Annotated in this window: 50 protein-coding genes, 4 tRNA genes and 2 pseudogenes (1 of these 56 running past the window's edge); 14 read left to right on the top strand and 42 right to left on the bottom strand. The window is 57.3% G+C overall.

The window, feature by feature from the left end; translation table 11 throughout:
- From A5774_RS10205 to A5774_RS10160, 10 genes are all read right to left on the bottom strand, one after another.
- Positions 1 to 948, bottom strand: partial view of an NAD(P)/FAD-dependent oxidoreductase gene (locus A5774_RS10205; protein ID WP_064834689.1) — the 5' portion only. 606 nt of this gene lie to the left of the window's left edge; the window shows 948 of its 1,554 coding nt (coding positions 1–948); the start codon lies at positions 946 to 948; its stop codon lies off the left edge, out of view.
- A gap of 44 nt (positions 949 to 992) precedes the next feature.
- Complete coding sequence (locus A5774_RS10200) at positions 993 to 1,457, bottom strand: YbaN family protein (RefSeq protein ID WP_023018932.1); 465 nt, start codon at positions 1,455 to 1,457, stop codon at positions 993 to 995.
- Between the two features lie 229 nt (positions 1,458 to 1,686).
- The gene (gene rplA / locus A5774_RS10195) at positions 1,687 to 2,397 is read right to left on the bottom strand and encodes a 50S ribosomal protein L1 (RefSeq protein ID WP_023018931.1); all 711 of its coding nucleotides are present in this window, start codon (positions 2,395 to 2,397) and stop codon (positions 1,687 to 1,689) included.
- A 156-nt stretch (positions 2,398 to 2,553) separates the two neighbouring features.
- A complete protein-coding gene (gene rplK, locus A5774_RS10190; protein ID WP_018121334.1) occupies positions 2,554 to 3,003 on the bottom strand; it encodes a 50S ribosomal protein L11 in 450 nt (149 codons plus the stop codon).
- Between the two features lie 208 nt (positions 3,004 to 3,211).
- On the bottom strand, positions 3,212 to 4,147 hold the full coding sequence (nusG, locus tag A5774_RS10185) for a transcription termination/antitermination protein NusG (protein WP_027017511.1): 936 nt from the start codon (positions 4,145 to 4,147) through the stop codon (positions 3,212 to 3,214).
- Between the two features lie 121 nt (positions 4,148 to 4,268).
- The gene (gene secE / locus A5774_RS10180) at positions 4,269 to 4,601 is read right to left on the bottom strand and encodes a preprotein translocase subunit SecE (protein ID WP_027017510.1); all 333 of its coding nucleotides are present in this window, start codon (positions 4,599 to 4,601) and stop codon (positions 4,269 to 4,271) included.
- Positions 4,602 to 4,656: 55 nt separating this feature from the next.
- Positions 4,657 to 4,732 (bottom strand) — tRNA-Trp (locus A5774_RS10175).
- Positions 4,733 to 4,851: 119 nt separating this feature from the next.
- A tRNA-Met gene (locus tag A5774_RS10170) sits at positions 4,852 to 4,923 on the bottom strand.
- A 43-nt stretch (positions 4,924 to 4,966) separates the two neighbouring features.
- Positions 4,967 to 5,039 (bottom strand) — tRNA-Thr (locus A5774_RS10165).
- A gap of 321 nt (positions 5,040 to 5,360) precedes the next feature.
- Complete coding sequence (locus A5774_RS10160) at positions 5,361 to 6,347, bottom strand: TDT family transporter (protein ID WP_064834688.1); 987 nt, start codon at positions 6,345 to 6,347, stop codon at positions 5,361 to 5,363.
- 70 nt (positions 6,348 to 6,417) lie between these two features.
- On the opposite strand from A5774_RS10160, the gene A5774_RS10155 reads away from it, so the two are divergent.
- Positions 6,418 to 7,422, top strand: coding sequence for a LysR family transcriptional regulator (locus A5774_RS10155; RefSeq protein WP_231892417.1), 1,005 nt, complete (start codon positions 6,418 to 6,420; stop codon positions 7,420 to 7,422).
- Positions 7,423 to 7,652: 230 nt separating this feature from the next.
- Here the strand turns inward: A5774_RS10155 and A5774_RS10150 are convergent.
- Both A5774_RS10150 and A5774_RS10145 read right to left on the bottom strand, forming a co-directional pair.
- Positions 7,653 to 7,734: transfer RNA gene (locus A5774_RS10150), tRNA-Tyr, on the bottom strand.
- A gap of 117 nt (positions 7,735 to 7,851) precedes the next feature.
- Positions 7,852 to 8,868 carry a polyprenyl synthetase family protein gene (locus A5774_RS10145; RefSeq protein ID WP_064834687.1) on the bottom strand — a complete coding sequence of 339 codons (1,017 nt, stop codon included), beginning with the start codon at positions 8,866 to 8,868 and terminating at the stop codon, positions 7,852 to 7,854.
- Between the two features lie 104 nt (positions 8,869 to 8,972).
- Here A5774_RS10145 and A5774_RS10140 point away from each other — a divergent pair, with 104 nt between their 5' ends.
- On the top strand, positions 8,973 to 10,412 hold the full coding sequence (locus A5774_RS10140; RefSeq protein ID WP_231892416.1) for a geranylgeranyl reductase family protein: 1,440 nt from the start codon (positions 8,973 to 8,975) through the stop codon (positions 10,410 to 10,412).
- Between the two features lie 108 nt (positions 10,413 to 10,520).
- Here A5774_RS10140 and A5774_RS10135 read toward each other — a convergent pair whose 3' ends face one another.
- The 8 genes from A5774_RS10135 to A5774_RS10100 form a co-directional block, all read right to left on the bottom strand.
- Complete coding sequence (locus tag A5774_RS10135; RefSeq protein WP_126849761.1) at positions 10,521 to 10,823, bottom strand: hypothetical protein; 303 nt, start codon at positions 10,821 to 10,823, stop codon at positions 10,521 to 10,523.
- Between the two features lie 207 nt (positions 10,824 to 11,030).
- Positions 11,031 to 11,702 (bottom strand): demethylmenaquinone methyltransferase, encoded by a 672-nt coding sequence (locus A5774_RS10130; RefSeq protein WP_034645809.1) that lies wholly within the window; start codon positions 11,700 to 11,702, stop codon positions 11,031 to 11,033.
- Positions 11,703 to 11,840: 138 nt separating this feature from the next.
- The gene (locus A5774_RS10125; protein WP_197490287.1) at positions 11,841 to 13,073 is read right to left on the bottom strand and encodes a glycosyltransferase family 1 protein; all 1,233 of its coding nucleotides are present in this window, start codon (positions 13,071 to 13,073) and stop codon (positions 11,841 to 11,843) included.
- Positions 13,074 to 13,109: 36 nt separating this feature from the next.
- The gene (locus A5774_RS10120; RefSeq protein WP_348650450.1) at positions 13,110 to 13,682 is read right to left on the bottom strand and encodes a DUF3592 domain-containing protein; all 573 of its coding nucleotides are present in this window, start codon (positions 13,680 to 13,682) and stop codon (positions 13,110 to 13,112) included.
- Positions 13,683 to 13,694: 12 nt separating this feature from the next.
- Positions 13,695 to 15,458, bottom strand: a complete 1,764-nt coding sequence (gene menD, locus A5774_RS10115; protein ID WP_064834685.1) for a 2-succinyl-5-enolpyruvyl-6-hydroxy-3-cyclohexene-1-carboxylic-acid synthase — start codon at positions 15,456 to 15,458, stop codon at positions 13,695 to 13,697.
- A 137-nt stretch (positions 15,459 to 15,595) separates the two neighbouring features.
- Positions 15,596 to 16,363 (bottom strand): hypothetical protein, encoded by a 768-nt coding sequence (locus A5774_RS10110; protein ID WP_064834684.1) that lies wholly within the window; start codon positions 16,361 to 16,363, stop codon positions 15,596 to 15,598.
- Positions 16,364 to 16,399: 36 nt separating this feature from the next.
- The gene (locus tag A5774_RS10105; RefSeq protein WP_064834683.1) at positions 16,400 to 19,069 is read right to left on the bottom strand and encodes an excinuclease ABC subunit UvrA; all 2,670 of its coding nucleotides are present in this window, start codon (positions 19,067 to 19,069) and stop codon (positions 16,400 to 16,402) included.
- Positions 19,070 to 19,109: 40 nt separating this feature from the next.
- A complete protein-coding gene (locus A5774_RS10100; RefSeq protein WP_197490285.1) occupies positions 19,110 to 20,243 on the bottom strand; it encodes an o-succinylbenzoate synthase in 1,134 nt (377 codons plus the stop codon).
- A 27-nt stretch (positions 20,244 to 20,270) separates the two neighbouring features.
- Between A5774_RS10100 and A5774_RS10095 the strand changes: the two genes are divergently transcribed.
- The 7 genes from A5774_RS10095 (at position 20,271) to A5774_RS10065 (ending at position 28,805) form a co-directional block, all read left to right on the top strand.
- Positions 20,271 to 21,302, top strand: coding sequence for a 1,4-dihydroxy-2-naphthoyl-CoA synthase (locus A5774_RS10095; RefSeq protein WP_064834681.1), 1,032 nt, complete (start codon positions 20,271 to 20,273; stop codon positions 21,300 to 21,302).
- A gap of 91 nt (positions 21,303 to 21,393) precedes the next feature.
- A complete protein-coding gene (menE, locus tag A5774_RS10090) occupies positions 21,394 to 22,587 on the top strand; it encodes an o-succinylbenzoate--CoA ligase (protein WP_064834680.1) in 1,194 nt (397 codons plus the stop codon).
- A 246-nt stretch (positions 22,588 to 22,833) separates the two neighbouring features.
- Positions 22,834 to 24,486 carry an ABC-F family ATP-binding cassette domain-containing protein gene (locus tag A5774_RS10085; protein WP_064834679.1) on the top strand — a complete coding sequence of 551 codons (1,653 nt, stop codon included), beginning with the start codon at positions 22,834 to 22,836 and terminating at the stop codon, positions 24,484 to 24,486.
- On the top strand, positions 24,483 to 25,727 hold the full coding sequence (locus tag A5774_RS10080; RefSeq protein WP_064834678.1) for an MFS transporter: 1,245 nt from the start codon (positions 24,483 to 24,485) through the stop codon (positions 25,725 to 25,727). Before A5774_RS10085 ends, A5774_RS10080 begins: the two co-directional genes overlap by 4 nt.
- Positions 25,724 to 26,710 carry an IS481 family transposase gene (locus A5774_RS10075; protein ID WP_034998251.1) on the top strand — a complete coding sequence of 329 codons (987 nt, stop codon included), beginning with the start codon at positions 25,724 to 25,726 and terminating at the stop codon, positions 26,708 to 26,710. The genes A5774_RS10080 and A5774_RS10075 overlap by 4 nt, the downstream gene beginning before the upstream one ends.
- 133 nt (positions 26,711 to 26,843) lie before the next feature.
- The gene (locus A5774_RS10070) at positions 26,844 to 27,734 is read left to right on the top strand and encodes a 1,4-dihydroxy-2-naphthoate polyprenyltransferase (RefSeq protein WP_064834677.1); all 891 of its coding nucleotides are present in this window, start codon (positions 26,844 to 26,846) and stop codon (positions 27,732 to 27,734) included.
- Positions 27,735 to 27,875: 141 nt separating this feature from the next.
- The gene (locus tag A5774_RS10065) at positions 27,876 to 28,805 is read left to right on the top strand and encodes an AEC family transporter (protein WP_064834676.1); all 930 of its coding nucleotides are present in this window, start codon (positions 27,876 to 27,878) and stop codon (positions 28,803 to 28,805) included.
- Positions 28,806 to 28,820: 15 nt separating this feature from the next.
- Here A5774_RS10065 and A5774_RS12045 read toward each other — a convergent pair whose 3' ends face one another.
- Positions 28,821 to 29,291 (bottom strand): DUF4229 domain-containing protein, encoded by a 471-nt coding sequence (locus A5774_RS12045; protein WP_021352114.1) that lies wholly within the window; start codon positions 29,289 to 29,291, stop codon positions 28,821 to 28,823.
- 45 nt (positions 29,292 to 29,336) lie between these two features.
- Between A5774_RS12045 and A5774_RS11795 the strand changes: the two genes are divergently transcribed.
- The gene (locus A5774_RS11795; RefSeq protein ID WP_064834675.1) at positions 29,337 to 29,738 is read left to right on the top strand and encodes a hypothetical protein; all 402 of its coding nucleotides are present in this window, start codon (positions 29,337 to 29,339) and stop codon (positions 29,736 to 29,738) included.
- Between the two features lie 207 nt (positions 29,739 to 29,945).
- Here A5774_RS11795 and ccsB read toward each other — a convergent pair whose 3' ends face one another.
- The 14 genes from ccsB to A5774_RS09985 form a co-directional block, all read right to left on the bottom strand.
- A complete protein-coding gene (gene ccsB, locus A5774_RS10050) occupies positions 29,946 to 30,938 on the bottom strand; it encodes a c-type cytochrome biogenesis protein CcsB (protein ID WP_064834674.1) in 993 nt (330 codons plus the stop codon).
- 269 nt (positions 30,939 to 31,207) lie between these two features.
- The gene (locus A5774_RS10045) at positions 31,208 to 32,800 is read right to left on the bottom strand and encodes a cytochrome c biogenesis protein ResB (protein ID WP_064834712.1); all 1,593 of its coding nucleotides are present in this window, start codon (positions 32,798 to 32,800) and stop codon (positions 31,208 to 31,210) included.
- Positions 32,801 to 32,961: 161 nt separating this feature from the next.
- Positions 32,962 to 33,774, bottom strand: coding sequence for a cytochrome c biogenesis CcdA family protein (locus A5774_RS10040; RefSeq protein ID WP_064834711.1), 813 nt, complete (start codon positions 33,772 to 33,774; stop codon positions 32,962 to 32,964).
- 177 nt (positions 33,775 to 33,951) lie between these two features.
- A complete protein-coding gene (locus A5774_RS10035) occupies positions 33,952 to 34,578 on the bottom strand; it encodes a TlpA disulfide reductase family protein (RefSeq protein ID WP_023018908.1) in 627 nt (208 codons plus the stop codon).
- Positions 34,579 to 34,665: 87 nt separating this feature from the next.
- Positions 34,666 to 35,382, bottom strand: a complete 717-nt coding sequence (locus A5774_RS10030) for a histidine phosphatase family protein (RefSeq protein WP_021352120.1) — start codon at positions 35,380 to 35,382, stop codon at positions 34,666 to 34,668.
- A gap of 208 nt (positions 35,383 to 35,590) precedes the next feature.
- Complete coding sequence (gene hemL / locus A5774_RS10025) at positions 35,591 to 37,039, bottom strand: glutamate-1-semialdehyde 2,1-aminomutase (RefSeq protein WP_231892415.1); 1,449 nt, start codon at positions 37,037 to 37,039, stop codon at positions 35,591 to 35,593.
- Positions 37,040 to 37,115: 76 nt separating this feature from the next.
- Positions 37,116 to 38,663 carry a protoporphyrinogen oxidase gene (gene hemG, locus A5774_RS10020; protein WP_064834673.1) on the bottom strand — a complete coding sequence of 516 codons (1,548 nt, stop codon included), beginning with the start codon at positions 38,661 to 38,663 and terminating at the stop codon, positions 37,116 to 37,118.
- Positions 38,664 to 38,756: 93 nt separating this feature from the next.
- Complete coding sequence (hemE, locus tag A5774_RS10015; RefSeq protein WP_064834672.1) at positions 38,757 to 39,854, bottom strand: uroporphyrinogen decarboxylase; 1,098 nt, start codon at positions 39,852 to 39,854, stop codon at positions 38,757 to 38,759.
- An 86-nt stretch (positions 39,855 to 39,940) separates the two neighbouring features.
- Complete coding sequence (locus A5774_RS10010; protein WP_082936203.1) at positions 39,941 to 40,756, bottom strand: hypothetical protein; 816 nt, start codon at positions 40,754 to 40,756, stop codon at positions 39,941 to 39,943.
- A 70-nt stretch (positions 40,757 to 40,826) separates the two neighbouring features.
- Positions 40,827 to 41,816, bottom strand: a complete 990-nt coding sequence (gene hemB, locus A5774_RS10005) for a porphobilinogen synthase (RefSeq protein ID WP_064834671.1) — start codon at positions 41,814 to 41,816, stop codon at positions 40,827 to 40,829.
- A gap of 102 nt (positions 41,817 to 41,918) precedes the next feature.
- The gene (locus A5774_RS10000) at positions 41,919 to 43,682 is read right to left on the bottom strand and encodes a uroporphyrinogen-III synthase (RefSeq protein WP_231892414.1); all 1,764 of its coding nucleotides are present in this window, start codon (positions 43,680 to 43,682) and stop codon (positions 41,919 to 41,921) included.
- A 279-nt stretch (positions 43,683 to 43,961) separates the two neighbouring features.
- On the bottom strand, positions 43,962 to 44,855 hold the full coding sequence (gene hemC, locus A5774_RS09995) for a hydroxymethylbilane synthase (protein WP_027017490.1): 894 nt from the start codon (positions 44,853 to 44,855) through the stop codon (positions 43,962 to 43,964).
- A 71-nt stretch (positions 44,856 to 44,926) separates the two neighbouring features.
- Positions 44,927 to 46,393 carry a glutamyl-tRNA reductase gene (locus A5774_RS09990; RefSeq protein WP_023018899.1) on the bottom strand — a complete coding sequence of 489 codons (1,467 nt, stop codon included), beginning with the start codon at positions 46,391 to 46,393 and terminating at the stop codon, positions 44,927 to 44,929.
- 259 nt (positions 46,394 to 46,652) lie between these two features.
- A complete protein-coding gene (locus A5774_RS09985; protein WP_034645779.1) occupies positions 46,653 to 46,877 on the bottom strand; it encodes a glutaredoxin family protein in 225 nt (74 codons plus the stop codon).
- A 600-nt stretch (positions 46,878 to 47,477) separates the two neighbouring features.
- Here A5774_RS09985 and A5774_RS09980 point away from each other — a divergent pair.
- Both A5774_RS09980 and A5774_RS09975 read left to right on the top strand, forming a co-directional pair.
- Entirely contained in the window at positions 47,478 to 48,443 is a 966-nt protein-coding gene (locus A5774_RS09980) for an HAD family hydrolase (RefSeq protein ID WP_369707193.1), read from the top strand.
- A 217-nt stretch (positions 48,444 to 48,660) separates the two neighbouring features.
- A complete protein-coding gene (locus A5774_RS09975; RefSeq protein WP_023018897.1) occupies positions 48,661 to 50,292 on the top strand; it encodes an HNH endonuclease signature motif containing protein in 1,632 nt (543 codons plus the stop codon).
- A 155-nt stretch (positions 50,293 to 50,447) separates the two neighbouring features.
- Here A5774_RS09975 and A5774_RS11070 read toward each other — a convergent pair whose 3' ends face one another.
- The 5 genes from A5774_RS11070 to A5774_RS09955 form a co-directional block, all read right to left on the bottom strand.
- Positions 50,448 to 50,549, bottom strand: coding sequence for a 30S ribosomal protein bS22 (locus A5774_RS11070; RefSeq protein WP_003855542.1), 102 nt, complete (start codon positions 50,547 to 50,549; stop codon positions 50,448 to 50,450).
- A 251-nt stretch (positions 50,550 to 50,800) separates the two neighbouring features.
- Entirely contained in the window at positions 50,801 to 50,992 is a 192-nt protein-coding gene (locus A5774_RS09970; protein WP_021352134.1) for a helix-turn-helix domain-containing protein, read from the bottom strand.
- A gap of 353 nt (positions 50,993 to 51,345) precedes the next feature.
- Entirely contained in the window at positions 51,346 to 52,152 is an 807-nt protein-coding gene (gene proC, locus A5774_RS09965; protein WP_027017487.1) for a pyrroline-5-carboxylate reductase, read from the bottom strand.
- A 165-nt stretch (positions 52,153 to 52,317) separates the two neighbouring features.
- Complete coding sequence (locus tag A5774_RS11790; protein WP_023018895.1) at positions 52,318 to 53,766, bottom strand: hypothetical protein; 1,449 nt, start codon at positions 53,764 to 53,766, stop codon at positions 52,318 to 52,320.
- An 11-nt stretch (positions 53,767 to 53,777) separates the two neighbouring features.
- Positions 53,778 to 54,707 (bottom strand): Ppx/GppA phosphatase family protein, encoded by a 930-nt coding sequence (locus A5774_RS09955; RefSeq protein WP_023018894.1) that lies wholly within the window; start codon positions 54,705 to 54,707, stop codon positions 53,778 to 53,780.
- A gap of 33 nt (positions 54,708 to 54,740) precedes the next feature.
- On the opposite strand from A5774_RS09955, the gene A5774_RS09950 reads away from it, so the two are divergent.
- The gene (locus A5774_RS09950; RefSeq protein WP_023018893.1) at positions 54,741 to 55,643 is read left to right on the top strand and encodes a hypothetical protein; all 903 of its coding nucleotides are present in this window, start codon (positions 54,741 to 54,743) and stop codon (positions 55,641 to 55,643) included.
- Positions 55,644 to 55,674: 31 nt separating this feature from the next.
- Here A5774_RS09950 and A5774_RS09945 read toward each other — a convergent pair whose 3' ends face one another.
- Together A5774_RS09945 and A5774_RS09940 are read right to left on the bottom strand one after the other, a co-directional pair.
- Positions 55,675 to 56,373, bottom strand: a complete 699-nt coding sequence (locus A5774_RS09945; protein WP_023018892.1) for a response regulator transcription factor — start codon at positions 56,371 to 56,373, stop codon at positions 55,675 to 55,677.
- A 110-nt stretch (positions 56,374 to 56,483) separates the two neighbouring features.
- Positions 56,484 to 57,485 (bottom strand): annotated as a pseudogene (locus A5774_RS09940) (sensor histidine kinase); the annotation flags it as partial.
- Here A5774_RS09940 and A5774_RS11065 point away from each other — a divergent pair.
- Positions 57,463 to 57,671: pseudogene (locus tag A5774_RS11065) on the top strand (sensor histidine kinase); the annotation flags it as partial. The pseudogenes A5774_RS09940 and A5774_RS11065 overlap by 23 nt on opposite strands.

Genomic DNA, 57,671 nt, shown 5'->3' with positions numbered 1-57,671 from the left:
CACTCGCGGATCATTCCACCGCACCGGACCATTAACCAAATAGTCCACCTTGTACACCGCGGTACCGTATTTCCATCGTCGTAGACTCCGCGAACGCAGCCTAGACAAATCTAGCCCTTGCAAGGCCAGTAGCTGCCGCGGAGTTTGCGTAGTCACCACAGCGTCATAGGTTACAAAACCAGAAAGATCCAGGATCGCAGCACCGGTCTTGATTGTCCCGCCGTAGTGCTCAATCACGCGTGCCAATGCCCTAACTAATTGTCCAGTACCGCCGGAAACCACTGGCCAACCCGTGGTCATCCCGAGTGAATTAAACAACAATCCAAATGCTGCGGTACCTGGCTGGCTCGGCGGGCGAATCGCGTGCACAGCAGAACCAACCAGCAAGGCCCGGGCAGCTTCGTCGACAAGCAGTCGCGAAGTTAAGCTTCTCGCTGGCCACACACCCCGCAGGCCCAAGCGCGCGAGAGCAAGCGGGTATCGTGGGCGGACCGGAAGCACCGAGTTGACAAGCTTGCCGACGTCGTCGACAAGCGGTTTGTGCAGGTGGTTCCACACGCGGCGGTCATGGTCGGAAAACTGTGCGGCGGTGGTCTTAAGATCGCGATGCAAGATAACCGCAGGTGCGTCGACAAGCGGGTGCGCCATCGGGTACTGCGGATGCTTCCACTCCAGCCCATAATTTTCGAGGCCTAACTGGCGAAACACCGGACTCACGACTCCGAACGGATGAGTCGCAGCACCGAAATCAACCGCGCTCCCCGCCCCGAACGCAGGGTGGGTGCGTGCTGATCCACCGATATGGTCGGCGGATTCAAAAACTTCTACCCGGCAGCCAGCCTGCGCTAAAACTGCTGCAGCAGTAAGGCCGTTAGGGCCGGCACCAATGACGGCGACTCGGGCCTTGCCATTGTGGGCGAAGGAAGACCGGGCAAAACCAGAACTCATAGGTTAAATCTAAACATCTGCGATATGCGGCGACCGTATTGGCGTCATTTCTGACGACGCTTCTGTTGGTGCTGATCCAGTTGGTGCTGTTCCTGCTGGCGACGTTTCTGGAGACGAGCAGACTCTTCATAACGGCGCCAAAAACGAGCTACTTTTTCTGGTTTGGGCTCTCGGCGCCAAATTACAGTCGCGGCAATCATCCCGATGCCCACCATCATGACCGCGAACCACAATTTTCCCACCAAAATCGTTGACAAGATCATTGAGGCCCAGGCCGTCGCAATGATGTATATCCGACGTCTGCGGCTTAACGAACCAGAGTAAAAATCAATGAGATAACTACGCAGCGGTGAGCGGTGCACGATATAGAATTCCAACCGCTGCGAACTACGCGTGAAAAAGAAAAACGCCAGCAGCACGAACGGAGTCGCCGGTACCAACGGCACTAACGCACCGAAAGCACCGAGCCCCACGCACAACAGCCCAAGGGCCAGATAGAGATACCGCATAGTACTTTCAAGATTACCCCGTGTACAACAGAGTTAATAGGGGGTAATAGCAGGGTAATTGACACGGATACTAGAAAACCCACCTGCACTATCCCAATGGACGGGAGTGAAGGTGGGCGGAGTGCAGTACGAGTGCTTCGGGCGCGAGATCCTCGGGCGAAACACTCGGGCACTCAGTTGCTTAAGTCTTGAGTTACTTAAGCGTAGAGATGGTTAAGCCTGGAGGTGTTTAAGCCTCTACGGTGTAGTTCTTCTGCACCGATGGGTCAACTGGAACACCAGGACCAGTGGTGGAAGAAACGGTAACCTTCTTCAGGTAAACACCCTTAGCAGCCGATGGCTTCAGACGCAGAACTTCGTCCAACAATGCGCCGTAGTTCTCAGCCAGAGCTTGCTCGCTGAACGAGGCCTTACCGATCAGGGCGTGCAGGTTGGAAGCCTTGTCAACACGGAAAGAGATCTTACCGCCCTTAACTTCCTTGATCGCCTTGGTGACGTCGTTAGTGACGGTACCGGTCTTCGGGTTCGGCATCAGGCCACGAGGGCCCAGGACACGCGCGATACGACCGATCTTAGCCATCTGGTCAGGGGTAGCAATTGCGACGTCGAAATCGATCTTGCCTTCGGTGACCTGGGAGATCAGCTCATCAACACCGACGATGTCGGCGCCAGCCTGCTCAGCTTCGGTGGCCTTCTCGCCAGCCGCGAAAACAGCAACGCGAACATCTTTACCGGTGCCATTTGGAAGGGACACGGTGCCGCGAACCAACTGGTCAGCCTTACGTGGATCAACGCCCAGACGCATAGCGACGTCGATGGTGGCATCGAAGTTCTTCGAAGAAGTATCCTTAGCCAGCTTTACTGCCTCTAGTGGGCGGTACAGATGGTCGCGGGAGATCTTGGTCGCGGCTTCTTTAAAAGCTTTGGACTTAGTGCTCATTTCTCAATTCCTTTAAGTTTGGGGATTGTCGTGGTCAGCGAGCCGTAGCTGGCTCTGCCACGGTGGATGTGGCCGCATCCGACTTTATCCGAGTGCGGCCATGGCGAACATCAAGGCTGCGGTACGACAGACCTTAACGCTTGCGAGGGGCCCGACTTACGCGTCTGGGTGTCCATCAACGTTCAGGCCCATGGAGCGAGCGGTACCAGCGATGATGCGGGCAGCGTTTTCCTCGTCACGAGCGTTCAGGTCTTCGAACTTGGTCTTGCCGATTTCCTTGCACTGTTCCCAGGTCACGGTTCCGACCTTCTGGGTGTGCGGAACGCCGGAGCCCTTCTGCACGCCAGCAGCCTTCAGCAGCAACTTGGCAGCAGGTGGGGTCTTCAGCTTGAAGTCGAAGGAGCGGTCCTCGTAGACGGTGATTTCTACAGGGATAACTTCGCCGCGCTTGTCTTCGGTAGCGGCGTTATAAGCCTTGCAGAATTCCATGATGTTGACCTGGTGGGCACCCAGGGCAGGGCCGACTGGAGGAGCAGGGTTTGCCTGACCAGCCTGGATCTGCAGCTTAATAAAGCCTGCTTGCTTCTTTTTCTTCTTAGGAGCCATCGTTTTACCTCAATTCCGTGGTACCAGCCCCCGCCACGATGAATAACGGGGGCTGTCCGGATTCCGGCCTTCGCCGGCAACCGGGGATGTGCAATTCTTTTCCGGTGTGCTGCTGCAAACGCGATTGCGCACGCATTAGTACGCACACACGAAGACCTAGCGTACTGTAACCCGGGCGCCAAGCCCAAACCCGGGCGCCAGGCTCAAACTACATAATGCGCTCGACCTGGTCTGCGGTGAGTTCCACAGGGGTTTCGCGACCAAAGATCGACACCAGCGCCTGCATCTTGCCGGTTTCTGGGTCGATCTCGGAGATAGTAGCCGAAACCGAAGCCAGCGCACCAGACAGGATCGTGACGGCTTCGCCAACCTGGTAATCGTGATTGATGCCAGATGCGGCTGGCTTCTGCGGGCTTGCCACCTGCTCTTCTTCTGCCTGTGCCGGCGCCTCTTCACGTGCCTCGGTGGTCTTCGGCAGCAAGAACTTGGCCACCTCACGGGTCTTGACGACAGTCGCATTGCCCTCGTTGCCCACAAAAGAAGTTACACCCGGGGTATCACGAACCACAGACCAGGCGCGGTCGTTAATCTCCATGCGAACCAAAACGTAGCCTGGCAGGAGTTTCTTCTTGACGATCTTTTTCTTGCCGTCTTTTTTCTCCACGACATTTTCAATCGGAACTACGACGTCGAAGATGGAATCCTCAACCTCAAGAGTTTGGATGCGCATATCCAGGTTGGTTTTCACCTTGTTTTCGTAACCCGAATAGCACTGAATGATGTACCACTGCCCCGGCTGCTTCTTCAGCTCTTTCGTGAACTCCCGCAAACGCATACGGTAGGCAGCATCCGCATCTGCATCCGTCTCCGTTGCAGAAGCATCAGACTCAGCGGAATCATTGGTAGCCTCTGCGCTGGCATCGTCTGCGCCTTCTACAGACTTTGCGGCAGCTTCAGTAGCCTTGACGGCCTCTTCGTGGTCTTTGGCGAAATCGTCGGAATCCGCATCGTAGTCATCGCCAAGCGATTCGCGGTCTTCCTCAGCAGCGAGTTCTGCCGCTTCGCTCGCCCTGGCTACTTCCGGGGTGACGTCTTCAAAAACGTCGCTGTCGTTAAGGTTTTCGTTCTGCGTATCTTCGCTCACGGTCGTTCTACTCCCTTATGCATAGGGTCATTGGGTAATTCTGGTGCGGTTGTGTCATAAATTATCCCGCTTATCCAACGAGGGATAAGCGGGATAACAACCGGATATTTAGCAACTATACCTAAGGGTTAAGAACTGCATCAACTCCCAAGCTGGCAACAGTATCAATACTCCAAACCAGCGCAGTAAGGACGAACAGGAAGGCGAACACGACGATGGTGTACTGCACCATCTGCTTTGCGGTAGGCCAGACAACCTTGCCCATTTCAGAGACGACCTCTGGAACAAAGCTGGTTGGACCTCCACCGGGCTTGTCATCACGAACAGATGAGTCATCGACATTGACGACGCGCTTCGCTTCGTAGGAAGCGCTGGATGTCGTGGAAGCACCCGAGAGTTGACGTTTACCGACTGGGCGAGCCGCTCCACCGGTAGCGTTGTTTTCTTCGCTCACGTCAATAACTCCTCAATGGCCTTGGAGACCTTGGTGAATGACCTCATAAAAATAATGGCAGGGGCGACAGGACTCGAACCTGCAACCTACGGTTTTGGAGACCGTTGCGCTACCAATTGCGCCACGCCCCTAGAGGGTGCTGGGTAAAAGAACAGGGATCCAAAGATGAAACCTGAACTTACAGCAGCCTTCACCTTAGCAGACCGGGAACCGGTCAGCACAAGGCTTGAGGTAATGGGAAAAATCCCAGTAGCGATGGCGGGAATTGAACCCGCGACACAACGATTATGAGTCGTATGCTCTACCACTGAGCTACACCGCCTGGTGTTGCAGCGTTTAAGGCGTTCGGCCCTAAACAGCAACAGAGCCCCCTGACGGAATCGAACCGTCGACCTTTTCCTTACCATGGAAACGCTCTGCCGACTGAGCTAAGGGGGCGCAGCCTCGAAACCAACTTTGCAGTCTTTCGATCTACTTTGTTGCGCTCCGTTGAAGCCTCACACAGCCTAACTCAGTTTGTTATAAATACACAAATCCGCAGTTCAAGGCGGAATTTCCGAAACAATCACCCACATTCAACAGTTCACGATTATCGACAGGTCATTGTCCTATGATGGCCACAGGCAATAGGCCGCCTTATGGTCACTGCAGGCAGTATCAGAACTAGAAACCTACGACGTTGCGCGGGGGGCTGAAAGGTGACCAAATTTTAACCGACGTCGAGACCAGCATTGCTGAAGTACCGAGATTCTTTCCGGATCATCCTCGGCTAAACACAGTAATCCTGACGGCTCCATAAGATGCCCACATAACGTGGAGCAAAAGAAGAACAAGCAGGCCGACACTGACGATATCAATCCATCCCATACCCCACTCCAATGCTGCGGGTTGCGTCGACAAGGTATGCGTACCGAGACAACAGGTGCCGACCGGAAAAGTGCTGGCCCACCACGTGGGGTTATACGACATTGGGCTGCTGCCAAGAACTGCCCCCCAATGCTTGACAATGGCATAACCAGCCAACGGAATCCCGAGACTAAGCATCACAACTCCATAGATCATTGCCCGGAAATGCCACTGCTCACCGGCAATCAACTGCGCACTCGCTGTGGACTGGCCGACAAGGCCCAGCGGAATCCAGGCAGTGGCGGCAAAGCTGGTGGGAAGATTGGGGAATGTACGCAAATAAACGAAGGCGAACGTCGGCACTGACGTAGCCAATGCCAATGCAAAGCACATTACGCCAATGCCGTGCACCAGCGACCCCCACTCCCCCGCGTGCGGCACCAACTGAGCCGAGGAGGTTCCGGAAACCATCGGTGCAACCAGGGGCAACCCCAAGGTAAAAGCAGGAGCAACGGAACGGTCAAAAATAAGGAACTGCAGATACCTTAGGCAGGTAATCAGACCAAGGATGGTTCCGGCTGCCCAACACAAAATATGAATCATCCAGGCATTAAAAATAAGCGAGTAGGCGCTGCCTAAAGCTAAAATCCCCATAGAGACCATGCCCCACGCGGGCATGTTATTGGGGCGAAAGCCCGGATTGCGGTGCCTAATGAAGCCTATGGAGAGCGCCAGAGCGAGAAGAGTTGCGGCAACAATCATGATCTTCGCGGGGAGATGCCCCACAACGGGGCTGAGATGAGTCTCAATGAGGGACGAGGAGATCCCTAGTCCCATTACTGCTCCGGCCCAGCCAGGTCCGAGTGGCGGAAGTTCCATTTTATTCTCAATTTTAAGCATGCGCTTCAGGCTATGTACTGCTGAACGTTTACGGGAGAGCACAAAATCCGTACAGGGTTACAATGAAAGCATGTACCCCGCACGAGATGGTGATGACTCTCGGTTCTCTTCCGTTCGACGAAGCTACGTTCCCGATGCCCTCACGGTTGACGTCGTCCTCGCTGTAGCCCGACACGGAGGAATGAATCAGGCTGCGAAATATCTCAATGTTTCCCAACAGACGGTCAGCACACGCGTCGCCAAATTGGAAAAACACCTAAATACACGTATTTTTTGGCGTGGCGCCGCGGGCAGTTCCACGACAAAAGTGGGACACCAAGTGATCCGTGTGCTTGAGGGCTTAGAAAGGGCACTCAACGATTGCGCGCATGGTCTGAAAGCAGCCACCAACAACGCTGTAACCGAGGGGCTTAAGCTGGTGGTTTCTCATACTGTGGCGGAAATAGACTACCCCCGGTGGGCAGCGGCCTTCCAACGCCGTCACCCGCAGACTCATCTGCACATGCGTCAGCTCAACAGCCGGGAGGCCCAACGTCACGTGATCCAGGGAGATGCGGAACTAGCTCTAGTTGAGGGTAACTGGGTGGCCCATGAACTACACCAGCGAGTGATAGGGCACGATGAGCTAATCGTTGCTGCACCCGCGCATCACCCCTGGGCAAAATCAAACAATCACAATGACCTGGATATGCCTTCAGCATCCATACCAGTGACAGGGACGGCTCCGATAACGAAAGAGGAGTTGCAATCCACACCTTTGGTGCTGCGCGAGCAGGGAAGCGGCACTCGAGAAGTCGTAGAAGACGCTCTGGGAGGTCTCGCCCCACCGATAGGAGAGTTTGGATCGCTAGGAGCACAACGTACCGGGATAGGCACTCTAGGAGCACCAGGGGTGATCGCGAGGCGCGCGGTATCATCGCAGTTAGCCACCGGGGAATACCTCGAGGTTCCGGTGGTTGGAGTCAATTTCGACCGTCCGCTGCGGGTGGTGTGGAGCTCGAAGAACCGACTCTCCGACCCAGCACGGCTGTTTTTACGCTTCCTTGTGGACTATACGGACAGAAATGCGACCTGAAATCAAGTTATGCCTTAGGATGCATCCAGTTCCACCACTGGCCAGTAATCTGGTCAGCCAGCCTTCTACGACCAGGGCATCGATGTTGAATACACACACTCATTCGGTATCCGGAAAGGCCAGATCTAGGGAATTGGCGACACGCCGATCAGACACATTTTTTGCTACTTAACCCCGGACCCCCGCATGCAAAGAACCCCACGCGATAATTCGCGTGGGGTTTCGAACTGTGCCAGGTAGAAGATTCGAACTTCTGAAGGCAATGCCGGCGGATTTACAGTCCGCTCCCTTTGGCCGCTCGGGCAACCTGGCAAGCACCATTTGGTGCGGTTTCTTAGCCTACTATAAACCCCCAATAAACCTACAAACCAGCACTACAAACAGGGTTTCGACAGCCAGAAACAGCCACGATTGCCAGCAAGCACCCTGCTAGCCCACCCGGCGCATGGTGTATTCCGCAAGCAAGCGCAGGGCGCGCGTCGCGGCAATATCCGGCAGCTTGTCCAACTCACGGTCGACAACATCCAAATGGGCTTGGACGTCGGCAAGTGCTTTCGCACGTCCGTCTGTCTCCCGAATTAATGCAATCGCACGCTGCACATCATCCTCAGCCTCCAATGGGCCGGTCAACAAAGAACGCAACTCATTAGCAGCAGCGCTATCTTCTGCCAATGCATACAACACCGGCAGCGTCAACACGCCTTCGCGCAAGTCAGTACCCGGAATCTTGCCAGAATCTTTTGGATCAGAAAACAGGTCAATAATATCGTCGACGATCTGGAAGATCATGCCGATCGCACCGCCAATGGTTTGCAAAGAGCGCTGCGTCGGCTCATCCGCACCCGCATGATACGCACCCAAGTACCCAGCCGAGGCGATCAGCACGGCGGTCTTTTCCTCAATCACCTTCTGGTAATGCTCCACCGAGTCGGACTCACCCGCGCCAAGTGTCTCACGCATCTGCCCAGTAACCAGCTCCTGGAAAGTTTCCCCGAAGTGGCGCACAGTCAGACTATCCATCGTCGACATAATCCGAGACGCGTGCGCAAGCAACACATCACCAGACAAGATCGCCACCGAATTACTCCAGCGCGAATTCGCAGATTCGACCCCACGCCGCTGATCGGCTTCATCCATTACATCGTCGTGGTAAAGCGTGGCTAAATGCACAATCTCCACCACACCCGCTGCTTTATACACGTTGTCCGATTCTGCATGCGGGCCATATTCAGCAGCAAGCAGCGCCATCATTGGACGGAACCGCTTGCCACCAGCGGTAGTTAAATGCAAAACCTTATCCGTGATGAATTCCGCGCCCTGCGAAAGCTCCGAACGCAGCAGGTCTTCGACCGTTTCCATCCCGGCAGCAATGCGCGAATTGAGCTGTTCATCCCCCAAATCCACAGCGGGGGTGTAACCAGAAACCTGGTTTTGGCCAGTGGTCATATCCGAGGTTTATCCTTGCGCTTATTCGTTCCCATAATTCCCGTCCTAACAGTAGCCGACGAAACAGGGCAAAACACTTCCGGGGGCTTATTCATGCAACAATAATGCCCATGAGCCTTGCCGACGACTCCCCCGCTCGGCCCGATTCCGGGTCCCACACTGCATCTTCCACGTCGAAACCTCCGAAAAGCGAAATTCTTGCCGACGCCTCCAGCACCGGCAATGACGCTGTCTCCTGCGAAATCGCGGTTATTGGCGGTGGCCCAGCTGGAGCCGCGGCTGCGATTTATGCCGCACGCGCCGGATGGGACGTCGTATTGGTAGACCAAGCAACCTTTCCCCGCGATAAAACCTGCGGCGATGGTCTCACCCCACGCGCGATGGCGAAACTCCGAGAGCTAGGGCTTCTGGATGGAGTGAACCCGGGATACCGCAACCGGGGATTAAAACTGCACGGCTTCGGCGGATCAGTGACCGCCGCGTGGCCAAACGGACATTTTGGGGATGTGGGCACCGCCTGGCCACGGCGCAAATTAGACAACTACCTGGTGCAGCAAGCCGCGGCAGCAGGCGCACGGGTGTGGACCGGGTATTCGGGTGCTGATGTCGTCGTCAAGAACAATTCGATTGAGACCATCACGGTGCGACGGGTCGGTGGCCAGCGGTCGGCGGAGCAGTCGGCATCCTCGGGCAGCCAACAGCCAACAAACGACCAGCAGCCGTCGGCAAGCGAGATTACGCTGCGCCCGCGGTGGACGATCGTGGCTGACGGGGTACGCTCGACGTTTGGCAAAAAACTTGGGCGTACCTGGCACCGCAGCGAAGTCTATGGGATCGCCGCGCGGTCGTATTGCAGCTCGCCATACTCCGATGAACCGTGGATGCATTCGCACGTGGAACTGACCGACGAACAAGGCACCGTTCAACCTGGATACGGGTGGATTTTCCCGCTTGGCGACGGCACAGTGAACCTGGGATGCGGCGCATTGTCGACAGATAAACGTCCGGCAGCGATCAACACCAAGAAACTGTTGGAATTTTATGCCAGCCAACAGCGCAAAGCCTGGGGTTTAGGGGATCCGGACGAAGTGGCCTCGGCGTTATTGCCCATGGGTGGGGCCGTATCGAACGTAGCCGGGGCGAACTGGATGCTGATCGGCGACGCGGCGGCATGCGTGAACCCATTAAACGGTGAAGGTATCGACTACGGGCTGGAAACCGCCGAGCTAGCCGTGGGCCTGTTGGGCAACGGCGTCGACCTCACCTTGGTGTGGCCCGAAGTGTTGCGGGCGCATTTCGGCGAGGCGTTCATGTGGGCACGCACCGCGGCCCGGCTTTTGACCTATCCGCAGTTTTTGCCTGTGTTCGGCCCGTTAGGGTTGCGGGGCCCGGCGGCGCGCTATTTAATGCCAGCGGCTGCTCGGTTGATGGGCAACTTAGTTACCGACGAAGACCGCGACCTGATTTCCCGGTTGTGGAAGAAGGCCGGAAAATATGCGGCAACGGTGCGGGCCGACACGCCGCTGTGGGATTCAACGGTTTAGGGAATATGGGGAACCTGCGATGCTAAAACCAATGGCGAGGCATAACTAAACAAGGCCAACCAAAGCCACCGCCGATATTAAGGAATCTGGCCAGATTATCTGGGCTTTTTAATATCTGGGCTTTTTAGTGTTTTCGTCACTCGTGACTCCTGTGTTCTTACGCTCCGACAGCACGAGTTTTGTTTCTACAACAACCAGAAGCACGAAAATATAAACAGCAGTCGCGATGATTTCAAGTAGAGGCATTTCCTGGAGGCCGCCGGTAGTAGCGCGATAAAGAACCCATGCAGCGGGTAATGCTAAGAGAACTCCAGCCCAGGCCACTATCCTGGCTCGTGGCCGATTCCCATGTTTAAATTCATAGATAGCAGATAAGCCCGCTACGGCTATCGCGATTATCAAAATAGTCAAAATTATCATTATGGGCCTACGAGCTGTGCTTAAGAACTGCGAATATGGTTGAACTGAGCCTACGGACGGTAAATATGGCTCCAGTAAAATCTCACAACGGCATCGTATATTTTTTTCTTGGCGCTCTGGGGAATTAACGCCGGTGCCGGGGCCGGAACCACTGCACCAATCGGGACGGTAAGCCCAATCGGACCCAGCCCAGACCAATTAAGCCTTCACAGCCGAATGCAGAGCCACAATTCCGCCAGTCAAGTTCTGCCAACCGCACTCAGACCATCCATTAGCGTTGATCTCGGCAGCCAAAGTCTCCTGATCCGGCCACATACGGATCGATTCCGCCAGGTATTCATACGCCTGCGCATTCGAAGAAATCACCCGAGCAATCACCGGCAGCGCGCGCATCAAATATTCCTTGTACACCGTGCTGAATACGGGCACCACCGGGGTAGAAAATTCAGCCACTGTGAGCTTGCCGCCCGGTTTGGTCACCCGCGCCATTTCCCGCAGCCCGGCGCGAAAGTCGTGGATATTACGCAGCCCATACGAGATCGTGACAGCGTCGAAACTATCGTCCGCAAACGGCAAATGCATTCCATCGCCAGCGACCTTAGGCACATCACGGTGGGCACCGGCGGCCAACATGCCGGTGGAAAAATCGCAGGCCACGCACCAGGCTCCGGAGCGCGCCAACTGCACGGTAGACACCGCGGTTCCGGCTGCTAAGTCCAACACCTTATCGCCAGGTTTGAGATCCAGACGCTCACGAGTGCGTTTGCGCCAATAATTATCGATTCCGAGAGAGAGGACGGTATTGGTCAGGTCATAATTCTTGCTGACCGTATCAAACATCGACGCCACATCCACCGGCGCCTTATCCAGCGTCGCACGAGTGAGTTTCGGTGCTTGCTGAGGTTTATTGTCCTGGCCCTTTTTGTCCTGGCCCTTTTTGTCCTGGGCGCTAGCACCTTGGGCTTTATTGTCTTGCTCAGCCTTATTCGAAGAATCCACCCCACCAGCTTAATGGTTGGGACCCGGAGATTCCCACGCAGCTGGGTTCACCTCCGCCAGTACCTGCCGGTAATAGTCCACCAACTGAGCACAGATCCTCGGCCAGGTCTTATCCTCCACGTGCTCGCGAGCTGCAGCGGATAATTCTTGCCGACGGCTCGGGGCGGCCAGCCAGCTGACCGCGTCGGCAAGCTCTGCTTCGAAATTATCGGGATCCAGTAGCAGCCCAGTGCAGCCATCAGGGTTTCCGTTGCTGTCACCAAAGTTCCCGTTGCTACCATCCCGGATCAGGTCGACTGGGCCGCCTACCCGCGGGGCGATCGTCGGCACGCCGCTAGCCTGCGCTTCCTGGATGGTTTGGCAAAACGTCTCCAGCTCACCAGGGTGGACGAAAACATCGAAACTGGCATAGGCAGCAGCCAAATCTTGACCGCTGAGTGCTCCGCAAAACACCGCATCCGGCATCGCCGTTTCCAACTCAGAACGGCACGGGCCATCACCGACGATGACGAGCTGCACATCAGTCCGCCCGGACAAGGCAGCCAACCGGTGCACACCCTTCTCATTAGCCAGGCGCCCCACGTAACCGACGATAGTTGGCGGTGATTGTTTCGGCCGTCCTGCACACCACTTCCGACGCAGCGCATCCGAGCGTTTCTCCGGATGAAACAATTGCGTATCCACCCCGCGCCCCCAATGTGCAAGATTGCGCACCCCGTGCGATTCCAACTGCTGGATGGTCTCCGTCGACGGCGCCAACGTCAGCTGACAATGGTTATGCATCCGCCTGATCCAACGCCAGGTAGCGCGCTGTAATGCCCCCAGCTGGTACAGCCCGGCGAAACCTGCAATATCAGTCTGAAAAACCGCCACCCTGGGAATGCCTAAACGCCGAGCAGCCCAACCACCACCGCGCCCCAGCGCGAAGGGACTAGCCAGGTGCACGATATCCGGGCGGAATTCGGCGAGCGTGCGGTAGACGGTCGGCGTCGGCACGCCGATGGGCAGAGAATCGACGAACGGCAAGCGAATCGTCGGCACGCGCACGACCCGGAAACCCGCGTAGTGGGAGATTTCTGGATGGTCCGGGACTCTGCTGTCTGGCCCCCTACCGTGTGGGCCAGGCGCGATAACGATGGCGTCGTGGCCTTGCGCGTTCAGATATTCCAGAATGCGGAGGACGGAGTTGCTGACCCCGTTCACGTGCGGCAAAAAAGATTCGGCGACGATGGCTACGCGCAGCCGCGATCGGGCCGAAGGTGTAGACAACAACTAGCATCACCCGCGATTACTTGTCTTGGGAGTTCTTGGTGTGCTCGTCGGCGTCCTGTGAGGATGCGCTGTGGGACGCGTCGCGAAGCTAATCAACTGCCACAACACCAACGTGACGACGACAACCAGCGCCGCGACACTCAGCCCCGGGATAATCGCCAACGTCCAACCACGGCCTGCGACTTTCACCAGGTCCGGATCCACGCGCGAATACTGCACCCAAACCTGCTGGCCCTCGGCAAGCCCGGTGGGGTACAACACGCCTGTCGACGGTGCCCGATACAGACCTTCGCCGTCCCGGAATTCCACGGTAGTGCGCAACAAGGAGGTACCCGTGACCGTCGCTAGGGCGCGACCTGGATCAGATTCAATCCGGTGATCATTCGCCGCTGCCCCGCCAATCATGGCAACTGAGCCCAGTAGCCCGGCTAAGCACAAGGTTGCAACCAGCTGGTGCATGCGCCGCTGCCACTGCCGACGTCGCCGCCGCGGATCATAAGACTGTGCGGCGGAAGGTGCAGTTTTATGCGGGCTTGCTTCTTGCGCACTCGTGGCTTGGGGATCTACAGAATCTGCCATAGGGAACCAGATTTATCCCCCAAGAACTGCATCGATCGCCTGGTGCAATTGCCGACGCGTCGCCCGAGTCGTCGCCGCCTCAATGACCAGGATCGATTCCGGAAATTCGGTTTGGGCGGCCAAGGCGTTGAGAAGCTCCTGTGGGCTCTCCACACGCTGGTAGGGCAGGCCGTAGCCCTCACAGATCGCGGCAATGTCCACCCCATGCGGGGTACCGAAGGCCTGCTCAAAATCACGACGCAAACCGGGCTGTCCTACTTCGAGGGACTCGAAAATTCCGCCACCGTCATCGTTGGCCACCACGATCGTGAGGTTTTCCGGCTCCGGCTGATCCACCCCACGCAGCAGTCCACCGACATCGTGCAAAAAGGTGATGTCACCGAGCAGGGCAACGGTGCGCGGGGCGCGGATTTCGTCGGCACGCAAAGACTGCGCAGCAATAGCTACACCCATGGCCTGCGAAATATTGCCGTCAATCCCGGCAGCTCCCCGCGGGGAATACGTGTCGACGCCATCAAACGGCAGGCCAGTCAGAGCGACATCCCGGACCGGGTTCGATGGCCCGACGAACACGGTATCTCCGACAGCCAACGTGTCCGTGACAGCAGCAGCAACGTGCAGTCCTGTAAAACCGTACGATTCATCTTCCAGCGCCTCGCGTACTGCCCCAGCAGCCAGATCGGAGGCGGCCTGGCACACTTGCAACCACTCACGGGTAGGTTCACCATTGGCTTTCACACGAGTACCGCGGGTTTCTTGAGCGCCGCCCTCACGCAGACTCAAGAAATCATCGGTGCGGGACAGCACGATAACCTCGATATCCGGATCCGTAATCAGCGTCAGCACCCGGCGGTGCAAAGTAGGGTGCCCAACGACGATTATCTGGTCAGGTTTGGTGCGCACGTAGTACTCGCCAACCTGGGCATCATCTTTGGCGAAAATCGCGGCCGCCCCCGGGTGCACCGGAACATACGGAGCCGGGGCGCTCGGCTCGGCAATCGTCGGCACATCTTCGAGCCCGTCGACACGCCAGGCTTCATCGCCGGCAATCACCAGGGTTGGTTTACTCAGGTCAACGGCAACCTCTCCGTGATCAGACCAGGTAGGCAGCCTGCGGCGGGCAGGGTGCGCGGGATCCACCGGTGCAATTGCGGGGGCGTCGGCAAAGTGGGCGCTGGCAAGGTTGGCATCAGCAAAGTGGGCGTCGGCAAGACCATCTGTACGAGGCTCGGCTGGTTCGCTTCCCACCAGCGGCACATCAAAAGCCACATTGATGTGTGCCAAGCGGTCAGCGCTAAGGCGTTTAGAAAACTCGGGGAGGTCATCCACGGTGTTGATCTGCGTGGTCTGGGTAAACGTGGAGAAAATGCCCTGTTGTTGGATTGTTTGCGAAGCCCCCGTGCCGACGAGTCGCTGCGGCCGATCCGCGCTCAACACCAGCAGCGGCGTATGAGAATGAGCAGCTTCAACGACGGCAGGCAAACAATTCGACACCGCCGAGCCCGAAGTCATTACCACCGCAACATGCCGCTGCTGTACGCGCGCCAACCCCAACGCCAAAAAAGCTGCGCTGCGCTCATCCAGGCGCACATGCACCCGCAGTCCTGGGTGCGCAATGAGCGCCAACGAAAGCGGGGCGTTACGCGAACCCGGACACAGCACAACATCGGTGGCGAATTCTGCGAGCTGGGCAGCTACCTGTTGGGCCAACTGGACGGCCACAGGTTGCACCTGGTTTTCGGACTGTGGGGATTCGGTCTGTGGGGATTCGGGCATGATCTCCTACTCAGGATTTACAGTTTCAGTATTTATGAGCGCAATGTTTACGATCGGGTGAGCGTTGATACGGGTAGGTCATGACTAGCCAGGCCTAAACTAGCCAGGCTTAATCAGGTGCCTATTCAGGTAAAGAACTAGCCGAAAATATTGCTCAACCAGCTGCGCAGATCGAACTCTTCACCTTCTGGCGGCAACAGTTCCTCCGGCACCTCAGTTGGGATCTGGTCTCGCCAACTTCCACCGTCGCCACCAGGTAAAACGGGTTCTTCGATAACGGTGGTTGGTTCTGTCACCGTGACATTAACCTCTTCTGTTTGTGTGGAGGTCACAGTAGTTGGAGTCGGCGGCGTAGCCTGCTCATTATCAGCGGAACGCCACAGGAAGAAAAACACCACGGCCAGCAGTAACGCCAAACCCGAAATGATGCCAAGCAACATTTGCCAGGAACTCGAGCCACCCGATGCCTGTGCTGTTTGCTGCGGCTGGTGCGCATTGTGCACGGTAGCCTGCTGTGCCGCAGGGGCATAACCGGAGTTATATGGCTGTCCATACTGTTGCCCGTATTGATTCTGGCCAAAGCCTTGGGTGTACGGGCCCTGGTACTGCTGAGTCTGCGGCTGACCTTGCTGGCCCTGGGGCCCCTGGTTCTGGTCCTGATCCGGAAAGTACTGCCGCGGACGGTCTATGTTCGGACGGTCTATGTATTGTGTCTGCTCGTTCGAACCGAAATATTCCGTGCGCTCGTTCGAACCGAAATATTCCGTACGATCGTCGCCACGGAAAAATTCGGTACGTTCATCGCGACCCGGGCGGCCACTATAGTTCGAGCCACCATGGTTTGCTCCGCCGTGGTTCGCTCCAGAACGGCCGAAATGACCAGAATTGCCAGAATTAGGTGTCATCAATCCTCCTCAAGGCTTGGGCCCAGTCTAGACATTTTACGGCCCCACCCGCCGGGCCAATTCCCGACCCGTAGCAGTATCTTCTTCCGCCAACTTCTTAGGGCTCGCCTGCGCTAGGATGCGACCTCCAGCAGCTCCCGCCCCGGGGCCAAGCTCAATCACACGATCCACACGAGCCAGCGCCTGCAGATTGTGCTCCACCATAACGACGGTGGCTCCGGCGTCGGCAAGCGCTTCCAACTTGTCCAGCAACTTCGCGCTATCGTGCGGGTGCAGCCCCATGGTTGGCTCATCGAGCAGATACAGACTGGATTTCTTCTGCGTCCGCTGCAGCTCCGTCGCCAACTTGATGCGCTGGGCCTCGCCACCAGACAACTCCGGCGCACCCTGCCCCAAGCGGAGGTAGCCCAGGCCAAGTTCATCCAAAACCTCTAGAGCCCGCACCACCTGGGTGATCTGGGAATGGTCGGGATCTTTAGTACCGCCGTCACCGCCAGTGCTGCCAGTAGCGCCGTCACTGCCAGTGCCGCTGCCACTGCTACTACCGCCGTCGGCAAGGTCACGGAAAACCTCCAACGCTTCGGTAACGCGCAACTGCAGCACATCAGCCACGGTGCGTCCATGCCAGCGCACCTCCAGTGCCTCGTCGTTAAACCGGCCGCCCTGACACCGCGGGCACAACGTATAGGTCCCGGGCAGGAACACCAACTCGACCTCAATATGGCCAGCCCCCGAGCACTCCGGACACTGCCCCTTTTTCGTGTTATAGGAAAACTTCGAGGCATTCCACTTCTTCGCATCCTTGCCATCCCGGCGCGCCTGGGCAGCGAAAATGCTGCGGACGCGGTCAAACATCCCGGTATACGTCGCCAGGGTGGAACGCGGAGTACGCCCGATGGGTTTCTGCGTGATCGTGACAACCCGGCTAATATCCGGATGCTCCGTTGCGCGCTTGCCGACGACATCTGTCACCAACGTCGACTTACCCGAGCCAGATACCCCAGCCACCGCGGTGAACTGGCCCAAGCCGAGCTCCAGGTCCAGCTCGCGCAGATTCCGGTGGTTGATTCCCCGCAGCTCCAGGTGGCCGTTAGCATCACGCGGGGCGTCGGCAAGCTGCAAGTGGCGGTGTGCCAGCGCGCGAGCAGTGGGGTATTCGGCTAACTGCCCGTTGGCGTCGACGAGCTCACTTGGCTTACCCGCAAATACCACGGTCCCTCCCCCATCACCGGCATAAGGGCCGATGTCGATGAGATAATCAGCCTGGGCCACGAAATCCATGTCATGCTCAACGACGAACACGTTATTTCCCGCGGCGAGCAGGCGACGGATCACTGTCAGGACCGCCGCGCGTTCCTGCGGATGCAGACCAGCGGTGGGTTCGTCGAGAATATAGGTCACGCCAAACAAGGAACTATGCAGCTGGGAAGCCAGGCGTAGACGTTGCAACTCTCCGGCAGACAGGGTGGTTGCGGCCCGATCCAGGCTCAAATGGCCCAGGCCAAGTTCCAGGGCGGCAGCCAGCGGAGGGATGATCTGGGTGAGCAACAAGGCCTCGGCATCATCCTGCGCAGTACGGCTGGCCGGGGCCGCAGCAGTGTCGGGCTGGCCATCACGAACGGCGTTGCCGCCGCCGGCACGCTGGCCAAGCTCCTGCTGGCGGTCCACCAACGCCTGGTGCAGAAAGCCCAAAGACCACGCATTCAACTCATTAATCGCAACACCCAAATAGCGCACTTGCAGCGCCTGCGGCCGCAGCCCCGCGCCACCGCAATTGCTGCAGGTATGCGATTCCAGGAAAGACTCCGTACGACGCCGCAGCGAATCCGATTCCGTTTCGCGCAGTGTTTTATACAAATACTCCGCCACACTGCGCCAAGTGCCCTGGTAGGTGCGTTGGATCTGGTCGGCGCCGCGGTGCGGGACGATCTCGACGACGGGGCGCTCGCGGGTAAACAGGATCCAGTTGCGGTCGGACTCGGAAAGTTCCTGCCACGGGCGGTCAAGGTCATAGCCCAGCGCCTCCAAGATGTCGCGAAAATTCTTGCCCGCCCAAGCGCCCGGCCACGCAGTGATCGCGCCGTTGCGGATCGACAACTCCGGTTCGTGCACCATGGAAGCTTCCGTGGCGACGAACTTCGTGCCCGTTCCACGGCACTCCGGGCACATGCCATCGGCCGTATTCGGACTGAAGGCATCCGAAGCCAGGCGGGTGATTGGGGTTTCGGACGGGGCGCCGTCAGACGGTGTACTCCCAGACGTTGCAGCGCCAGACAGTGCGCTGTAATCACCACACCGGGAATACAACAGACGAACAATATTCGATGTAGAACTAATCGTGCCCACCGTCGAGCGCGCCCCAGGCGCCGTGGTCTGCTGTTGAAGCGCAACTGTCGGCGATAGCCCCTCAATGGAACCGACCTGCGGATCGGTCGCCTGGCTGATCAAACGGCGCGCAAACGGTGCCACCGATTCCAGGTAACTACGCTGGCCTTCCCCATGGATAGTGCCGAACGCCAACGAGGATTTACCCGAACCACTAATACCGGTGAATGCCACCAGCTGACCGTGCGGGATGGTCACGTCAATGTGGCGCAAATTATGCAAGTGGGCATCGTGGATGCTCACGCAGGTCGGGACCTGCATGGGTTGCTGCTGGTCAGAGGCGTCGGTTTGTGACGGGTCCGAAAAGTCCGAAGAAGGCATAACCTCCAGTCTAGCCGGTGGCGGATCTTTACTACGGCGCCTAACTTTCACCATTTTCTCGGGCACGGAGGGTTTGCAATTCCGTGTAGGCCACACGCAACCGATCCAACCACCAGTCGCGCGTCGCACCGTCCGCGGCCAAAGCAGCCAACCGATCAGCATCGGGCGCCACAGGGGCAGTCGCCAGCATGCCGTCGACAAGCGAACGCGGCGCGGCCACATCTTCCAAAAACAGCGAACCCGTCGCCAAGCCGGCCGGTGCCGGGGCCACATCGATGTCCTCGTCGTCGTTCAACTTCGGCAAACTCGCCACCGCCGCCAGACCGGCATTGATACCCACCGCGCTGTCCAAAGCCGAGGCAATCGTGACATCCATATGGCGCGCACGCAGATCCGCACTCAGCTGCAACACCCGACGTACCCCACCCAGCGGGGCCACCTTGACGACGGCCACATCCGCCGCCTGCAAATCCGCCACCCGGTACGGATCTTCCACCCGACGGATGCTCTCATCAGCGGCGACGCGAACAAAGATCCCGCGGCGCATCAGCTGGGTGCGAACCTCAGCCAGCTCCTCCGGTGTGGCACATGGCTGTTCCACATAATCCAGCGGAGCCAACGCGGATACCGCCTCCACGGCCTGCTCCACACTCCACGCACCATTGGCATCCACACGGATGCGGGTGCCCGGAATCCCGGAAAGTTCCTCGCGCACCGCGGACACCCGGGCGATGTCGTCGGCAAGCGCATCCCGGAAATCCTTACCAGGCTCGGCAACCTTCACCTTGACGCAACGGGCGCCGGGCATGCGGGAAAGCACCTCCGGAACCTGGGCTGGCTCCACCGCCGGAACCGTGGCATTGACCTCAATATAGTCGCGATGGGCAGCCGGAAAACCCTGGTAAGCAGCCTCCAACCCAGAGCGCAGCCAGGGCGCGGTCTCGCGGGCGGAGTAATCAGCGAACGGGGCGAATTCTCCCCACCCAGCCGGGCCGTCGATAAGCACCACTTCCCGATGGTGCAGGCCACGGAATTTCACCGCCATGGGCAAAGAAACAACGTGGGCGCGCTCAAGGATGTCTGCGAGAGGGGGCAGGGGTGGTTGAGGCGCCTGCGGTGAGCGCAGTGAGCGCGGTGGCTGCGGTAGCCCCGCGTCGTGATTCGGAAAATTCATGCCCCAAGCCTAGCTAGACTGAAGGCCATGACTAGCACTCCTGAGCACAAAACCGACGCCAGCCCCAATACAGCCCCCAAGGCCACCGCCAACACCAACCCCGATGTCAGCCCCGACGCCAGCCCTTTCGATCCCACCCAATGGCGCACCGTCGCAGGCTTCGAAGACTTGACCGATATCACCTACCACCGTCACGTAGGCAACAGCCGGCGCGACGGAATCGTGCGCATCGCCTTCGACCGGCCAGAGGTGCGCAACGCCTTCCGCCCGCACACCGTCGACGAGCTGTACCGCGCTCTCGACCACGCCCGCCGCACCCCCGATGTGGGCACCGTGTTGTTGACCGGTAATGGGCCCTCGCCGAAAGATGGCGGGTGGGCGTTTTGTTCCGGTGGTGACCAGCGCATTCGCGGCCGTTCCGGGTACCGATACGCCACAAGTCACGACTCGGATGTCACCAGCGCCGACGAATCCGGCGTGGATACCGCCCGCGAGAAAGTCGAGGGTGGGCGTTTGCACATCCTGGAGGTGCAACGGCTGATCCGCACGATGCCGAAGGTGGTCATCGCGGTGGTCAATGGTTGGGCCGCTGGTGGTGGGCACTCGCTGCATGTGGTGTGCGACCTGACGATCGCTTCGCGCCAACACGCCCGTTTTAAACAAACCGACGCCGACGTCGGAAGCTTCGACGCCGGTTATGGATCGGCCTACCTGGCGCAGATGGTGGGGCAAAAGAATGCGCGCGAGATCTTCTTCTTGGGTCGGTCTTATGATGCCACCCACATGATGAAGATGGGAGCGGTCAATATCGTGGCCGAGCACGCCGAGCTTGAGGCCGAAGCCATCCAGGCCGCCCGCGAGATCAATTCCAAGTCGCCGACGGCGCAACGCATGCTGAAGTTCGCCTTCAATCTTGCCGACGACGGGCTGGCCGGCCAGCAAGTCTTCGCCGGCGAAGCCACGCGCTTGGCGTACATGACCGACGAGGCCGTGGAAGGTAAGGAAGCGTTTTTGGAAAAGCGCGACCCGAATTGGGAGGAGTTTCCTTATTACTACTAAGGACCTCAGTGCTAGGGATCTCAGTGATAGGGCCCCCAGCGATAAGGGACCCAGCACGGGCGAGGCAGCAGAACAACCGAGCCCGAGCCCCATGCCCGCTCCTGCTCCCGCCCACGAACCGGTGCTGACCGCGCTTCCGGTCCGGCTTGATGATCCCGCAGCGATCCTCGACGACTTGGAAGCCGCCATCGCAGGCCAAGCCCATTATCTTCCGGTGCCCGCTGGCGACCGGGCGCGTACTGAGTTGCTGTATTCCTCGCAACGCGTCGGCCAGCCAATCGACGATGATATTGCCCTAGTGGTGCCCACCTCAGGTTCCACTGGCACGCCCAAAGGCGCACAGCTCACCGCAGCCAACCTGGTGGCTTCCGCCGATGCCACCCACGAAGTCCTGGGCGGCCCCGGGCACTGGCTATTGGCCCTGCCTGCGTATCACATCGCCGGAATCCAGGTTCTGGTGCGCAGCCTGGTCGCCGGGGTGGATCCAGTGTGCCTGGATCTTTCGCAGGGTTTCCGCATTCCCGCTTTCGCCGCCGCCACGGAATATTTAGACCACGCCCGGGGCGGAAAAACCCCCGATGCCCGCGAACCCATGTACACCGCATTAACCCCGATGCAGCTGGATAAAGCCCTAGAAACCCTAGAGGGCATTACCGCTTTACGACGCTTCGACGCCATCTTGATCGGCGGGGCGGCACTGAACCCGCAGTTGGCGGAATCGGCTCGCAAGCTGGGCATCCACCTCGTGGCCACCTATGGCAGCGCCGAAACCGCCGGGGGCTGCATCTACGACGGCCACCCCTTACCGTGCAGCTCCGTCGCCGTGGAATCCGGCCGCATCATGCTCGGTGGCGCCACCATCGCCGCCGGATACCGCAATATGCCGGGCCACGAAGCCTTCGCCCACCCCGATTGGCCGGGCTGGTTCGCCACCTCCGACGGCGGGCGCATTGTCGACGACCGGTTGGAGGTCAGCGGGCGCCTCGATGCGGTGATCATCACCGGTGGTTTGAAGGTGCACCCGGAAATCATCGAAAAAGAGCTCTTGGCCGTCCCCGGGGTCAAAGAGGCCTGCGTCGTCGGCGTGGATGATCGCCGTTTCGGGCAAGCCATCATGGCAGCCTATGAAGGTAGCGCCGAGGTCGGAGAAATTTTCGATGCCCTCTACGAGCTCCCCCGCTGGCAACTACCGAAAGAACTGCTGCGTGTCGACGAACTGCCGCGGACGTCGCTAGGCAAGATCCACCGGGCTGGTGTGGCCGAGCTATTCCAGCCTCGGGGCTAGCTAGTCGCGAGCAATAGTTGGTCGCGAGGGTTAGCTAGTTGTACTGACCGGGGACGTTAGTTGACTTGCGTGGCATCGCCCGGGCTCTGTATCCTCGGCCGCATGTACTCAGGCATCGCCTCGATGAAGCTGCGTTCCGTCCGCTGACGGCGGCGGGACCCCTTATGACCTCTCGTCTGCCGTCCTGGCCATCTGCCGGGCGGCCGCTTCGTGGTGCCCGGCTCCATGACGAGCTGAAAGTACGCAATGCCAACCACAGAACCTTTACGATCATGTGCCTGGATCGGGACATCCCAAGGGCCCGCTGCACACATCCGCGCTGAATCACTCCACCTGACACTCGGCGACAGGCCGCTGCTGAGTGGGACTGACGTCACCGTCTCCACCGGGTCGCGACTGGCGATCGTCGGCGACAACGGCCGGGGCAAGACCACCTTGCTCCATATACTGGCGGGGATCTTGAAACCCGACTCGGGAGTGGTGGCCCGGGTGGGTTCCCTCGTCCTGGTCAAGCAGGACATGGCCACCGAGGGCGATCGCACGGTCGGTGACCTCATTGCCGAGGCGACCGCCCCATCCAGGGCCGCTCTGCAGGCCCTCGACGTGGCTACCGCGGCGCTGGCCGCGGGCGATGACGCGGCCGACGCTTATTCCGCCGCACTCGAGGCGGCCACGCGGCTGGACGCCTGGGATGCAGACCGCCGTGTTGACATCGCCCTGGCGGGCCTGAACGCCTGTAGCGACCGCGATCGGGTCCTGTCGACCTTGTCGGTCGGCCAGCGGTACCGGGTACGGCTGGCGGTCGCCCTCGGATCGACCCCTGACCTGTTGCTGCTGGACGAGCCCACCAACCACCTGGACGCTGCAGGGCTGTCCTTCCTGACTGAGCGCCTGCGGGACCACCCCGGTGGCCTGGCCTTAGTCAGCCACGACCGCGCCCTGCTGCGCGACGTGGCGACCAGCTTCCTGGACCTCGACCCGACCCGCGATGGCCTTCCGCGCACCTACGCGGGCGGTTACGAGGGCTGGATCGAAGGGCGGCAACGAGAACGGGCCGCCTGGGAGCAAGACCATGCCGCCCAGGTCGCCCGGCATCAGGAACTGACCCGCGCCGCCGCCGACGCACGCTCCCGCCTGTCCCAGGGTGGATGGAGACCTGAAAAGGGCACAGGCAAGCACCAACGTGCCACACGCGCTGCTGGAGTGGTCCAAGCCTTCAACCGACGTATCGAAGACCTGAAAAGTCATGAAATCGGCGTCCCGGCGCCGCCACTGCGTCTTGCGTGGCCCGCCTCGGCAACCCGTGCCGGACAGAGCATCATGAACGCCACCCAGGTTACTGTGAAGGGCCGATTGGACGCTCCGGTTTCGGTCGACGTGAACGGCGGTGACCGGTTGGTGGTCACCGGACCGAACGGCGCGGGAAAATCCACCCTGTTGGCACTTCTCGCAGGGCGGCTGGCCCCCACCACGGGACATGTGCGAGTTAATCCGAGAGCGCGCATCGCTCTGCTGTCCCAAGAGGTCCCCGACTGGGACCGCTCCAGCCCCGCACACGAGGTCTATGAGGCCTACCTGGCGAAGCTAGGCCGTCGAGCTCAGGCGCCGTCCCTCGGCTCGCTCGGGCTGCTCGAAGCCTCCGCAACCGGCACGCCGGTGGGGCGCTTGTCGCAAGGACAGCAACGCCGTCTCCACCTGGCCATGTGTCTGGCCCAGGATCCAGACCTGCTGCTCCTGGACGAGCCCACCAACCATCTGTCATCGAGCCTCGTCGACGACATCACCACCGAGCTGCTGCAGACCTCCTGCGCGGTGATCGTTGCCACGCATGACCGTCAGATGCTCCACGACCTGGCCGACTGGCCCCACCTGAACCTTGACCTGAAGGACATGCCATGAACCCGCTTCACCCCTTGACCATCCCCACGTACCGTCAGCTGTTCGCAGCGATGGTGCTGACCATCTTCGCCCAGGGTGCCTGGGCCCTCTACCTTGCCATGCAGACCCTCGACCTGGGCGCCACGCCAGCCGCCCTGTCGGGTGTCGTAGTCTGGAGCGGCATTGGCCTGCTTGCAGGATCCCTCCCAGCTGGCGTAATCGCAGACCGGTTCCCCAATAAGTCCGTCATCGTGAGCGTGCTCACCCTGAACCTCACCATCGCGACCGCGACGTCCACGGCAGCAATCCTCGACATTGTCACCTTCTGGATGCTCGCGGTCTCCGCGTTCATCATTGGCACTTCAACCGCATTCTTCTTCCCCGCCTACACGGCGCTGGTGCCAGTCCTGGTGGACGGCGACGACTTAATGGCCGTCAACGGCCTCGAAGGCGCCGCCCGCCCGTTGGTCGGACAGGCAATTGCGCCCGCCGCCGTCGGAGCGGTCATCGGTGCCAGCATGCCCGCCGCGGGCGGGTACCTCATCGCCGGCGCGCTCGGACTCGCCCTGATCGCCGCCCTGCGGCTTCCTGCCCCTTGCTCAGCCGAGACCGACGCCGAAGCTCCGGCCACCTCTGCGCTGCGGGACCTGCTCGACGGGTTCGGCTACGTCGCCCGCACGCGCTGGGTTCGCTCCAGCGTGCTGTTGGCGGCCGCCATGGGCCTGGCCGTGACCGGTCCGCTGGAAGTTCTCCTGCCCGCGGTCATACGCTCGACCCATGACAACGGTCCGGCTGTGTACGGAGTCGTCCTCGGAGTTCTGGGCGTCGGCGGCCTGGTGGGTTCCCTCGTCGCCGGCTCATGGCCCACCCCCTCACACTTCCTGCCCGTAATGGTCGGCGCATGGGCACTCGGCTGCCTTCCACTGGCCATCCCCGCACTCACCAACAATCCGTGGATCATCAGCGCCGGACTGGCGGTCTACGGTGCGTCGATCGGAGTCGGGATGGTCATCTGGGGCACGGTCCTGCAGGAACACGTACCGCTGGAGATGCTCGGCCGAGTCGCCAGCCTCGACTTCTTCATCTCCATCGCCTTCATACCACTGTCCATCGCACTCACCGGACTCCTCAGCCGACACATCGCCGCTGCCAGCTTGTTCATCGCCGCCGGACTCGTGCCGCTCGCCACGACGATCCTCCTTGCAGTCCTGGGGCAACTCCGAACGCCGCGGACGACGCCCGTCGCAGCAGGTGAGGAGTGATGCACGCCAACGCCACCCTGACACCTCGCCACCGGCTCAAGGTGGCCCAGCTCGTCGTCGACGACGGTTGGCCCATCAGCGAAGTCGCCGCCCGCTTCCAGGTCTCCTGGCCGACCGTGAAGAGGTGGGTCGACCGCTATCGCGCCGGCGAGTCGATGCAGGATCGCTCGTCCCGGCCGAAGACCTCACCGAACAAGACGGACAAGGCGACGACGAAGCGGTGCGTCAGCCTGCGGATACGGCTGCGTGAGGGCCCCGTGCAGCTCGCCGCCCGACTCGGCATCGCGCCCTCGACCGTCCACCGCATCTTGGCCGGTGCCCGACTGAACCGGCTCTCCTACATGGACCGCGAGACTGGCGAACCGATCCGCCGGTACGAACACCCCCACCCCGGCTCCCTGGTCCACGTGGACGTGAAGAAGCTCGGGAACATCCCCGACGGCGGCGGCTGGCGCTACGTCGGCCGCCGCCAGGGCGACCACAACCGAACGGCGACACCGGGTAAGCCGAAGAGCAAGTGGCACAACCCCAGGCTCGGGTACGCGTTCGTGCACACCGTCATTGACGACCACTCCCGCGTCGCGTACACCGAGGTCCACGACGACGAGACCGCCGTCACCGCGGTCGGGGTCCTGCATCGGGCTGTGGCGTGGTTTGCCGATCGCGGCGTCGCCGTGGAGCGGGTGCTGTCCGACAACGGTGGCGCCTATCGCTCGCACCTGTGGCGGGACACCTGCGAGGCCCTCTCGATCACCCCGAAGCGGACGCGTCCGTACCGGCCGCAGACCAACGGCAAGGTAGAGCGCTTCCACCGGACCATGGCCGACGGGTGGGCCTACGCCCGCTGCTACACCAGCGAGCAAGAACGACGCGACGCCCTGCCGGATTGGCTGCACCAGTACAACCAGCACCGCCCGCACACGGCCTGCGACAACCAGCCGCCGTTCTCACGATTGATCAACGTCCCCGAGCAGTACAACTAGTTCTGTTCCTGGCTAAGCCTCACGAATGCTTCAGTCAAGCCATGACGAAAACCTGCTGACCCTCGCAGCACCGAGTTCCATCAATGTCATTTGGTGTTTGTTAATGACATGCAATGTAGCGCACAATGAATGCATGAGCGCTACAACATATTCGGCCACTACCCGCGATTGGATCCAGGCGGCACGACCGCATACGTGGCCGAATGCGTTCGCTCCGGTTCTGGCCGGAACAGGCGCAGCGCTGTACCAAAATTCCGGGAAATTCTTTCCATTCTTATTAGCCCTGATCGTCTCCTGGGCTTTGGTCATCGGGGTCAATTACGCGAACGATTATTCGGACGGCATCCGTGGCACCGACGACGAACGCACCGGCCCCACCCGGCTCACCGCCAGCAAGCTTGCCCGGCCTGCAGACGTGAAAAAGGCTGCTTTCATCTCCTTCGGCGTCGCAGGTGTGGCAGGTCTGATCCTGGCGCTACTTTCTGCCTGGTGGCTGATCCTTGTAGGCGCGGTGTGCTTGGCCGGGGCCTGGTTTTATACCGGAGGGAAAAACCCGTATGGCTATAAGGGCCTGGGTGAGGTCGCGATCTTCATTTTCTTTGGCCTCATCGCCGTGTTGGGCACCGAATACACCCAAGCCGGTGCCATCTCTGAAGTCGGTATTGGTTTGGCTATTTCCGTCGGCGCGATGTCGTCCGCGGTGAACTTAACCAACAACATCCGCGATATCGCCACCGACAAGCCAGCAGGCAAACGCACCCTGGCGGTGATCCTGGGCGACTCAGCCTCCCGCAAGCTATATACCGTTTTGCTTGCCATCCCATACGTCGTAACGTTTCTTGTCGGCATCTTGGCATTCCCGGCCACCTGGATCGCGTTTGTTTCCGGTTACTGGACACTGAAAGCCCTGCACCGAGTAAATTCGGGGGCACGCGGTGGGCAACTGGTCACCGTGTTGGCACTGACTGGGCGCGCGATGGCCTTGTGGTCCGGGCTCATGTTTATCGCCCTGGCATTGGCCTAGATTGCGCTAGCCTTGATTCCGTTGGCCTAGGTTGAGCGTAAGTCAGGATTAGTTCTGGTCTTGACCGACACCGGAGTCAGTAGTCGTCGTCAAGCCTAAGAAAGGCCCAAGAAGCCTCAAAAAGCCCATAGGAGGGCATATATGGCAGGTGTGATCACTGCTTTTACCATCATCTTGTCAATCATCGCCGTGGGCTTTGCTCTATCCAAATCCGGTGTCATCGGCAACGATTCCCAACGGCTGGTCCTGAACAAAACTGCCTTTTACGCCGCCACGCCCTGCCTGCTGTTTACCTCGCTCGCGAAATCCAATCCGAGCACACTCTTTTCCCCGGTACTTGCCGCCGTCGTTGTCGCCAGCCTGCTCACGGGCGCAAGCTACATCATCGCCTCCCGCCTGTTTTTCCCGAAAGACTTGCCGACGACCACCATGGGCGCGGCCTCATCGTTTTATTTCAACTCCGTGAATATCGGTCTGCCGGTGAGCATCTACGTGGTAGGTGAAGCCACCTGGGTAATTTCGATCTTGATGCTGCAGATGGTGTTTTTCACCCCGTTTATTCTGGCTGCGCTCAACGACGGGCATGGGCGCACCCGAGGGGCGAAGATTATTGATGGCATCCGCTCCGGGTTTTTGTCTCCGCTGGTGCTCGCGGGAATTGCAGGCATGATTGTTGCGGTGGCTGGGTGGGAAATCCCGGAGGTTGTGATGGAGCCGATGTCGATTATTGGCGGCGCATCCATCCCGATGATTTTGATCAGTTTTGGCGCTTCTCTGACCTCAATCCAGATCCTCGACGACCCAGCGGATCGCCCCGCCGTCATCACCTCCACTGCCATGAAGCTCGTGCTCATGCCGGTATTCGCGTGGTTGGCTGGCCTGGCACTGGGGCTAAGCAGTGACCACCTCTACGTCGCCGTGATCTTAGCCTGCTTGCCGACGGCACAAAACGTGTACAACTACGCCGCGACCTACCAAAAAGGTCTCACTGTTACCCGCGATACCGTTTTCTTGACGACGTTTGCTTCCCTGCCGGTCATGGCCGTGGTGGCCGGGATTTTCGGTAGTTAACGTGACGGCAGGTTGCTAACGGCCAGCTAGTTCCCGGTTGACCCATTCTTTGCGGGCTTTGCGCTGCTGCGCCAGCTTAGCGACGGCCTCGGTGGTTTCGATGCGAAGTTTTTTGAAGATCAGCATCGACAGCGGCAGCGCCACCAACAGCGCCAGAAGTGCAGACACAACTAATGGAACTTGGGCTCCGATGAGTACTGCTAGCGCCTGAATCACGATGGTCAGCCCCAAAAACAGCCCCAAGCGGGCAGCCCCGTATTTCAGCATCGCACGGGTTGCCTGCTTGCGAGTTTGCGGGTCCAGTTGGGGTTCTTCAGCAGGTGCAAAACTGTGCTGGGATTCATCACGCGAAGCTGGGTTAGCACTTTCGGTGGCACGCGGGCTATTGCTGGACGGACCCGAGCCTTCTGCGCCTTGTGCGCCTTCCCGATCCACCCCATTCGGGATACGGGTTCGTGCACCATTACTGTCTGGTTGATTAGTCACAAGATTCATCCTAAAACGCACCGATCGTGCCGTAAAATGATCAGTATGGGAAAGCTGATCTTGTTAGCGCTAATAATCCTGGCTGCAGTCTTGGTGTGGAAGGCTTTTGGTCCAGCATCCTGGAATCAAAATCGCCAGATGAAAACTGCTGAACGCCCAGCGATTAAAGGGCCAGACGATGACGAAGAGTTCCTGTGGAATATCGAAAAGAATCGGTTTAAAGAACGTCGCCGTCAAGAACAAGAGCGACAGCAACGCCACGAGCATCAACAGCGGCAACCTCGTAGCCAAGGCGAGGCCAAGGGAGCATCCCAAACAAATGATGCTCCCGATACAAATCTCCCCGGCGACACAACCCCCTCGGGCGATGCAACTGGATCAGACCCAACAAACGACTCGCGTTACCCAAATAATAAGAAAGACGACGCGAAACCCGACGACCAGTAAAACCTACTTCAGCCGATACCGCCGACATTAAGCATGACGGTATCGCGTCACTTTAGTTTACACCGTTGGGGGAGAGTCCGAAAATAGCCGCGGGCATGGGCTCCCCGAACACTGTTTGCCGAGCACTAGTTGCCGGACACTCATTGACGGACACAGCTGCCCCGGACACACGCCGCAGCGCGCGCATCTCAGGGCACACGTTGCGGCCTAGTTCAGCCCAGCATAAGAATGTAGGCCCGACACCACCATGTTGATAAAGAAGAAGTTAAAGATCATGGTGGCCAGCGCGATAATGTTAATCCAAGCCGCCCGCATGGCACGCCACCCGGCGGTGGCACGGGCATGCAGATACGCCGCGTATAAGATCCAGGAAATTAGGGAAACGGTTTCTTTCGGGTCCCAGTTCCATGGCCTACCCCACGCCGCTTCTGCCCAAATCGCCCCCAGCAAGAGCCCCAGGCCAAGGACCGGCAAGGTCACAATCGCAGACTTATAGGCCAGCCCGTCAAGCTTTTTCGCGCTAGGCAGTGGTTTCACGATCACACCGGCAATGCCGTCACTCTCCTCGCCTTTTGGCTGCCAACGTCGCAACAAGTACAGCAGCGAAGCGACACCCGAAAGCATGCCGATGGAACCGCCTAAGACAGCAATGCCCACGTGGATCGGCAACCAGAACGAACGCAGTGCCGGAACTAATGGGGCAGATTCTGCATATAGGTGTGACCCGCCAACGAACATCAAGATAATGACGGGAATCAGCAGCCACGGCCACAGCACGCGCCATTCTTGGCGCTGGCCAACAACCACAGCCGCAACAACCATGGTGAGCAAAGTCAGCATGAGCGAATACTCATACATGTTGCCGAACGGGAACCGGCTGTTCGCCAAGCCACGAGTAAGCACAGCCCCTGCATGAACAATAATTCCCAGCCAGATCAGCGTCTGCGCCATACCTGACCACTTGCGGGCACCAGCTTCCAATTTGCCGACTGTTTTAGCACCGGCCCCTGCATCAGCATCGCGGTTATCGTCAGCAGCGCGACCGTCGGCCCCAACGCGTTCGCGTTGCCGGTGTGCGTCGATCACGCTTTGCACCTTGACATAAAACACCAGGGCCACAACCAGGGCAATCGCGTAAATAACGAACGTCGTCCGGAACATCAGGTCCGAGAAATTGGACAGCGTTTGATCAGCAAGCATTAATTCACACTTTCTTATCGTGATCACGACGTTTCCGGACCAACATCCGCGGATGTCGCAGGAAACATGGCCTTTTCAAACTACAGCAGAACGAGTCCCCACCTCAACTAATGATAGGGCGGACATAATCCTTTCGGATGATAAACACCTAAGCCTGAACCACCAGGCGGTGCCCCACCAAACCGAGCACCACCGGCTTAGCCGACCTGACCTAGCCGATCTGGCCTAGCCGATCTGGCCCAACCGATCTGGCTTAGCAGCCAGATGACTTAATCCCGCGCATACAAATCGTCTTCTTCCACATCATCCGGATCCGGCAAAGCAAACAACTCCCGGTACATCCTGTCCAGTTCTTCACCCCAACCGGCGCGGTCCGTGCGCGCCAAGCCAGCCATCTCGATACCGGTGGTGCCATCGCCGTTATCCGTAAACCGCACCCAAATACGGCGGCGCTTAATCACCAGCGAACCCACCAACGACAACAACATCACGATCGTCGACAGCAACACCCACCGCTGGAACGGATCATGCGCGATCTGGTAGTTCGCAAACTCCGAAGCACCGTCGAAAGTCAACTCAGTACCATCGTCCAGGGTGATGGACTCGCCTACTTCCAAGTTCACGCGCTCCAACTTCTGCAATTGGCCGCTATGAATCAGCGTTTGGTCCAGGTCAAAAATCGATTGTGCGATACCCGTATCCAATCCGGCATCACCCCGGTAAACATCAATCGCGACCGCAGGATCACGCATCTCTGGGAAAGCCGAAGTCAATAGCTCACCGTTTTCACCTTGCCAATCAGCCGTCGGCGCGAACAGCCCCTGCAGCGCAATCTGATTCTGTCGGCGCTCATACAGATCGGGATACATGCCGGCGGGAGGATCGAAACGCATCGCACCGGAAGACAAGAAGTTCACCAAATCATCCGGCCGGAACTGCCAAGTCTGGGTCCGGGTTTCCCCATTAGGCCACTTCACGGTAAACGTCGGAGCGAAACCGTGACCTTGCAAATACACGCGATCGCCATCAATACGCAACGGATCATTCACCCGCAACTGATAGTCGTCCCACGTCTCCGGGTCCGAGAAAATCTCGTCGCCCAGGGCATAGGAAATATCAGAACTGAACATCTCCGCCTGCCCATTAGGCAGATAATCTGCCTGAAAATTATGGGCAATGAAACAGAATGGGTTCAGGCCCGTGCCGTCGAAAAGCGGCCCGGCGCGGAAAGAGTCATAGCTTGAGACGGAAGTATTACAGAATTCAGTGGACTGATCCAGCTCCGCCGCGTGGTCATAACTACCAGACTCAGTAACAATAATGACCTGGCCCTCGTAATAGACCATGCGCCCTGCAGCCACCGTCACCAAAATGGCAACCAACGCGATGTGGAATAACAAATTCGCCAATTCACGCCCATAACCGCGCTCCGCAGAAATAGACGGTCTCCCGGCGCGGTCCTCATCGGCGCTAAACTCCGAGATCCGCCATCGGCGCAGCAGCCTTAACGTCTCCGCACGGGCGTCGGCAAGCGACTTGTCCAAGGTGCCCGTGTGGTGATGCGGCATCCGGTGCAAGAAACGCGGGGCTCGAGTCGGGCGCGCACGCCACGCCTTATAGTGATCCCAACTACGCGGGATAATACAGCCAACCAACGAGGCCGCCAGCAACGTGAAAATCGCGATAAACCACGAGGACTGAAAGACGTCGAAAAGCTGCAACGAATCATAAACCTCGGCGAGCTTACCGTTATTTGCGATGTACTCGTTGACGTTTTCCTCATTCAACGAACGCTGTGGCAACAGCGCACCCGGCACCGCGGCGATGGCCAGCAGGAACAACAACACCAACGCCGTACGCATACTGGTTAACCAACGCCAGGCTCGCTTCAACAGTCGCCAAGGCAACCAAGATTTGCGCGCGGTGTTGTCCACGGTGAGCTCCTTAAGGAAAATCGCGGGAATAGTCAGCGGGTTGGGTGGCTAGGGTGATAGGACTGGGGTGATGGGCCTGGGGCGGCAGGCTAAATCAGAGTCGTTCCATAATCAAAAGTCCACTGCCGAATATAGTTAATGAACTCCGCCCATACACCCGTTGCCAGGGCAAGCCCAACAAGGATCATGAGTACGCCTCCGATGGTCTGGATAATGCGGGAATTCTTCCGCAACCAGTCAATAGAGCGCATGGCCTTGGCCGAACCCAGCGCAAACAGCACAAACGGCAGCCCCAGACCCAGGCAATAACCGATGATCATGAGCACACCCCGGGCCGCGGTACTGCCTTCAGTACCGGCCGAAATCGAAATGATCGCTGCAAGAGTCGGCCCCAAACACGGAGTCCAGCCCAGCGCAAACACGCCCCCCAGCAGCGGAGCACCCACCCAGGTACTCCATTTTCTCGGTTCCACACGGGTGTCACGCTGCAGGAACCTCACGCCACCCAAAAACACGACACCCATCAGGATCGTGACGACACCACCAACCCGTTGTAGGGTTTCGGCATTGGCATTAATGGCACTCAAGGCCCCGAAAACAGAGACGGTTGCCAGGAGAAACACCGTGGTAAAACCGGCAATAAAAAGCAACGAAGCCCCAACCACGGCCCACTGGCGACGCTTGGCGACGCGGACACCATAACGATCATCCAGCTCCACCGAGCCACCCGCAACACCCGCAAGGTAAGAAATGTAGCCGGGCACCAACGGAACGACACACGGGGAAGCAAAAGACACGAGTCCGGCCAACGCGGCGGCAAGAAAACCTAGGACAAGCGGGCCACTTGCCGCGGCGTCTGCGAATGATGATGCAGACGCCGACGCAGCAGCAACCGAGGACACCGCGGTACTGCTAGTACTAGCACTGACACTCGCACTTGCGATAAAACCGGCGCTCGCTGCTTGTTCCGACAACGCTGCACGCGAGAACTCCGAATTGAATAGGTTCGATAGGCTCGACAGGTTTGACGGGTTCATAAAATCCATAGAGGCTACAGGCACGACAGACACTACCAGCGTTTAACTTTCGTCGAGAAGCGGTAATGCCGCATCAAGAATGTCCTGATCGGTAACCTCCCGCAAGAAAACCGCAGCCGGGCGGTGCTGTTTATCCAGGATGATCGTCGTCGGCACCACAGAAGTCGGAATACCACCCAACGCAGCCGCGGAACGGAACGGCGGATCATAAATCGACGGGTACTCCACGCCGTTATCTTTAACGAAATCCTGCGAGATCGTTTGATTGTAGTCCCGGACGTTAATGCCCAACACGGTGCCGCCCGATTCACTGAGCTCCTCATGAGCACGCTGCAAATCGTCTACTTCCGCGCGACAGGGAGCACACCACTGGCCCCACGAGTTCAGAACGACGACCTCTCCAGCGAAATCATCAAGAGACAAGGTCTCATCCTCGTTCATCAAAGACGGACCGCGTAGATTCGCAATCGGACGACGCTCAGATTCGTCATAGAAAATTTCCGTTTGCCCACCCGGAGTATGGAACTCGAAAGTACCGCCCACGTCGGAAACAGCATTCTTATTGGCTTCTTCCGACGCACATGCCGCCAAAGTCAACGACATTACACCTGCCAGCACAAGAGACGCGACGGTACGGGAACGCCGGGATGGTCCAAAAGTCGTAATCATAGTGCCCCTAGTATCACCCAACATGACAGCTGAGCCAAGTTGAGACCTGGGCACCAAACCCCAGATGGTTCACCTTGGTATGGAAAATTATATTTCCCGAGCCGGCGTGGAATAGCGGATATCAATAATATCCTTTCCGCTAAATACCAAGCTGGTTACCGACGCCAGCGCACACTCGCGATTCCATGGGGCATGTGCCAACGCCTGGCCGCGCACCGTGCGTTGCACCATGACAATCGGCAACTGGTGAGAAACCACAATACCCTCGTGGCCTTCGGCTTTATCGCGGATATCGTGCACTGCTGCCATCATACGATCAGCAATATCCACAAACGGCTCGCCCCAAGATGGTTCCAGAGGGTTATACATCTGCAGCCAGCGTTTTGGGTTCCACAACTGCGAACGCAAGCCCTTCGTGCGCAGACCCTCGAAATCATTTCCCGATTCGATAACCTGTGGGCATTCCTCAACGTCTAGGCCTGTGACTTTAGAGATTGGTTGCGCTGTCTGCTGCGCCCGAAGCAACGGTGATGCCGCCAGATAAGCCACATCATGACCTGCGAAAGATTTCGCAGTGCGGGCAGCCATAGAGTGGCCCCGGGAAGACAAATGATAACCCGGAATCCGGCCATAAAGGATCTTGCCCGGGTTAAAAACTTCCCCATGCCGTACCAGGTGCACGATAGTCACCGGAACCTCCGAACCAGTACCACCGGATTTCTTGGTTTCATGCGATTGGTTGGCTGGGTTGGCTTGTTTCGCTTGGTTGGCTGCAGAGTGATCACTGGATGAGATATTCAGCATGGGGCAATTCTCCTTTTCCTGACATTAGGATTCGTCAGCTGCGCGAAATGGCATTTCGAATAGCGTCCAGCCTAGCGCAGGTTCACTGTTGGCTGGACGCAAGCGACTAGAGCACGCTCGTAATCCCTGAACCTCAAAACCCCAGAACCCCAGAGTCTCAGAATCCCAGTCGAGGCATGGTCGGTGCGCGGAGACTAAACCGCAACCATTAATTCATCGGCTGTGCAGCAGCTGCAGCCTTCGCCGCCGGTGCGAGCGCTTTTTCGAGAATTTCAAAGTCTGCATCGCCCAAAGCGTCGTGCACAAACCAGGTCTCAAAAGCCGAAGGTGGAACTACTACCCCGTTATCCAGCAAAGCATGGAAAAACGGACCGAAACGGAACGTATCGGCAGCTTGCATATCAGCGAAGTTGCGCCCCGGCCCTTCAGCAAAACGAACGGACAACATGGTGCCGGCACGCTGAATATTGTGGGCAACGCCTTCCGCCTGCAATGCACGCGAAATCATCTCGCTAAGAGTATCCGCGTGCGCGCCGATGCGCTGGTATAGGGATTCGTCGGCAAGCTGCAACGACTTGGTGCCCGCGGCAACAGCAACCGGATTACCAGACAAGGTTCCAGCCTGATAAACGGGGCCTTCTGGCGCCAGGTGAGCCATGATGTCAGCACGGCCGCCGAAAGCAGCGGCGGGCAACCCTCCCGAAATGACCTTGCCGAAGGTCACCAAATCACCAGCCACACCATCAATGCCGTACCACCCCTGATACGAAGTACGGAACCCAGTCATGACCTCATCGAGGATCAGCAAAGCACCGTTATCGTGCGCAAGCTGCTTCAACGCCTGGTTGAACCCATCCTCCGGGGCGACAGTTCCCATATTCCCGGCGGCTGCTTCCGCGATCACCGCAGCAACCTCCCCCTGATTCTCGGCAAACGCCTGGCGCACAGCCTCCAAATCGTTATACGGGACGACGATGGTTTCCGAGGCCTGTGCCTTAGTCACACCAGGAGAATCCGGGCTTGACGACGTCAATACACCCGAACCTGCGGAAGCCAGCAGAGCATCGACATGCCCGTGATAACAGCCCTGGAACTTGATGATCTTGCTCTTCCCCGTATAACCGCGTGCCAGGCGAACCGCAGTCATCGTGGCCTCAGTACCCGAATTAACCAGGCGGACCTTGTCCACGGCAGTGCGCTGCGCAATCAACTCAGCCAGTTCCACCTCACCCGTGGTCGGTGTGCCGAAACCTAGCCCCTTCTCCGCGGCACGAGCTACCGCCGCAACAATCTCCAGATGCGCATTACCGTGAATCCCTGGGCCATAAGAACACAGCAAATCGACATACTCGTTTCCGTCAACGTCAAACAAACGAGAGCCCTTGCCATGAGTAATAAACCGCGCAGTGCCTCCAACCGCATCAAAGGTACGAGCTGGAGAGTTCACACCACCCGGGGTGATATTCACAGCGCGACGAAACCACTCTTCCGAGCGCGCCGAAGGCAATGTAGCGCTGGAACTGGCATCAACGTCAGCCCCGTTACCTGTAGAGGCACCGGAAGCAGAATGCCTTGTGGTTTCTACACGTGCGGTTTCTACACTTGTGGTTTCTACGGTCAAGGAATCTACAGCTGCATGTGAATTGTCCTGAGTCATAACCCCTAGCTTACGGGGTCTGTCACCTACGAGAATTCAAGCCTAGAGGTGGTGCCCCTCTAGAACCGGCGAGTTCCTACAACTGACGAGCAAGATTTTGCGCTGCCTTGCGCGCATGCGCAATCACCGCCGGGACGCCAACGCCACCAGCCCACGCTCCAGTCACGGCGATACGGTCTACGTCGGCAAGCACTTCTTCCGCACGCTGCACAGTTTCTGTATGGGTGTAATCATAACGCGGCAACCCACCAAACCAACGCTGCGTGTAAATCTCTTCAACACCAGCCGCACGACCATCGAAACCAGTGAGTGCAGCGAGATCATCAAGAGCATAATCCACGAGTTCATCTTCCGGCGCCCGAGTGATCGCGTCATCACCGAAACGACCAAAGCTGGCGCGCACTATCGCGCCTCGCTCCGCCAAATGTGGCCATTTCCGAGATGACAACGTAAACGCTTTCGCCGTCACCCCAGGTTGATCAGCAGCAACAAGAATCCCGGAGTTTTCCGGAAGCGCATTACCTGCTGGGTCCACATCCGAAGCAAAACGCAAGCCGACAACAGCAGCACTTGCCAACTTGATGGAGCTCATGATCTCCGCCGCCTTCGCGGTAGGACCAGGTAAGGATTTCAAGATCCGCGCTGCCATCGGAGCTGGAGCCGCAACCAAGACGGCGTCGTAAAGAGTTTCATCCACGCCCAGGCCAAGCAGCCGATACCTGGTAGCTGCAGCAGATGCCGACTGCAAAGTAGCAGAGTCAGATTGCTGAGCGTCGGAGCCCACCTGGTCGGAGCTAGTAGCCCCCGAATGGCTTGCAACCTCCGAACTCGGGACCTCCGCAATTCCAGTCACAAAAGTTTCCAGGTAAATCTCAGCATCAGAAGCCTGCGCCAACCGCTCATACAAGGTGGCATACCCGTTGCGGAAAGTGCCGAAAACCGGGGCGGGCTTCGACCCACTAGAAGTCTGCGGCGAAGCAGCTTTTTCACCCGCAGCAAGAACCTTGGCAACAGCAGCACTCAGCGTGACCGGCCCGCCGTCGCGCACCAACTCATCTAAAGCATTCGCTAAAGCCGGAACCGTGGCACGAACCCCCAAATCATCCGCAGCACAGGAGTACACCCCACCCAACAACGCAGAAACACAACGATCGACGACTTCATCCCCATAACGATCACGCACCAATAATCCCAGGCTTTGATCGCCACCCAGCTCCCAAGCAATTGGCTCTCGTTGCGCTTCCGCATCGATGGACTTGACCGTTTCCGGACTCACCAGACCCGCCACAGCTTGCCCCGTTGCCGGAATCCCCATCACCCCGGCGGTTGGCAACGGATGAGTGGTCTCCTGGGAATACAACAACGGGCGCAAAACAGAGGGATAAACAATCTCGTCAGCAAGGCCCAACTCTGCAAAAAACTCACGCGCATCATCCCGCCGGGCTAAAAACGCTTCCGCCCCCATATCAACCGGGCCGCCGTCAAAGGGCACCGTGTGCAACTTACCGCCAATACGCTCCGCACCTTCCCACACATCAATTTGTGCAGAGGGCAGCTCCTGGCGCAGCTGATAAGCAGCAGTCAAACCGGCGAGTCCGGCTCCAATAATCGCGCAACGAGTCATGAGAAAAATACTCCGAATTAGTCAGGTTGTGAAGGCGACGGCAGCAGCCGTCTAGATAGCTTTCAGCGCGCAAATTCCGGCGCCCATGCTCTTTCAGCGAGTTGCTGGCGCAGCAACTGCCCCAGTGCCAGTTTCATGAATAAGTTCCACAGCCTTCGTAATGTCTTCCGGGGCTGTGTTAGGTAGCACGCCATGCCCCAAATTGAAAATGTGTCCCGTGGCATTACCAGCGGAAACCGCAGCCGCAGCTTCCCCTTTAATACGGGTAATCTCGCGGGCCATCGCCTGCTCACCGCTAAACAAAATCGCTGGGTCCAAATTGCCCTGCAACACGCGTGGCCCCGCGGACTGGCAAATTCGCTCAGCTGCACTATCCAGCGGCACGCGCCAATCCACACCCATAACCTCAGAACCCGCCTGGCTCATGGCACCAAGCAGTTCACCCGTGCCGACGCCGAAATGAATACGGGGAATCTCGCCCCGCACCGATTCAAGAATGCGCTGCGAATACGGCAACACAAATTCGCGGTAATCACGCTCTGTGAGATACCCAGCCCAGGAGTCAAACAGCTGCATGGCATCAATTCCCGCCGTAATCTGCGTCTGCAAAAATCGCGTCACCGTAGGGGTGATTTTCTCCATCAGCAAATGCCAGGTGTTCGGATCAGAATGCATCAACGATTTTGTACGCTCATGGTTTTTCGACGGCCCACCTTCCACGAGGTAACTAGCCAAAGTAAACGGCGCACCGATGAAACCAATCAGCGCCTGCGAATCCGTCAGTTCATCCAGAATTATCTCGATTCCCTCGGATACCTCCGAAATATCGTCGTCCAGCACCGGTAGATCGCGCACGTCCTGAGGCGTGCGCACAGGTTGCGCCAGCACCGGCCCCCGCCCCGGAACAATTTCGACATCAACACCCGCTGCTTTCAACGGGATCACAATGTCTGAAAACAAAATCGCGGCGTCGACATCGTGGCGCCGCACAGGCTGCATCGTAATTTCAGCGAGCATCTCAGGCTGAAAACACGCGTCCAACATGCTCGTGCCCTCGCGCAACTTCCGGTACTCAGGAAGGCTACGGCCAGCCTGGCGCATAAACCACACCGGAGTGCGGCTTGGGGTCCGCCCAAAGGCGGCATCAAGGAAAGGCGAATTGTTTAAATTCCGACGCGTCATAGCTCCCATTATCCACGAGGTCGCAACCTAGAACGAAACCGGCCTAGCAGCGTCCCTGGGCAATCATGCAGGAACTTCCACCAGCGTTTTCTTCTTTAGCGCTCTGCGTCCTGCGAGATCTTCTGCGCTTTTTGGGCATCTTCGCCTTTCCCGGAACTTCGGGCCTCGCGCTCCGCTTGCTTCTTAGCTTGCTTCTCTTTTTTCTTTTGCGCACGCCGTTCCTGCTCAGCGCGTAGTTCTTGCTCCATCTGGCGCATACGTTCTAGCTCCCCGGTGTAGTCCAGCGTCTCATTTCGGCCTCCGAATATGAGAGTAAGGACAGCAGCAACACCAACAAGAACCTGCAGATTGCCGTCAATAATGTAGAAAACTTCCGGAATTTCGGACAACGGGTTGCCAGAAGACCCAAAAATAACAACCAGGCGGAACGTGAAATATAGGCCAAAGAAAAACAGCATCCGCCGTGCCAAACCTGCCCGCTTATGTTGCTTATTAAGCAAATACAGCATCGTTGCCAGTAGTCCAAGCAGCAGTACGGAGATCAGCCCCATCAATACAATAGAGCCGTAAACACCAAAGTTCAGCAAACTCTCACTAATTGCCTGACCACTTTCTTCGATACTGCTAGCAGCCTGGGCTTGCAGTTCAGAAGGATCCCACAACGCCAGAGCGATATTGAGAACTTGGTGGACAAACTCCACAAGCAGCACGAACGCCCACAGCCGCGTATAAAAACGCACAGATTCCGGCTGTTGCGGGCGTCGGGAATTTTTCGGGGACGGGCTTGTCACGCTCTGCTCCTGCAAATTCTTCACTTTCGCGCCATCAGCCCGCGGTGAAACGCTGTTCGCGTTTGCGGCATTCTTAGTCGACAACTCTGGCTCACGGGACTGAGGCTGCATATTCACCATAGGGTGCACCTTATACACTGTGTGGTTTTTGTGCACGGTAGCAGACAGAACGGGTCAACCGGCAGGCATCTTAGCGCTGGTTTAACAGCCGGGCTGCATCCGTCGCAAAGTACGTCAGGATTTGATTGGCGCCCGCACGCTTAATGCTCAACAACGACTCCATCATTACGGCATCACGGTCAATCCAACCGTTATGACCAGCAGCTTGGATCATGGAGTATTCACCAGAAACCTGGTAGGCGGCAACTGGCACAGGAGAAAACTCGGCAACCTCGCTGATGATATCCAAGTACGCCAAAGCAGGCTTTACCATGACAAAGTCTGCGCCTTCCTCAATATCCAGCTGCACCTCCAGCAAGGACTCCCGTCGGTTTGCCGGATCTTGTTGGTAGGTACGCCGATCCCCTTGCAATGAAGAACCGACGGCTTCTCGGAACGGGCCGAAAAACGCCGACGCATACTTCGCCGAGTAAGCCATGATCGCGACATCGGAATATCCTGCAGAATCCAGCCCCTGGCGGATCGCTGCAACCTGACCATCCATCATTCCCGATGGAGAAACCAGGTGTGCGCCTGCTGCCGCCTGACTCACTGCCATATCCACGTAACAATCCACTGTTGCGTCGTTAAGCACGTCTCCGTTGGCGTCAAGAAGCCCACAATGTCCGTGACTGGTGAATTCATCGAGGCAGGTATCAGCCATGATTAGCAAGTCATCACCGAACTCTTTGCGCAGATGTGCGATCCCGCGGTTTAAGATGCCGCTTTCTGCCCACGCTTGTGATCCGTTCTGGTCCTTGTGCTCTGGGAGCGGGACTCCAAACAAATCGACGCAACGTACTCCCTGTTCCAGTGCTTGTTCTGCAGCTCGGGTCAAGGAATCAAAAGTGTGCTGAGAAACGCCCGGCATCGCCGAAATCGGGTTCGGCTCGTCTAAACCATCAGCGATGAACATCGGAAGGATGAAATCAGCGGGGCGCAGGTGCGTCTCGGCTGTTAATTCCCGTAATGCGGGGGTGCTGCGTAGGCGACGGGGGCGACGAGACAGAGGGTAATCCACTTCGGGGACCTTTCTTAAATTTCTTATTTTCCAGGTAAGAGGAGCTGTGGAGCTAGTACCTAGTCAACTACACAGTCAGCGAAACAACGCGGTGGTTCCGCCCTAACTTGCGCTTGTCTGTGTACTGCTTTCCGACAGTAAATTTCCAGAATCAGCTTTTCCAGAGGCAGCGCTCCCAGAATTGGTGCTTACCGAAGCCGTCGCTTTCCGACGCGTACGACGTTTTTTCCGCGGAGCCGGAAGGTTACCCGTTGCGCGCAGATGTGCCACATGGTCCGCCAGGGCGTCGATAAGATGCGGAACATCAGCGACTTCCGGGACGACGTCGACACGCAGCCCCATCTCTTCTGCCGCGGCTTTCGCCATCGGCCCAATGCAAGCAATGATAGTGCGCTGGTGTGGTTTCCCCGCAATACCCACGAGGTTGCGCACCGTCGACCCGGAGGTAAACGCCACCGCATCAAAGGCACCCGTTTTGATCATGTCGCGGGTTTCCGCTGATGGTGGAGCCGCGCGAACCGTCCGGTACGCGACCACATCGTCAACTTCCCAACCGAGCGCCTGTAGCCCGTCTACTAACGCATCACCGGCAATATCCGCACGCGGCAGCAGAACGCGACCAACAGCGTCAATATCTTCCACATATGGTGGGAAAGATTCCACTAAGCCATGAGCGTTTTGTGCGTCCGCCTTCGGCAAAGCTTCCGGAACCATGCCTTTTTCACGAATAGCTTCGGCGGTTTTTCCTCCCACCGCAGCTAAGTGCACGCCAGCAAAATCGCGGGCATCCAGACCCAATTCCGCGATCTTGTCCCAAACTACTTTTACCGCGTTCACGCTGGTGAACACGACCCATTTATAGCGCCCTTCGACAATGCCTTTGATTGCGCGGTCCATCTGGGCTGGGTTTCGTGGCGGTTCCACAGAAATCGTCGGCACCAATTGCGGAATTGCCCCATAGGAAGCCAGCTGCGCCGACATTGGACCGGCTTGCTCTTTCGTGCGCGGAACCAACACCCGCCAACCGTACAGGGGGCGGTTCTCCCACCAGGAATACTTGGAACGGTCATCAAAGCTGCGCCCTAAGGTCACCACTAAGATGCCGTCAAGCTCTGCGTTCAGCTTGCCCAGCGTTGCTAGGGTCGCCTCATAGGTGCGCTGCAAGCGTGTCGTGCCATTGACTGTGACAAACGCGGGGGTGTCAACGCTCATCCCACGTGTGCTCAGCTCGTCGGCGATCGTCGGCAAGTCCGAAGCCCAAGCCTGCAACACGATAGGTTGTGTCGCGACAGACAATTGGTCCCAGTCGACGTCGCCATCGGTCATATCGGCTTCGGTGTAGGTTGAGCCCAGTGCTAATCCTGCAAACGACGGCACTGTGGAAGGCAACGACATCCCAGGAACCACCTGGAATTCCATGCCAGCGGCACTCACAGCGGAGATTTCCGCCAAAATCGCTTCCCGATTTAATGGGTTACCGGCAACCAACCGGATAACATCACTGCCTCCGGCCTCTTCTAACGCCGTGTGCAGCTGGGTGACGACCTGCTCCGAACCAGCAAACTCCCGCACATCAGCAGCCGTCGGGGCTGCTGGCCTTGGCGGCTTTCGACGAGCCCCCTGGGCTTTCGCCTCAGCACACATGCGGGCGTATTCCTGCTCTGCAGCATCTAGTTTTTCTTGGGGCACTGGCAGTGCCGAGCCCACAATTTCGCGTACTCCAGCAAGCACCTGCGAGTCTGCGACCGCAATAGCGTTGTACGCGAGTACTTCCCTGGCGCGAACTGTTAGAAGGTCCGGGTTGCCGGGTCCGGCGCCGACGAACACCACTTTGCCTTGGTGGGCGACGGAGGGGGCGTTGCTCATATAGACCTTTTCTACGCGCGGTCACGGACAGTAAACAAAAATAAACCACGACGAAGCACCGTCATCTGCGGTTTTGCCTTTAACCGGACCCAAACCGTAGACGGTGCATTATCGTGTGCTAGTACCAGCTTAAAGTAGACGCCGGAAAACTAAAAAACAAACGGATTAGTTGGGACTCATTGAAACTCGAGGGTTAACGTCAGGTTGCACCCTTAGGGCAAGTAGTATGCACCCCTTTAGCACCCAATCTCAGTGTCCCAGCGTGGCACCGGTGGTGCGCTAGGAATCACCCAGGAGTTCCGCAGCGCCGTCGGCAAGCAATGCCTGCGAGACCTCTTCGCCTACCGCGATAGGGTCGGTACCGCTGGCAGCGGCGAGCAACCTCTTTTTCCCATCCAGTGCAAACACCCCACCATGGGCAGTAATCATTCCAGTCTGCTCATCGAAGGTGGAATACGCCGCGACCGGAGCGGTGCATCCTGCTTCCAAACGATTCAGCACCACGCGTTCCGCAAATGCGCAGTCACGGTCGATGACACTGGTGAGCTTGTCGACGACTTCCACAACCGCAGCATCATTCATGCGTACTTCCACGGCTAATGCCCCTTGCGCTGGAGCTGGCATCACTTCATCTACAGCAAAAACCTGGGTCGCTTTGTCCTGATAGCCATTTCGGATCAGCCCGGCATATGCCAATACCACTGCATCGAGTTCGCCGTCGTCAATCTTGCTCATTCGCGTTTCGATATTCCCGCGCAGAGGACGAATATCGAGATCCGGGCGTAAGGACAGCAATTGTGAGATTCGGCGAGGCGCCGAAGTACCCACGCGGGCACCTTCCGGTAATTCATCCAAGCGCAGACCATCGCGCGCAATCAGGGCTTCCCGGTTGTCCTCGCGCTTCGGGATTACCAAATGGAACCTGTCGTCCGCAGCCGTCGGCAAGTCTTTAAACGAGTGCACGGCCACGTCACAGCCTCCTGCATCAAGTACTTCCCGCAGTTTCTGTGTAAATACGCCCACTCCGATACGCTCAACCGGGGCCATATTCACATCGCCTTCCGTTTTAACGATCTTCAACTCCGCGGGCGCACCAGCTGCAATAATCCAGTCACGCACGTGGCCAGCCTGGGTAGTAGCTAGCTTCGAGCCCCGGGTACCAATCTGCAACATGTTCTACTCCTTAGGCCCCATGCGGGTTGCCTTCTGCGTCTCTTAAAGCTTTTTAAAGGGATTCTTTAACGCTAATTATCCACGGAATTTTTATTCGTCCCAGCCTTATCGTCGGCCCTGGAATGGTTCCCGGCGTTATTACCCAGAGCAATAACTTCCTGCACGGACGGTAACTCATCGGCATCGACAGCAATCGAGCTACCATCGATCTCCAAACCAAACATTTCTTGGAGTGCTGTTTCATGGCTGACCGCGCCTGATTCCGCTGCGAGTTTTTTCGCCCGCACGGTGGGTTCGTGCAATAGCTTGTCGACGGCACGCCTAATCGCTACCTGTACTTGTCCGAAATCATCCTCCGACATATGCGGACGCCTTTGCCGAAGACGCGCCATCTCACACTCAATCACGCCAGCAGCATGCTTGCGCAAGGCAGAAACTGCGGGGACCACTTCGCGTACACGCTGTTCAGAAGCAAAGGCTTGCAACTCCTCACGAACAATGCGTTTCGCGTCTTGGTGGCCGACAGTGGTATCTTCATCGCTTTGCGACGTCAACGACTGATGCAGCCTCTCGATGTTGACCAGATCAACCCCGCGAAGCTTTGCGGTGTCATCCGCAATGTCGCGTGGCAATGAAAGGTCAATGAGTACCAGGTGACCGTGGCGCTGTTCCGGAATGGAAGCCCGGTCGACCGTGTAATTGTCTGCGCCCGTCGCCGAAACGATGATGTCTACTTTGCCATAAACTTGCTGACGGTCTTCGAAGTTCACAGCCTCTGCACACACGCCAGCTTGGTGCGCATGGTCGACCAGATTATCAGCCCGTTCGCGGGTGCGGTTAGCAACAATGATCTTGTCGACGCCCAACCGCCCCAGATGTGTGGCAGCCAAGGACGCCATCGCGCCGGCTCCCAATACCAAAGCTGTACGCCCGATCAGCAAAGGCTCGTCGACATGGTCAGGGGTGTGAACAGTTGCGGAGGCATCACCGCTCTGCAAACCCAAATCCATATACTGCAGCGCTTCGTTCAACGCAACAGTAACCATAGATGCGCCTGCCTCATCGATTTTAGTCTCGGTATGCACTCTCTTTCCTGCTCGCAGAGCAGATTGCGCCAGGGCATGAAGAGTTTTTCCAGCCGTGTTTGCGGCTACTGCACGCTGGTACGCCTTGCGTACCTGCCCGATGATTTGCTGCTCACCGACCACCATGGAGTCCAACCCGGAAGCGACCACCATCATATGCTCAGCAGCAGCATCCGCATACCGCACGTAGAGATAGCTACGCAGTTCATCGATAGCAATGTGAGAAATACGGTGCAGGACTTCCACCACATCTTGAACTCCGGAATGGAATGAATTCGTGACGCAGTAGACCTCCAAGCGGTTGCACGTGGAGATGATCATTGCCTCACTCAGCGACGAAGTGGCCACGAGCTCAGCATTCGTCTCCTCGCGTTGCATGCCATCTACGCTCAGTCGCTCCAACAAAGCGACCGGAGCCGAACGATGGGACATTCCCACGACGAGCACGCTCACATTTTCCTCCGCAATCTCACTAACTCAACTACAAAACTTAACTACAGTAATCCGCGTCACGATTGGAACGACTCAGGGCTTCGCCCAGCACACCGCGCCCACCAGTTAGGGCACTCCAGCTAGAGCCCTCCAGCTGTCCCGGATTTGGGTAGGCCCACACTCACGGCTGAGGTCTACCCATGATATCAACCAAAAGGATAGCCCCAATGGCCACAGAAAGCAGAATCTCCAGGGCAATGGGCAAGCAAATTAGCAGCTCCTAGAGCCCATTCTGCAAAGCAGCGGCCAACTCATCGTTGTCGACCTCCCAGCACGCGAATTCCTCGTCATCAAGAACCACCACCGGCACCCGGTCTCCAAACTCGACCGCAAGCCCAGCATCATTATCAACGTTACGCACGACCAGTTTTGCATCTGCGGCTGCAACGATTGGGGCGATCTGCTCGCGAACGCGAACACACGACCCACAATTTGTCCGAACCATCAATTCTACGATGTGCGTGGGCGTGGGGTTAGGTCTAGGAATATAACCAGCTTCAGCCTTATTCTCGGTGGCATCTTCCTCAGCTCGAGCGACCCCGACAGAATTATCGTGACGCGATTGCATCGCGGACTCCCCGGATCGCCAAGCGTCATTCATCATGCAAACTAGCCTCTCTAACTTCTAAGCTATACGGGTCTATGTTCTGCGGGCCGCTCTAGCCCCAGGTCCAGTGCGGCTCAACGCCAGCTTCCTGGCACCATCTTAGCTGCACACTGGGTAACCAAATTCTGCTTGCATCTCGAACACAGTATTCCCCGAACTACACTCTCAAGGCGACTAGAAACCGCTCCACAACCACATACTATCTGGCCAATCCACCCGACCGCAGTTGAACTGGCCCCCGAAAATTCGCCCAAGCAGTTCTACACCAGAGAAAATACAGCACGAAATATTAATGGGTTTTTACATACAACAGGTAAAGTTTAGCGAGTGAATTTCTTGTCTGATCCTGACGGCAGTGGGCCGAACTCAGCAGAAGATTTCCTCGCGGAATGGTCTGCAAGTCGCGGCAATTTACGACGTTTCCTAGAAAACACCGTTATGCCACCACTGGACGAGGCACACCAACAAGAAGCCGGTGAAGCCGCCGCCGCAAACGCCATTAGCGAAACTTTTGGCATCGGCCTCCCCGACTTTGACTCGGGCGTCGCCTCGGTCTCGGGATCAGTGAAAGCCGCAGGAAGCTTTAAACTTACTCAGCCCGACCCCGCCATACCGCAAGACATCGGCGCAGCTGCGTTTTTTGACGTAGATAACACCCTCATTCAAGGATCATCACTCGTCGTTCTCGCTATGGGCCTGGCACGGAAGCGGTTTTTTCGCTTGCGCGATATCGCCCCGATCGCGTGGAAACAAATAAAATACCGCGTTACCGGCTCCGAAAACATCAATGACGTAGCCTCAGGGCGCGAACAAGCCCTGGAATTTATTAAAGGCCGCACCGTAGAAGAGCTCAACGACATCTGCCAAGAAATCGTGGACTCACGGGTTGCAGACAAAGCCTATCCTGCTACCCGTGAACTAGCGAACAAACACTTGGCAGCCGGCCAACAAGTATGGCTCGTGACGGCAACACCTGTGCAACTGGCCCAAATTTTAGCCCAAAGGTTTGGTTTTACAGGTGCGCTTGGCACCGTGGCAGAGGTGCAAAACGGCAAATTCACTGGACGACTAGTCGGCGACATCCTGCACGGACCAGGTAAAAAACATGCAGTCGCTGCTTTGGCTGCGATGGAGAAGCTAGATCTTGATCGCTGTACTGCCTATTCAGATTCAATCAACGATATTCCGATGCTGACAATGGTCGGCACCGCCGTAGCTATTAACCCAGATAGGGAACTGCGCAAGGAAGCAGAATCGCGGGGGTGGAAAATCAACGACTACCGTTCCCTACGCAAGGCTGTGCGGTCCTTCGGTGTACCAGCATTAATTACCGCACTATTTTCCTACGGTGCTTACGGTGGCTGGAAAATATTAGGGCCTTCTAAGAAAAAATCCACCACATAGAAAGCAAATAGCCACCGTTCAAACCAAAAGCCAGGTAAATCAAAAGCTAGGTAATTCAAGCACAGGTTGCTGCCCAATAAATTTAGCAACATTCCTTCATCTTTTGCTGCAACCCAACCCCATCATTAGCTGTGGATAACTCCGTTTCTCCACAGATTTTCGGACTGTTCCCCATTTCCACTGCAACTATCCGCCCCGGGCTCTTAACGTCAGTTCCATGACACCTTTAGGCAAGCTACGTGAGTTTTCCCCAGAACAGCACCAGCATGGTTCCCGGAAACGTCCTCCACACCTACATAACCAAAAACGGGCAGACGCTTGGCAACGAATCTCCGACATTGCGTCCATCCTCTCAAAATTAGACGCAGAATTAGCAGATCTTTGCGATGAACTAGCGCAATCTAAAAGTAAACACCTCGACCACAGAGCGTCTATTGCGCAAGCACTCGAATACCTTTCCCAGGCTGCTTCTGCCCGTCGATCCAGCGAAACTTCTCTTGCATGGTGTGCAGAGCGAACCGAAATTGGTCGATTGGTAGGTACAACGACCGCTCGTGGGTTTTATACCAAACGCCTAGGTTATTCCACATCACACGCCAATACTGTAAAAAATCGCGCAACAACCGCCTACGGACACATCCATATCGCCGAATACGATCCAGATGACGAGGAAGTCGAAGTTGAATCTAGCAATCAGCGATCAAAACGGATGCGTTTAGCAAAAAACAAGCTTAACCAGGAAAGATATGCCCAATCTACCGGTCGTGAACTTGCACGACAAATTTCCACAGACAAGGTCGACGTAATTGATCGGGAGTTACGCCACCTTAACGACACCGCGGTGCCAGGAAAACACCAGGTTCGTCTAGAATCCATGAAAGAGGCTGACAAGGGACGCAACTGTGCCGACCTCACCCACTGGTGTCGTGAGCGTATACGCAACGCAAATAATCATCCTGACGCTTATTCGTCGCCTGCTAAGGCACGGGCAACCCAAGAATCTGCACGCTCTAAGCGCTACATTTCTCAACCCCGAGAGCTTCCCAACGGAATGATAAATTTCGGAATTACCACCGACCCTGTCTTCTCCACGCGCATTGAAGCTATTCGGGCAAAAGCCACACGAGTCTGGAAAGCCCGTCAGGCCGACGCCACTGTCACGGAGACTCGAACACTTTCACAATTTGTCCACGACTACTTCATGAACGCTATATTCGGGCCTACACCAAACTCGGAAGCGTCCCAAGTCACAGCGGAATCAGCAGAGAAAACAACAACTGCTAGAGTGTCTGCGCAACTGGTGCTGGTCGGCACAATCGATGACTACCTAAATATGGGACCACGAACGAGGTTCCGGACAGATACCGGCACTACGCTAACCCCGGCAGAAATTATGCAATTGGGAATCTCCGAATGCCATCTTGGAATCACGGACAATGGCAAGGCAAAGCTTCTCGACGCGGGCTCAGTACGCAACACGACTCAGATCCAAAGAGCCTTTCTCACTGCAATGCAGCTAGTTTGTAGCCACCCTGGCTGCTCAGAGCCAGCGGCGAAATGCGAAGGCCATCACATAACTGCATATTCTCACGGTGGAAAGACCAACATCGAAAACCTCACGCTACTTTGCGCCTATCATCACCGAGGCAATAACGACCAACGTGACGGCCAAAACAACATGGGCCACATGGAAAGAGAAAACGATACTCATCTTGTAGGCAAATTTAACCCCAGCACCGGAAAGATCGACATCAATGAAACGATTGCCGCACACAATGCTCCAGGTCGTCGGTTGCTGGCAGCCTCTCCAACGCCGACTAAGGCGCGCACCAAAAACAGAGCCGCATAGCCCGGATCTGCACTAGATACACAAAATCCCTGTGGAAACTAGTGACATGGAGACTCGACGGTAATTTGGATGCCGAACTCCAGCCTGTTCCACAGGGTGCGTGCTGGTAGACAGACCACATAGGATCTGGCTCCAACTGAATAACGTGCGCTAGTTTACTTGCCCAGTTTACGACGCTGAACGCGAGTACGGCGCAGCATCTTGCGGTGTTTCTTCTTGGACATGCGCTTACGGCGCTTCTTAATGACTGAACCCATGGTCAGTACCCTCAATTCTTAGTTGATATGTGTACAAACTGCCGACACTAATGCTCACACTTTAGCGATTGTCAAGAAGCTTACCCAAATCTGGGCAAACTCCGGGGATTTCCCAGAACTGGCAAGTCTTAATGACGTAGCCTGGCTCGGTGTCCCTGCATCAACAGATGCCTGCCGCGAGGGTGCAAAGCCGATTAAAGGTTTGCAAGTTCCGGTAATAACTCAATCGCTATTGTGATGAGTCCGTAAAACTACCCAACCTCGTAAATCGACGAGTGCAGGTACTCGTTCACGGCTTCTTCGTGAACCCGGAAAGAACGTCCCACGCGAACAGCCGGCAAATCGCCAGCGTGCACAAGGCGGTAGACCGTCATTTTCGAGACGCGCATCATCTCCGCAACCTCGGCGATGGTCAGAAACGTTCCTTTGTCTTCATGTGCCATATGTATCTCACCCTTCAGCTCGTAGTGCGCTGCAGGCTTCCCCTCCCGCAGGACTTCACACGCACGTGCTCAAACTAGTCTAGCGTGTCACTTGTGACTATTGCGACCCGCCCTGCACATTAATCCCATCTATCGCTTGCAACCCCCGTATATCTCCTGGAACGTAACTGCACACAAGTACGCAAAACCCGCCGCACCACGCCAGTGCCAGTATCTATTCTGGCAACGATGCGGTCGGCGGGCGTTATCTCTGAAGCTCAACCGGTCATGATGCGGCGAGGTTTTTAGTAGGCATTAAACAACCAGACAGTCATATCACCGAGCAAGTGTCCTGCCGTTGCATAAAAGAAGTTTTAGCCAAGTTCCTTGGAGCGGTTAGCACAGGCCTCAGCTGCACGGAAGAACATGCCGCGTAGACCAGACTCTTCAAGTTCACGAAGAGCATGCACAGTGGTGCCACCTGGAGAAGAGACGTTCTGCCGAAGGGTTGCTGGATCGCGACCAGAATCCGTCAGCATCTTTCCTGCACCGTGGGCGGCATTGGTAGCCAGTTTCTCGGCGACATCGCGCTTCAACCCCATCTGCACACCGGCGTCGATAAGAGCCTCAGTGACCAAGAAATAATACGCTGGCGAGGAACCTGACATCGCGGTTACAGCATCCATATCGCCTTCTTCTACGATGACTACTTCACCAACTGCCTCGAGCAGTTCTGAAACTCCCGACATCTGTTCATCGGATACGCTGCTTCCTGGCGCTGCAGCGTTAGTTCCTTTACCGACCAGCATCGGGGTGTTTGGCATCACACGAACCACTGGCACCCCGCTGCCAGCCGCTTTTTCCATAGCCTCTAAGGTCAAACCTGCGGCCATGGATACGGCCACAGTTTTACCTTCCCTCGACTGCAGAGTCTCGGAAACATCTTCTAACAGATCAATAATGTGATAAGGCTTGACGCACAAAAACGCATAATCGGCGTCCTTGATCGCAGCCGCGTTATCCGAAGTAGTGTGCACACCGTAGTTTTCTTCGAAGTAGCTCGATTTCTCGGCGCTGCGGTTAGTCACGGTAATGGACTTTGGGTCGTAATCAGAGGCTACGAGACCGGAAACGAGAGCTTCTCCGATCTGGCCTCCACCTAGAACTGCAATGTTAGTCATGGTTTCTACGATGCCAGAAAGCAAAACCCCTAGCCACCACACTGTGGAAGACTAGGGGTTTAATGTGCAATCGAGTTCATAGCTTAGCTCGTGACGGTCGTGTTAACCACAACCAGTTTTTAGACATTCTTGTCCCAAGCGGCGAGATAGCCAATCACTGAAACACTAGAGCACTACCAAGATCGCCGGACCAAAAGTCAACAACAAGCCCACGATAGCCGTCAATGTCATCGACAATCCATCACGCTCCGTGCGCAGGGCGTGAACTATGCCAGCCATAACACCGGTAACGCCGACTGCCAACGCGGCAACCAGGTAGTTATTCAGAGCACCCCAAAGCATTTCGAAGCCCTTGAATACGACGACGCCAAGCACGATGCCGACCAGTGCCAGTAAAATCACCGCAACCGGACTCATACCTTCGCCTTCGGAGACTGCGTCATCCTGATCCGCATCAGCGTGGACGGGAGATGGTCCGCCCGACGGTTGACCATTCTCCTGCGCCGAATTATCAGGCTGCCCTGTCTGCTGAGCACCCTGAGCAGCTTTCTTCTGCGTGGAATTTATTCCGGTAGATTTTGCACCGTCTTGGCCAGCCCCACCAACCGGGGCACCCGCGGCTGCCTGCGTAAGCGAATCCGGAATGTTCTGAAATTCGGAGGTATCGTCATCAGCTCGCTTACCCGGTTTCACCGGCTGGCTAGCGGTGTCCGCTGTCTTCGCAGCTTTATCAACTGGCTTGCCGCCTTGCACACGCGGAATCTCACCAGTCGTCTCGGAGTCCTTGCGACTAGTTTCCTTGCGTTCGTGGTTCTTCTGATCGCGGCCGTTGGGGCGCTGGTTCTGTTTATCAGAACCGCCCTCAGTTCGTGCGCTCGTAGTGTCGGTAACTCGGGAGATTTCTGCGGTCTCGTCTGAGGCCGGTGTCGGTTTCTCTGGAGCTTTAGCACTTCCAGCACCAGCAGCGTTACCGGCGTTACCGATACCAACACCTTTAGCTGCGCTACCAATACCAGCAGCACTACCGCTAGCACCAGCACTAACACTGCTTACCTTCTCTTGGCTGGAATCCTGAACACTGTTGGCCTGTCCACCGGTCTTTGTCCCTGTACCGCCATTGTTTTTGTCACCGCTCTTATGGCCAACCGTGATGGTTTTGGACTTCTTCCGGGTAGTTGGCGGTGTTGCCGGAGACACCGACTGTGTTGCCGGTTGCTTCTTTTCGGCAGCCACAGGCGCTTTTGGTCCCGATGGTTTTTCCGTCGCCGCATTCTGCGCAGCCCCGGAACCTGCGTTTGCAGCTTTTGCACCCTTGTTGCTGCTGGTCTCACCGCTGCTGGCCTCATTGCTACTGGTCTCATCAATGGGGGACCCGTGCTTGGATTCCTTTGGCTTCGCGGTGACTTTCGGAAACGACCCAGTCAGCTCAGCGACGGAGACACCTCCGCCGTCTTCCATGCTGCGACGCCGACGTCGACGTGGTTTCTCCGAGTCGCCTCCGGATTTCCGTGCACCAGAACCGCCTTGAGCGCCGGCTTTCCCTTGGCCATCGGAGTTCTCTTTCCCGGCGCGGGCCAACAATTCCGCGACTGTTAATTGCTTGTCGTCAGACATGCTGTTTCTCCCTATTCCAGTCCTTTATCGATGCGACGCAGAATTACGCCTTCGCGCAGTGCCCAGGGGCAGATTTCGAGTTCGTCGATTCCTAATGCTCGCATACTAGCTTCTGCAACTAAAGCACCGGCAACGATTTGATGCGAACGGTCATTGCTCACGCCTTCTAATTCGGCTCGGTCGGCGGCAGTCATGCGGGAAATGAATGCGATCAATTGACGCAAACCTGGTGCGGTCAGGTTACGTCGTACATAGGGCCCTGCCGACGATGGAGCGGCACCAGTAAGTCGCGCCAGGGTACGGATTGTCTTCGAGGTGCCTACCGCGATTCCTGGGGCACCGTAGGCGCGGATCTCGGCGGCAACATCCTTGAGCCCAGCGTCGATGTAGTCGCGCAGCGTGTTGATTTTCTTTTTTCCCGGCGGATCCGCATCAAACCAGTTATACGTCAACCGGCCGGCACCCAAATCCAGCGAACTGGCAACATCGGGGTGCTCGTCGGTGCCGGTACATAATTCGAGCGAGCCGCCACCGATGTCAATGTTCGTGATGCGACCAGCCGACCAGCCAAACCAACGTCGTACAGCCAGGAATGTCAACCGGCCTTCGTCCTTGCCAGAGAGGATTTCTAAGCGCACCCCCGTCTGTTTTTCCACTTCATCCAGCACATAGGCGGAGTTCGTGGCGGAGCGAATGGCAGACGTGGCAAAGGGCATGAATTCGTCGCATCCGAGTTTGTTGGCGAGTTCTTTAGCTTCCCCAACGGACGAGATCAGTTTCTTCAAACCTCGCTCGTGGATATTTCCGTCAGCGTCGAGCTGCTCCACCAGCTTTAGCGAAGTCTTCCAATCGCTCATGGGCGTTGGCCGACCGCCGTCCCGAACATCTACTGCTACTAGGTGGACAGTGTTGCTGCCCACATCAATTACACCTAATCGCACACTCCTAGCCTAAACGGTCTACGGTGTCTAGGTGTGAATCACGCACAGTCTTCTTCCATTTTCCTTGGTTTTCCTGCAAACTCTCCTGCCGGCAAATCTATTCGTGCTGGCCGGGAGGTTGCCCCGGATTTTGCTCGCGAGTGGTTCGAATTCACCAACCCGGACGATCCCGAGCATGTCTTTTCCGTCGACCTGACATGGGTTGAATCTCATTACAGTTGCAAGTTTGGCACCTCGGATTGTTTCGGCATCCGCGAAGGAATTACCGACGTGGCTTGTTGCACGCATGGGGCGTTTCTTGCCGACGAAACCGACCAGGATCAACTTTTCGACGCCGTCCGCAACATGCCCGCGAAATACTGGCAATTGCGCCCGAGCAATACTGATGAGCACTTGTCGGGAATAGCGCCTGCTGGCGAGTTAGAGCCGTGGCTAGTGTGGGACGAAGAGGAAAACGAGGATGGTGAAATGGAGCCGTCGTTGAAAACCCGCACTGTTGATGGTGGTTGTATATTCGCCAACCGTCATGGCTGGGCAACTGGCGCAGGGTGTGCGCTACACCAGTGGGCAGTCGCAGAGGATGAAGAGCTAACCGTTGTTAAGCCCGAAGTATGCTGGCAGGTTCCTATTCGTCGACACGAGGATTATGAAACTCGCAGCGACGAAGTGGAAATTTTACGCACGGTAATCAGTGAGTATGACCGCCGCGCGTGGGGCAACGGTGGCGAGGAATTCGACTGGTGGTGTTCTTCGGCTCCGCAGTGTCATACGACGACTGATCCGTTGTGGAAGACACACCGGGAAGAGTTGGTGGCGGTAATGGGCCAACGCAATTACGAAATTTTGGCGAACCACTGCCAGATGCGTGATGCTGCCCGCGCGGCAGGCGTGAATCTCCCCCAGCATCCGGCGACGCAGGCGGCAACTGGAAATTAAACCTGAAAGAAACAATTAAACCTGAAAGAAACTAGGCGTCGAACTTATAACCTAGCCCGCGCACAGTCACCAGGTGTGTCGGGCGGGATGGTTCCGGTTCAATTTTGGAGCGTAACCGTTTGACATGCACGTCGATGGTTTTAGTGTCGCCGATGTAATCAGAGCCCCAGATGCGGTCGATCAGTTGCCCGCGGGTAAGAACGCGTCCGGCGTTTTCCAGCAAATATTCCAACAGGTGGAATTCTTTCAGCGGCATTGGAACTGCTTCGCCATCGACGTAAACGATATGGCTGTCGACGTCCATACGCACGCGGCCGCCTTCCAAAACGTTATCGGCGGCCTCGATAGTCTCTGCTTCTGTGTTTTTCTCGGCCCCTCGACGCAGCACCGCCCGGATGCGGGCGGTGAGTTCACGAGCAGAATATGGCTTGGTCACGTAGTCGTCGGCGCCAAGCTCGAGCCCGAGCACCTTGTCAATCTCAGAGTCACGTGCGGTGACCATAATGATCGGAACCTGCGAGGTAAGCCGGATTTTCTTACACACCTCAGTGCCCGACATCCCGGGAAGCATCAGATCCAGCAAAACGATATCGACGTGTTGTGACTGAAACGTCGACAGCGCCGTGGGGCCATCAGCGGCAATGACCGTCTCGAATCCCTCTTTGCGCAGAAGAAATGCCAGCGGATCAGATAACGACTCTTCATCTTCCACGATCAAAACAGTAGCCATGGGGCTTGTGTCCTTTCGACGTTCAACGGCGTGTAACGTTTCGCCGGCTCGACGGCCGCAGCCTGTTTCCTGCCACAGGGGCGATTCTATAACAGCTCGCCGCTAAAAAATCACGGTTCTTCTGGTTTTTCCCGGCTGGGTAGGCCTTCCGGATTTTCTGGGGTTCCCCGGTTATCTAGGCCTTTCAAATCTTCTAATTCTTCTAAGTCTTCCAGTTCATGCCCGCCCATGCCGTCACCTTGGTAACGCGGCAACGCCAGGGTAAACGTGGTGCCCTCACCCAATTCGGAAAATAATCTGATGTTGCCACCGTGGTTGGCGACCACATGCTTCACGATCGCCAGCCCCAGGCCCGTGCCACCGGTTTGTCGGGAGCGGGCCTTGTCGACTCGGAAAAACCGCTCGAATACGCGCTCCTGGTCTTCGGAAGCAATACCAATGCCTTGATCAACGACGTGGATGCAGATTTCCTCAGCGGATACTGCCTCGTAACTCACAGTCACCGGTGTGGAATCTGGGGAATAGTTAATGGCATTGGAGACTAGGTTCGACACTGCCGTAACCAACAGATTTCTATTACCGACGACGAATAGCCCCGAGTTTGATTCGGCACCACCGGTTGCGTCACCACTAGTTGCACCACCACTAGTTGCACCGCTGGTTGCATCGTCGCCAGTTGCACCGCTGGTTCCCTTCACAGCCCCCAGGTTTCGCAGAATAATGCCGTGGTTTTCTGCTGCCACCTGGTTACGCGCAATCGCCGCACTAATGACCTCGGCCACGGAGACCGGCGCAATCTCTGGAAGTGCTTCCGCCCCCTGCAACTTGGACAAGGAAATCAGCTCATTGACCATATCCGCCATGCGGTTAGCTTCGCGCTGCAGCTGACGCCCAAAATGCGTCACGTGCTCCGGATCATCCGGCGAACCCAACAGCGCTTCAGCCAACAGCGCCATCCCCCCAACCGGGGTTTTTAGCTCGTGGGATACGTTCGCGACGAAATCCCGCCGTGCCGATTGCATACGCACGTTTTCGGATTCGTCGGTGCCATAGACAATCATGAAACGATCGTCGACAAGGGTTAAGGGCTTGACCAGCGCGCGCACCATTAACCCACAGGTGTGGCGGGTGGCTGCAAACGTCTTTGACGACGAAGAAAAAGAAAACCGCTACCTCGAACTTTCCGTGCCTAAGCATCGCACGGGTAATCGGATTTCCAACGTGCGCGCGCTGGTCAAGCCCTTAACCCTTGTCGACGATCGTTTCATGATTGTCTATGGCACCGACGAATCCGAAAA

Source organism: Corynebacterium sp. EPI-003-04-2554_SCH2473622 (genome assembly GCF_001665955.1).
Taxonomy (GTDB): Bacteria; Actinomycetota; Actinomycetes; order Mycobacteriales; family Mycobacteriaceae; genus Corynebacterium; species Corynebacterium pseudodiphtheriticum.
Note: the sequence above shows the minus strand (reverse complement) of the source record. Positions and strands in the feature narration are given on the sequence as shown.

Excerpts from the sequence above, each read along its gene's own strand:
- A5774_RS10200 (WP_023018932.1), bottom strand. The coding sequence starts at position 1,457 with ATGCGGTATCTCTATCTGGCCCTTGGGCTGTTGTGCGTGGGGCTCGGT.
- rplA (WP_023018931.1), bottom strand. The coding sequence starts at position 2,397 with ATGAGCACTAAGTCCAAAGCTTTTAAAGAAGCCGCGACCAAGATCTCC.
- rplK (WP_018121334.1), bottom strand. The coding sequence starts at position 3,003 with ATGGCTCCTAAGAAGAAAAAGAAGCAAGCAGGCTTTATTAAGCTGCAG.
- A5774_RS10160 (WP_064834688.1), bottom strand. The coding sequence starts at position 6,347 with ATGCTTAAAATTGAGAATAAAATGGAACTTCCGCCACTCGGACCTGGC.
- A5774_RS10155 (WP_231892417.1), top strand. The coding sequence starts at position 6,418 with ATGTACCCCGCACGAGATGGTGATGACTCTCGGTTCTCTTCCGTTCGA.
- A5774_RS10145 (WP_064834687.1), bottom strand. The coding sequence starts at position 8,868 with ATGACCACTGGCCAAAACCAGGTTTCTGGTTACACCCCCGCTGTGGAT.
- A5774_RS10140 (WP_231892416.1), top strand. The coding sequence starts at position 8,973 with ATGCCCATGAGCCTTGCCGACGACTCCCCCGCTCGGCCCGATTCCGGG.
- A5774_RS10120 (WP_348650450.1), bottom strand. The coding sequence starts at position 13,682 with ATGGCAGATTCTGTAGATCCCCAAGCCACGAGTGCGCAAGAAGCAAGC.
- menD (WP_064834685.1), bottom strand. The coding sequence starts at position 15,458 with ATGCCCGAATCCCCACAGACCGAATCCCCACAGTCCGAAAACCAGGTG.
- A5774_RS10110 (WP_064834684.1), bottom strand. The coding sequence starts at position 16,363 with ATGACACCTAATTCTGGCAATTCTGGTCATTTCGGCCGTTCTGGAGCG.
- A5774_RS10105 (WP_064834683.1), bottom strand. The coding sequence starts at position 19,069 with ATGCCTTCTTCGGACTTTTCGGACCCGTCACAAACCGACGCCTCTGAC.
- A5774_RS10100 (WP_197490285.1), bottom strand. The coding sequence starts at position 20,243 with ATGAATTTTCCGAATCACGACGCGGGGCTACCGCAGCCACCGCGCTCA.
- A5774_RS10095 (WP_064834681.1), top strand. The coding sequence starts at position 20,271 with ATGACTAGCACTCCTGAGCACAAAACCGACGCCAGCCCCAATACAGCC.
- menE (WP_064834680.1), top strand. The coding sequence starts at position 21,394 with ATGCCCGCTCCTGCTCCCGCCCACGAACCGGTGCTGACCGCGCTTCCG.
- A5774_RS10085 (WP_064834679.1), top strand. The coding sequence starts at position 22,834 with ATGCCAACCACAGAACCTTTACGATCATGTGCCTGGATCGGGACATCC.
- A5774_RS10080 (WP_064834678.1), top strand. The coding sequence starts at position 24,483 with ATGAACCCGCTTCACCCCTTGACCATCCCCACGTACCGTCAGCTGTTC.
- A5774_RS10070 (WP_064834677.1), top strand. The coding sequence starts at position 26,844 with ATGAGCGCTACAACATATTCGGCCACTACCCGCGATTGGATCCAGGCG.
- A5774_RS10065 (WP_064834676.1), top strand. The coding sequence starts at position 27,876 with ATGGCAGGTGTGATCACTGCTTTTACCATCATCTTGTCAATCATCGCC.
- A5774_RS11795 (WP_064834675.1), top strand. The coding sequence starts at position 29,337 with ATGGGAAAGCTGATCTTGTTAGCGCTAATAATCCTGGCTGCAGTCTTG.
- ccsB (WP_064834674.1), bottom strand. The coding sequence starts at position 30,938 with ATGCTTGCTGATCAAACGCTGTCCAATTTCTCGGACCTGATGTTCCGG.
- A5774_RS10045 (WP_064834712.1), bottom strand. The coding sequence starts at position 32,800 with ATGCGTACGGCGTTGGTGTTGTTGTTCCTGCTGGCCATCGCCGCGGTG.
- A5774_RS10035 (WP_023018908.1), bottom strand. The coding sequence starts at position 34,578 with ATGATTACGACTTTTGGACCATCCCGGCGTTCCCGTACCGTCGCGTCT.
- A5774_RS10030 (WP_021352120.1), bottom strand. The coding sequence starts at position 35,382 with ATGCTGAATATCTCATCCAGTGATCACTCTGCAGCCAACCAAGCGAAA.
- hemL (WP_231892415.1), bottom strand. The coding sequence starts at position 37,039 with ATGACTCAGGACAATTCACATGCAGCTGTAGATTCCTTGACCGTAGAA.
- hemG (WP_064834673.1), bottom strand. The coding sequence starts at position 38,663 with ATGACTCGTTGCGCGATTATTGGAGCCGGACTCGCCGGTTTGACTGCT.
- hemE (WP_064834672.1), bottom strand. The coding sequence starts at position 39,854 with ATGGGAGCTATGACGCGTCGGAATTTAAACAATTCGCCTTTCCTTGAT.
- A5774_RS10010 (WP_082936203.1), bottom strand. The coding sequence starts at position 40,756 with ATGGTGAATATGCAGCCTCAGTCCCGTGAGCCAGAGTTGTCGACTAAG.
- A5774_RS10000 (WP_231892414.1), bottom strand. The coding sequence starts at position 43,682 with ATGAGCAACGCCCCCTCCGTCGCCCACCAAGGCAAAGTGGTGTTCGTC.
- hemC (WP_027017490.1), bottom strand. The coding sequence starts at position 44,855 with ATGTTGCAGATTGGTACCCGGGGCTCGAAGCTAGCTACTACCCAGGCT.
- A5774_RS09985 (WP_034645779.1), bottom strand. The coding sequence starts at position 46,877 with ATGGTTCGGACAAATTGTGGGTCGTGTGTTCGCGTTCGCGAGCAGATC.
- A5774_RS09980 (WP_369707193.1), top strand. The coding sequence starts at position 47,478 with ATGCCACCACTGGACGAGGCACACCAACAAGAAGCCGGTGAAGCCGCC.
- A5774_RS09975 (WP_023018897.1), top strand. The coding sequence starts at position 48,661 with ATGACACCTTTAGGCAAGCTACGTGAGTTTTCCCCAGAACAGCACCAG.
- A5774_RS11070 (WP_003855542.1), bottom strand. The coding sequence starts at position 50,549 with ATGGGTTCAGTCATTAAGAAGCGCCGTAAGCGCATGTCCAAGAAGAAA.
- A5774_RS09970 (WP_021352134.1), bottom strand. The coding sequence starts at position 50,992 with ATGGCACATGAAGACAAAGGAACGTTTCTGACCATCGCCGAGGTTGCG.
- proC (WP_027017487.1), bottom strand. The coding sequence starts at position 52,152 with ATGACTAACATTGCAGTTCTAGGTGGAGGCCAGATCGGAGAAGCTCTC.
- A5774_RS11790 (WP_023018895.1), bottom strand. The coding sequence starts at position 53,766 with ATGTCTGACGACAAGCAATTAACAGTCGCGGAATTGTTGGCCCGCGCC.
- A5774_RS09945 (WP_023018892.1), bottom strand. The coding sequence starts at position 56,373 with ATGGCTACTGTTTTGATCGTGGAAGATGAAGAGTCGTTATCTGATCCG.